Genomic DNA, 53,777 nt, shown 5'->3' on the forward strand with positions numbered 1-53,777 from the left:
ACCCGAGCGTGACGGACAATTATTCCGATGTAAACCGTATCCTGTACTGCGCGGGCAAGGTAAATGATCCGAATCCGCAGTTCATCGAGCAGGTGCTGAATGCCGAACAGACGGTAACGGCGCTGGATGAGCGGGCTTACTTTGAAGACATCGTCAAGGAAGTGGCGGGCGAGGAGCTTGATGCGTCCACTATCGCGCATGTGTACGAGAATATCCAGCAGGTCATTGAGGATAATGCAGATGCGGAAGAGCCGGCAAGGCTGGATTTCAAGGATGTGGAGCGCGTCCTGATGGCCAGCGGCCTGGAGGATGTGACGGCCGAGAAGGTGGAACGGGCCTTCGAGACGGTCATCGACGACCGGAACTATGAGATGAAGGCAAGCAGCGTCATTCCGAAATTCACCTCGAAATCGATCAAGATCGAGACGAAGGTGGCGACGATTTCGGTCAGCCCGCAGGATCTGAGATATTTGAAGCAGGTGAACCATCAGGGCAGACGCTACCTTATGATCGAGGTGGAAGAAGAGGTTATGGTAGAAGGCTTTACGCTGAGTACGGAGACGCTGTAGACCGGACATCTTGAACGGGCTGTTGCCAAGTCGTGGACTTGAAACAGCCTGTTTTTTGCTTGTTTTAGCGAAAAACAATGAAACTGTAGCTTTCAATCTCTCAATCCGAATCTATCTTTTTGAAGATATGAAAAAAACAGGGTAAAACCTTTAATTTGGTAGATAGTAATGGTAGCGCTGTCATTTTATAATCATCTCGTATATTTGCAAATATGCTGAAAGACCCAGGATGAACGAGAGGAGGCGGCAGCGGAGAAGAGAAGGAAGCCAGAAATACCGCAGGAATTAGGCCATGTTACTCCAGGAGACTCTGCAGATGTGAATTCAAGGGGATAGATGCAAGAATCCAACCCAACTCTAGGAGGTATATTCATGTTCAAAGTTAAAAAGGTACTGACCGCGCTTCTTACCGCTTCGATGGCATTTAGCATGTTTGCCGCAACGGCAGGTGCAGCGACGGACTACTGGCAGAACTGGACTGACGGCGGAGGAACTGTAAACGCTGTTAATGGTTCAGGAGGAAATTACAGTGTAAATTGGTCTAATACAGGTAATTTTGTGGTCGGCAAAGGCTGGAATGTCGGCTCGCCTTCCCGCACGATCAACTACAATGCCGGTGTGTTCGCTCCGTCCGGCAATGCCTATCTGACCCTCTACGGCTGGACCCGGAACTCGCTGATTGAGTATTACGTAGTGGACAACTGGGGTACCTATCGTCCAACCGGAACCTACAAAGGCTCCGTGACCAGTGACGGCGGCACCTACGATATTTACACCACTATGCGGTATAATGCGCCTTCCATCGATGGTACTGCCACCTTCACCCAGTACTGGAGCGTGCGTCAGTCGAAGCGGCCGACCGGCGGCAATGTCGCCATTACGTTCGCCAATCATGTGAACGCCTGGAAGAGCAAGGGCATGAACCTGGGCAGCAGCTGGTCCTATCAGGTCCTGGCTACCGAAGGCTACCAGAGCAGCGGCAGCTCCAATGTAACGGTATGGTAAGCGGTTAGCGGAGATCATGCTATGGGCCGCCCGGCTAAGCCGGGTGGCCTTACCATTGGCTACGGAGAGCGCAGGCCCAGCCTTCGCTTATCTGCTTAAAGGAGTGCGTTCCATGAGCAAAGTGACGTTAATTTTCACCATCATAGCCATAGCCCTTACCCTCGGCGCCTGTTCCCGCGAACAGACTGCCCCGCTTGAGCCCACCGGTGAGCCCGTCAAGCAGGATACACTTGTACTCGTGGAGGGCGGGAAGTTCGTAAACCCGAAAACCAATGATTATGGACAAGAGGTCCCGATTTCCGATTTCTATATCGGCCGCTATGAGGTCTCGCAGCAGGAGTGGATGGAAGTGATGGGCGGCAATCCCTCGCTCTTCAAAGGCAGTCAGCAGCCGGTGGAGATGGTGAGCTGGTATGATGCGGTAGAGTACTGCAATAAGCGGAGCATACAGGAGGGCTTCGAGCCCTTTTACCGGATAGACAAGCAGACGAAGGACCCGGCTAATCAAAGCGGCAACGATACGCTGAAATGGACGGTCACCCCGAATGAGGGGGCGAACGGTTACCGGCTGCCGACGGAGGCGGAGTGGGAATACGCCGCAAGCGGCGGTCAGTTGAGCGGGAGCTATACCTACAGCGGCAGCAATAACGCAGATGATGTGGCCTGGTACTGGCGGAATGCCGGCGACCAGTATTTGGCCGGGGACTGGCTCTGGCCGCGCATAGAGCAGAACAAGAACCAGACGCATACCATCGGCGGGAAGAAGCCGAATGAGCTCGGCCTTTACGATATGTCCGGCAATGTCCGGGAGTGGTGCTGGGACTGGTACAGCGAACCGGATGTCAGCAGCGGGACGTACCGGACCGTGAAGGGCGGCGGCTGGATCGGCGATGTCAGCAATGACGCGGTAGCCTTCCGCGGCAAGTTCGAGGCCAGCGGCTACGGGCCGGATCAGGGATTCCGGGTGGTCCGTACGAAGTAACGGAGTCGTTCAGTTATGCCAGAGGGAGCTAACTGGATTCCATGGCGGCTTTCTGCAGTCCTGAATCAGGCGTCCTCCTGAATCACCTGTACAACCGTATACGTTCATCCTCCGGCGCCGGGAATCTCCTGTGCGCTTTCTTTATGGGGTTACCCGGCGCAAAGCCTATCCGGGCCCACTGCCAGCGGTGTATAATTTAGTAAATTAGCATACTCCGACTGGGGATTTAAGCCAATGCACACGAATTACAAGGGTAGAATTGACAAGGTCATCCGCTATATAGAAGACAACAGCCACCGGAAGCTGAGCCTTGATCTGCTGGCGGGGGTCGCGGGCTTCTCCAAATATCATTTCATCCGGTTATTTACTGCTGTTGCCGGAGTGACTCCAATCGCCTATGTAAACCGGGTGCGACTGCAGAGGGCCGTATATTTGTTGACCGACAGTGAATCTACCATTCTGGAAATCTCCAGCGCATGCGGATTCGAATCGGTATCGGCTTTCCATGCGCTGTTCAGGAAGTACTATGATCAGAGCCCAAGCGAAGTGCGGTCCGCACTAAGACAAAATAGCAATTATCTGCAATATCTCAGCAATAAGCCAGACGCGCAGAACGCCCCGGAGGATTACACTAGAAACCGAAACAATTCTCTCCGGCAAAGGGCGTGGGACGCAATGATCACCATCCGGGAAATTCCGGGTTACGAAGTGGCGTATGTAAGACATGTCGGGAGTTACCTGGATACCGGCCAGGCATGGGATAAGCTGCAAGTTTGGGCAGGCAGCCAGGGACTTACGCCTCCCGGGGCTATGTTTATCGGCATCTCTCTGGATGACCCGAATGTCACAGACGAGTTCGCCTGCCGGTATGATGCCTGTGTGACTTTGCCGCCAGGAGGAGCCAGTCGAGTGGAGTCTGCAGGGCCAGTCCAATGTAAGACCCTGTCCGGTGGTTTGTATGCGGTGTATCCATACTACGGGAAGGTGGAGCAATTCGTGCTCGCCTACCAGACCGTCTTCGGCCTGTGGCTGCCGGACAGCGGGTATGAGGCTGATGACCGGCCGTGCCTCGAATTCTGTCTGCAGGACCATGCCAAGGAAGCGGACGGAAAGTGTAAGGTAGACCTGTACGTGCCGGTTAAACGGAGAGGGGTGTAATTTGGTGGAAGGAAGTGCGCAAATGGCGAATCCGATAAGTGAGGTAACCTGGATGGAGCATAGCGATAAGCTGGAAGCTTTATTAAAGCAGGAAGCGAAGATCACCACCCATTCTCTGGACCAGGGATTTGAAGCTGAAGTCATGAAGATCACGGCAGACGGGGAGAGCTATGTCCTGAAAATATGGAACCAAAGCGCAAGACCCGATATCCGGTTTCAATACCGGCTGCTGGAGGCATTGTCGGCCCGGGGGATATCCGTGTCCAGACCGCTCGGCTGGGGGCTTAATCCCGGAGGGGAGCAGGTACTGCTGACCGGCTATGACGGGGGAGCACTCCGCAGGCCGGATGAGCGGGCTATGACGGCGCTGGCGGGTATTTTATCCGAAATACATAACCTCTCCATAGAAGAGCTTGGCGAAATTCAAATCCCGACGTTCACCTTTAGGGACTACTTCTTTCCCGGAGCCGGTGAACATGCGGACATTACCCAAGCGCTGCTGCCGCTTCTTAGCAGTATTACCGTCAGACAAGAATGTCTGATTCATGGCGATTTTCATCCGGAGAATGTGCTGGAGGATCGGGGCCGGTACACGGTCATTGATTGGACAAACGGGCAGTTAGGCGATCCCAGGTATGATCTGTCGTGGTCGGTGGTGCTGCTTAGGGTGTACCTCTCGGACCGGCTGGCCGAGGAGTTCCTTCGCGCCTATCTGGCGGGAAATGAGCTGCTGCAGGAAGAACTGGAGGCGTTCGAAGCGCTCGCCTGTCTGCGGTGGTTATTGCTGATCCGAAGCAGCGGTGCGCCCCAAGGGCCGGAGGTCTTAAAGAGAGCAAGCCGGCTGATCGCCGGGAACAAGTATCTGCAAGGAATCGCATTTAAGGAGTTCAGAACCAAACATAAGAATAAGGGCAGTGACGGGATGAATCTGGAAGCCGTGTTCGGACAGTTTCCTGTCCTGGAGTCAGACGGACTCCTGTTGGCTAAGATCGAACCCCATCATCTGGATGGCGTATTTGAAATCTACAATAACGGCAAAGTGTTCGAGTGGTGCGGCATCCTCCCCAAGCATAACAAAGAGACGGTGAAGCATATGATCGGCCATTTCGAACGGGATTACAATAAGCGGTCGCGGGTTAAATGGGGGATCTTCGCCAAGGCGGAGCCCGGTCGTCTGCTGGGGATTATTGAGGCGATGGATTTTGAGGCAAAAGTAAACAAGGTGACCATCGGCTATTACCTCGCGGAAGCCTGCTGGGGGAAAGGGACCGCTACTGCGGCGGTGCAGCTTCTGCTCGAATTCCTGTTCCGGGAAATTAACGTTAACCGGGTGCAGGCCGAGGTCATGCCGCCTAATAGGGCTTCCAAGCAGGTGCTGCTGAAGAACGGCTTCCGCAAGGAAGGGCTGCTGAGACAGGCCTCGCTCTGGACTGGTAAGGGTGTTGTGGATTTGGAGATATACGGGCTGCTGCGGGAGGAGTACGGGAAATGACGTTAGAAGCAGGACGCAATATAACATGAAAAAAACACCCGTAACCCTATGCTCTGCCCTGTGCCTGACTCTGCTGGTCACCGTGCCAGCCTTCGCAGCAGTCTCTTCAAAAGCACCTACCGTCTCGGTGTCCAAAGTGGCGGCCATTGATTTAAGTCCGGCTGTGCCGGAGAGCGACGGTGCGTTTCATGACGGGCTGCTGCTGGCAGTAAAGCATGGCTTAATCACTTGTTGTACTCCAGCCGCAGAATAACCCCATTTGATATAACCCAGAAGATTAGTCTTCGTATCCTTGACCAGCTGACCTCGGTCAGCATCACGTTTAAGCCGTTCCTGAAGTCCCGCAAGTCGGCACAGGCCGTAATTACGGAGTCATTGCCGGTTCTCTTCCAGCAGGTACGTAAGGTGTCCGTCGGAGAGCTGGGCGAGGAAGATATTCGCCGTCTCCGCTACTGCTCCCGCCACCGGATCAACTTCATCTCCGGCACGATGTCGCCGGCCGACAAGAATGAGGGGACGAACGAGCTGGAGTCGCTCAGCCAAGGCAGCTCTGAACGATAAGTATGGCCCGAGTGTGTACCAGACCTATAAGTACATGGGGGACATCCGGGAGAATAGGGTTCCGCTGGCTGCACATCTGCAGGCGCATCAGACCTACAAACGGCAGCTGGAGCTCTACGCGGAAGAGGGTGAGATGGAGTTCAAACCGTTTGCGGTACTGAAAATGGTTTATGAAGACGGGAGCGAGGAAATCCCGGACACTGTGACCTCCGAGATGTACGCCTTTCTGTCGGAGGACGAGGCGGTGAAGCTGGATCTGTCCGCCCCGGATGCCCAGGAGCAAGCAGAGCGTTATTTCGCCAAGCTGACGCTGGAGAACCAGATGGAAGGCATCGTCATCAAGCCGGAGCGGTGGAACGGGGAGACAGTACCCTATATGAAGGTACGGAACCCGGATTATCTGTCCATCATCTACGGTTATGATTACAAGTTCCCGCATAAGTACAAGAAGTTGATGCAGCAAAAAAATGTGCGTCCGAAGCTGCGGACCTCGCTGAACGAGTACCGGCTGGGGCAGCAGATGCTGGCGGTTCCCTTTGCGGAGATCAGCCCCGATCACGAAGCCTACGCGGAGATTGCCGCGAATCTGCTGTTCGAGGTAGCCAAGGAAACAGACATCGATCCGCGGCTGTAAGCCGCAGTGCATGAAGAAGCCGTCTCCACAGCCTAAGGGCTGCCGGGGACGGCTAGTTTTTTGTCTGCACCAAAGTAGCAGCTATGTAATGTGGAGAAAGGGCTCCACCGTCCGGCATGGGGCGCTCAAGTTTCGCTGTGGAGGTATTAGCTTGCTTTTCGCCACTTAAATAGCCCATGGGTCCGGATCAGCGATAAGATAGTTCGATAATCGCCACTTAATCATAGTGAAACTGACACTTGGAGCGGTGTATCGTCAAATTAGGTGGAGGAAATCGAACTAGATCCGGACAATGGGACTGTACGCGGAAAATAAGTGGCGAAAATCAAACTAGCAACTTGACCGCATCAAATTGCAGCTACGAACTATCTACCTGGCGAGTAAGAGCGGAGATGGCGGCGCACACTGTCCTTAGATATGGCTTGGTCAACGCACTTTCAGCTCGCCTGCACCAGAGCAGCAGCTATTCGACCTCTAACATGCGCCAGAGACTGGCTGGGAAGAACGTAATGCAGCCGTTTCTCTACGACGACATCTCCTCGTCCACCGGCGAAGTCCCGTAACGCTCCAGCGCCTTCGTCGATGCTTCCAGCATCCGGCGCTGCAGATAATCGCCCTCGGTCACCCGGACCCGCTTGCCGAGAAAACGGATTTTGGACAGCAGATACTCCATTTCATCGCCGATCAGGCAGACCTTCATCCGGTAGAGGTCCTGCTCCTGGTCATATTCCACCTTCTTCTCAAAGCTGGAGAGGGCGTAGAGGATGCGCGACAATTCTTCGTTGTACCTCCGGACGATCTCTAGCGTCACCTCGTCTTTGCGCGCTTCGAGCGTTGCGCCGATCTTCCTGAGAATGCGCTCCGCTACCGCCGGGTTAACATATTCCGGATTAAGGGACTGGATATTGGCCAGCCTGGTGCTCATAAACACCCGGTGGCGGATGTGATACCACAGCAGGTACCACTCCCGCTTGACCAGTGAATATTCGAGCCGGTACGGCAGGCCGTACTGATCCGCATACACCCGCCCGCTCTTGATGCTATAAGTGATGCGGATGCCGCTCTTATGCATCATCAGCCGGCGCAGCGGACGGAGGAGCGGATGGTAGACCTGCTTCTCCCAGCTGCGGGCCTTCTCGATCAGGTGGCCGGAGATGTCCATGGCCTGGTCATGCTCCAGAATGATGCGGAGCTTCTCCAGCGTCTCCGGGGTGAAAGCTTCGCCTGCTGCCGGATGGGCCAGCATCGTCTTCAGCCAGGCCCGTTCATGAGAGGTGACGGTGAAGATGCCGGAGTCCTCCAGCCGGGAGATGATCTGGTGGTTAAAGATTTTCTCAAACAGATTCATAGTAGGCTTTGATCTCCTTCCATTCCTCAATCATCTCGCGGCGCAGCCGGGCCGGCTCAAGCACCTCACAGCTGGACCCAAAGCTTCGCAGCCACGGCTTGATCTCGGTAGTTCCGTTCACCACGATCTCATAAATAAACGAATGTCCGTCCTCATAGATGATTTCTCCCCACTGCCCCTGCAGCAGCACACGTTCCTTCACAAAGTTGAAATCCGAGCCCTCCGGATTGTAAAAGCGGGCGCGCACCGTGACCGGCTTGCCGGTGTCGATCAGCCAGCTGTACCGCAGCCGCTCATCCAGCTCCTGCAGCTTCTGTCTGTACCACTGTTCATCGGCCGCCTCATCCTCCTCGGTGATCTGGATGATTCCCTCGGTGCGGTATTTACGGATGCCCTCCCGGCCGTGGGCCAGCAGATACCATCTTCCGTATTGATGGTCGTAGACGATCTTGAGCGGCAGCGCCCTCTCGGCCTTGCCTTCGGGGCTGCGCTCGAACAACGGATTGGTATTCTTGGCGGCATAGCTTTTCTCCGATTTGGGGGAGAAATACTGAAACTGCACCCGGCGGCGTCCGCGGATGGCGTGCAGCAGCGTGAACAGATGAGCTTCATCCAAAATCCGTGAATGATAATGATATTTATACAGGAACGGCTCGGCCGCATATTTCGCTTCCGGGCTCCGCATGAGCTGCTTCTTCAGGCCGTCGCGCAGCAGATAGCCTTGTACGGAGGGCACCTGCGTATTCGCCATTACATCAACGAAGTCATATAAATCGATCAGCTCTTCCTCCGACAAGCTGCGCACCAGATCGTCCTGAATGCGGTACCGGTAGGGCCGGGGTCCCGGCTCCCGCCGGATAACGCCGACCTCCTCCAGATATTTCAGATCGGAGCGGATCGTCTTCTCATCGGGCAGAGCAAGCTCGGCGGGCAGGCCTGCGCAGCATAGATCCAGCAGTTCCATGGCCGTCAGCGCTTGCCCGTTCAAGGCGCCCAGCAGGAGCGAGATGCGCTGGCTTTCTGTTTCTTTGACGGATTTGGCGCGGAACAGAAACAGCAGCAGCGGGTCCGTGGAGTCATAGTAGCTGAAGCGGATGGGATCTGTCAGCTCCTTGCCCGGCTCCTGCGGCTCCTGCGGGTGCAGGGAGCCGGCCACTTCCTTCAGCCGCCGCAGCGTCTTGTCGAAGGTATGGACGGAGATGCCGAGCCGCTCGGCGAACTGCTGCCTGCTGAAAGCGCCGCTGGTTAAGACAAGCATGCGCAGAAACTGGATCTCTTTATCGAAGCTTTCCTTGGCCATTGCTGATCCTCCGTTCGGGGTAGTGCCTTCTTTCCATTGTAGCAGGGGCGGCTTTTCTGCAACAGTGATCTTAATATTTTAATAGGATTCGGAATATCGTTATCTTGAAGAAAGGTTATATGAATTTTATCATTTTAAGTATATTTCGGCCTGATGCCGTCCGTTGACGGAAAGGGCCTGCACATACGGGAGGGACATCAAATGCGCGAGACAATATCAATGGACAAAGGCTGGAAATTCCACCTGGGGGATTTCACAGAGCCGAGAAACCGCTGGGCCTGGGGGAAATCAGGCTCCTGGAACCAGGGGCCGGAAAGTATCGGATTCGACGACAGCGCATGGAGAGAGGTCGACGTGCCCCATGATTTTGTCATTGAAGGGGAGCCTCAGCCGTACATGGTCAATGAATTCAATGATAAAGACAACGCCATACCGGAAATGCAGAGCGTCAATAACATGCATACGACCGCCGGATCCTTGGTAAAGAATGTCGGGTGGTATCGTAAGCGCTTTTACATTCCTGGGGAGGATAAGGGGAAGAGGATTGTTTTTATTTTTGACGGCATCTACAGGGACAGTTCCATCTTTGTAAATAACTTTTTTGTGGAAAAGCATTTAAGCGGCTACACCGGCATCCACTGTGATATTACCGACTTGATCAATTACGGCGGCGATAACGTGATTTCCGTGCGGGCGGACGCCAGAGGCGCGGAAGGCTGGTTCTATGAGGGCGGCGGTATTTACAGGCACACTTATCTGCAGAAGACCGCCAAAGTGCACATCGATCATGTATTTGTCTCCTGTGAGGTTGACCCGGAGCGGCTGGCGGCCAAAATTAAGGTGAAGACGGAGGTGGACAATGGGCAGTCCGCCCGGATTCGGCTGGTTACCGAGATTATCAATCCGGACGGTGACGGTGTGGGAGCCATGCAGACAGAGCTCTTGGATGAATGTGTGGAACAGGAGGTTCATCTGTCCGGTGTATCGCTATGGGATCTGGATGCTCCGCATATGTATAGGGCTGTGTGCAGGGCCTACATTGACGATGAGCTGACGGATGAATACAGCGCCGGCTTCGGTATCCGGGACATTAAGTTTACCGGGGATGAAGGCTTCTTCCTTAACGGCAGAAGTGTCAAAATCAAGGGAGTCTGCGCTCACCAGAACCATGGCGGACTGGGCACCGCGCTGCCGGATGAAATCTATACGTACCGCATTCAGAAGCTGAAGGAAATGGGCTGCAATGCTTACCGGACCTCGCATTATCCGCCTACGCCGGAGCTGCTGGACGTCTGTGACCGGCTGGGGATGCTTGTGATGGACGAGACCCGGCTGCTCTCCAGCGCCAGGGAGGATCTTACGCAGCTTGAATTCATGGTGCGGCGCGACCGCAACCATCCTTCTGTCATCATGTACTCCATCGGCAACGAGGAAGCGCAGTCACAGACCACACCCCAGGGCGCCAGAATTGCCGGCACGATGATAGAGCGGGTCCGTAAGCTTGATGATACCCGGCCGGTAACGATGGGCCTCCTGATGTGGGATCTGGCCAATAAACGCCCGATTGAAGACATCTCCGACATTGCCGGCATCTCTGAGCAGCTCGACATCGCCGGGTTTAACTATCAGGATCACCGGTGGCAGGAATACCATGAACGGTATCCGAAGCAGCCGATGATCTGTACGGAGCAGGGAACCTTCAAATCCACAAGAGGCTGTTATAATACAGAAGCGGAGAAGGGGCATCTGGCGGTCACCGACAAGACGGAAAGCTCATATATGAAGGGTGCCCAGCAGTGGCGTGCTGCAAAGCCCCCGTATATGAGCGGGCTTTTTCTCTGGACAGGCTTCGATTATTACGGTGAACCGAGCCCGTATGCCTGGCCCGCGACCAGCTCTCAGTTCGGTATTATGGACCTTTGCGGCTACCCGAAGGACTTCTACTATTACTACAAAGCCTGGTGGACGGACGAGGAGGTGCTACATGTCTTCCCGCACTGGAACGGTGAGCCGGGTGAGAGGAAGGATGTGCATGTCTTCGCTAACTTTGATGAAGTCGAGCTGGCGGTGAACGGGAGAAGCCTGGGAATTAAGAAGATGGAGACGGATGGCTATTTGGAATGGGAGCATATCACCTATGAACCGGGAGAACTGCGAGCCAAAGGGTATCGGGACGGTGTTCTCTTGAAGGAGGAGATTATCAGAACGACCGAGTCTCCGTACCGGGTAGTGTTAAGCCTTGATTACCAGGAGAATGATATCGCGGTCATCAAGGCGGAGGTGCAGGATGAGCAGGGCCTGAGGGTACCGGATGCCGGCAATGAGCTTATGTTCGTGCTGGAAGGGGAGGTTGAGCTGCTCGGCACCGCTAACGGCGACCCGTCGGACCATACGCTTGCCCATAGCAGTGTGCGCAAGGCTTTCAACGGACTGGCTCAGGCTATTGTCCGCTTCGGCGGCCGGGCGGTGGTTACTGTGCGGTCAGACGGGCTGGAAGGCAAGGAATTGGTTATAGAGTAGAAGGTGTACCCGCCCCGGCTTGCCAGCTAACGGAGGGTACGCCCATATTTCTGCCGAAGTTACGATTTCGCAGACCTTGCGGACTCAGGAGGCCTTATAACGGGGACTTAGCTCTATGGATGCGCTATCATCTTCAAATAAGGTCACTGGAGTCCGTTACGGTGGATCATTGGCGCAACACCGGGAAATAGCGGCGCCTGGGTCTGTTAGCGTGAAAGTACTGGCACAGTCCCCCACCGGGAGCAGACTCGTCAGCATCAATCCTAGAGGAGTTGTCCTAAAGCGGCCGGTTCATGGCTTCTAGGACAGCTCTTTTTTGGCTTGAGCAGAGGGGTTGTAATACATCCACCCTGTTCGGGGAGGTTTAAAGATGCAATAATTTGGTCAGTAATGAGTGGTTCGCTTGAGGAGAAAGTTCAGACCGTGCCGTAAGCAGAGCGGTGCTCTGGGCGTGCCGTAAGCAGATCGGTAGCTCGGAGCATACGGAAAGTAAAGCGGGAGCAGGAGGACGCGATATGACGGAAATGCATCACCAAATTTCAGAGCAGTTAAGCCGGATTGAACGGGAAGAGCAGGTGCAGATTGTCTATGCCTGTGAATCCGGCAGCCGGGCCTGGGGCTTTCCCTCGCAGGACAGCGATTATGATGTGCGATTCATCTATGTCCGTCCGGTGGAGTGGTACTTGTCCATTGAAGATAAGCGGGATGTCATCGAGCGCCCGATCAATAATATGCTGGACATGAGCGGCTGGGACCTGCGCAAAGCGCTGCGGCTGTTCCGCAAGTCGAACCCGCCGCTGCTGGAGTGGCTGCAGTCGCCGATTGTGTACCGGGAGAATCATAGCGCCGCGGAGCAGATCCGCAGTCTATCGCCGCTGACCTTCTCGCCAAGGTCCTGCATGTATCACTATCTGCATATGGCGAAGGGCAATTACCGGCAGTATTTGCAGGGTGAACGCGTCCGGATCAAGAAGTACTTCTATGTGCTGCGGCCGATTCTGGCCTGTGAATGGATTGCGAAGCACGGCAGCATGCCGCCGATGGAGTTTGCCCGGCTTGCCGGTGACCTTGTGCCTGCGGACAGCAGGCTGAAGGCAAGCGTAGACGAGCTGCTGGTCCGCAAGCGGGCGGGCGAGGAGATGGACAACGAGCCGAGAATTCACGTGATTAATGATTATCTGGAGGAGCGGATCCTGCACTATGAACAGGCGGCCGCAGCGGTTCCGCCAGGCGCCGGGGATCAAAGTGAACGGTTGGATAGGCTGTTTCTCTCGGTGCTGCAGGAGGTATGGGGGCACGGGCAGGGTAGGATTTTTACTATATAACAGGAGTTGAAGCGGATGGCTTACCAAACCATCGATAATGTACGTGTCTGGGGCAAACCTGACGAGGGCGCGCTGGCTCAGGCCAAAATATGTGCGGAGTACGGCCAGGTGGTGCAGACGCTGCTGATGGCGGATCATCATAAAGGATACAGCCAGCCGATAGGTGGTGTGGTCGTGTATGACGGACAAATCTCACCTTCCGGCGTAGGTTACGACATTGCCTGCGGCAACAAAGCGGTGCGGACCGGCTTGTCCGCCAAGGACGTTAAGCCGAAGCTCCCGCAGATTATGGATCAAATTGCCCGTAAAATCTCCTTCGGGGTCGGGCGGATTAACAATGAGAAGGTCGATCATGAACTGTTTGATGATCCGGATTGGGATGTCTTTAAGGCTGTGGGCGTACAGGAGCACGACAAGCTGAAGCTGCTGGCCCGCAATCAGCTGGGGACGGTCGGCAGCGGCAATCATTTTGTGGACCTGTTCGAGGAAGCGGAGACGGGGGCCTTGTGGGTGGCCAATCATTTCGGCAGCAGAGGGTTCGGGCATAAGACAGCCAGCGGTTTCATCAATCTGGCGGCAGGCAGAGCGTTTCTGGCGAACGCCCCGGGAGAGAAGATGGATCAGCCTCCGGTGCTGCTGGATCTCAACAGTGAGCTGGGCGAGATGTATTACCGGGCGATGAAGCTGGCCGGACGCTATGCCTATGCGGGAAGAGACGAAGTGATGCGGCAGGTGCTGAAGATTCTGGGCACCGGCGCTGAGCTGGAGGTGCATAACCACCATAACTATGCCTGGAAGGAGAACCATAACGGCCGGGAAGTGGTTGTGGTGCGTAAAGGAGCTACTCCGTCAGCGCCGGGTCAGATCGGATTTATCGGCGGCAGCATGGGCGATATTTCCGTGATCGTCAGAGGCAAGGACAGTGCAGAGAACCGTGAGGCCTACTACAGCACCGTTCACGGTGCGGGACGGTTGATGAGCCGCACTCAGGCTGCAGGCAAAATGAACTGGAAGACCCGCACGCGCAGCGGCGGGCTGATTACTCCAGAGCAGATGGCTGCAGCCGTATCGGCATACGGCGTAGAGCTGCGCGGCGCAGGCACGGACGAGAGCCCGTTCGTCTACCGGAAGCTGCAGGAGGTGCTGGATGCCCATGCGGAGACCGTAGAGGTCATGCATGGGCTGAAGCCGGTCGGTGTCTGTATGGCCGGGGCCGATGAATTCGACCCGTACAAGGATTAATTATGCTGCCGTTGAATTTTTTCCGGCTGCCACTCTCAGCTTTGTGCGGGTGCTGAGCAGGAAGCCTACGAGGGAAGCCAGCAGCTGCTGGAACACCATACCCAGCACGACCGGAACGGCTACCGGCGCGGGAAAGTACGAGACGGCAAGCACGGCGCCGGCGCTGATATTGCGCATGCCGCCATTGAAGACGAGGGCGACTTCGTCTGCCTCGTTCCAGCGCAGCAGCCCCGCGATCAGGAAGCAAATCGCATAGCCCGTAGAGGCGAGCAGCACGATCACACCGGCCAGCAGCACCAGCTGCAGGTCGATATCGGCCAGATATGGCGAAATTACAGACCCGTTAATCATGATGACGATAGCCATGAACAGCTTGGAGAACGGATTCAGTCTGGGGCTCCAGCGGGGAGCGACGGCGCCCTTGCTCCATTCATTGAGCACCATGCCGAGCAGGGAGGGCACGACGATCATCCAGAAGAGGCTGCCCATCATCGCCCAGACATCCAGCTTCACGCTGGTTCCAATCAGCACCGACAGCACGCCGGGAACAGCAAAAGGAGCCAGCAGCGTATCAATCAGAATGATTGACAGGGTCAGCGCGGTATTGCCTTTATAGATACTGACCCAGATGAAGCTGCTTACGCCTGTAGGGATTACTGCGGCAAGCACCAGCCCGGTAATGGTGTACTGATCCCCGGAGTACAGCACATTTCCGAATCCGAAGGCGACCAGAGGCATCGCAATATGCAGGACGAATATACAGGCGAATAGGGGCAGCGGTCTTTTGAGAACATTCAGAAAATCCTTAAATCCCAGGCTGATGCTTCCGGCAAACGTCATAAACGCAAACAGCCAGGGTGACAAGAACGTATATGGGGATAACGCGGTTCCGCTGAGCACGCCTATCAGGACGCTAACCGGAGTAATAAGCGGCATCATGCGGTTTAGCTTACGGTTTAAAGCAAGAAGCATTATCATGACTTCCTTTGCGGTGAGTTCTTCCCATTATACAACTATTGAATGGCAGGACAACCTTTCATCGGGCGCTCTTTGCGATTTTGTCACGAAATTGTACGGGCAGCAGCCTTTGAAAATCATCTGAAAAATGTGCTAGAATCTAAAAATCAGTGTGTAGAGATATTGGCTGTGCTACCCTTCGGTACAGTCCAAAAATATATGTCTCTTAAGATACGTCTACCATCTGAAATTACTTTCAAATGGAGATGGTCACTTATGCATGAAGAAACAAGATTACCGCGGAACGGCAAAGAATTCGTTATATTTCTGGCGATTATATCCATTCTTTCCGTCAACCTGATCGCACCGCTGATTATGGGCTTCAAATTCGGGTTCAGCCGGGAAGTCTATCTTGACACCCTGCAGGCGATTCCGTTCGTATGGATTTGCGTCATTCTGCTCGTCACGCTTGTTGCCAATCCGATAGTCAGCAGACTTGTGCACAGGTTTACCATGCCTACCGACAGCTTCAATGCCAGAGTGCTGTTCACGATCCTCTTCAGTGTTACCATTCTTTCTGTCCTCCTGACCGTAATCGGTTCCTGGATCGGGATGCGGGAGATCAGCCTGGAGCCGGTCCGCAACTTCTTCTATGACTGGCCGCGCAACTTCTTTATCGCCTTTTGGGTGGAGGTATTGATCGCCCAGCCGATTGCCAGGTTTGCCATGAAGAAGCTGCATGCACATCAGGCGCGTAAGACAGTGAGTGCATAATTCTATTAATATGAAGCAGGCAAAATAAAACCGGGCCAGGGCAAGGGGGAGGTTCCCTTGTTCCAGCCCGGTTGTTTGCATTATTCCCGGTCAGCCGGCCCCTTCGACCGCTTCTCTCCAAGTCGCTTGGGCTTCCCCGGCTTCCTCGGCGTCCATTACAATCTGCAATTCTCCGCCGCTTGCCGTAATCTCGCCGACCCGGGTCCACGGCTGAGCCATGTTCGCCTTCAACAGGCCCGGGCGGAATTCATCCATCGACACCTCAAGGGGCTTGCGCTGGATTTCAATGCGGCCGTTGCCGAATGCGAGATCCACCCCGCTGCGTTCCGCCCAGAAAGCGGCGTAATCCAGCATGCTGCGGCTGGCCTGCTCGAACGGAAGCCCGGGATGGGCCGTGGCGTAAGCCCAGTGATCCCACTGGCGGCCGACCATATAGGCCCGGGAGAACCCGCTGCCGTCCATGATCGGCAGCGCAGTTACAGCATCGCCGTTAACATAAACGAGGCGCGTCTGAAACCTGTAATCCTCAAAATGGCTTTCCGTGTATACCCCATGATTGCTCCAGCCCAGCACCGGATACGTGATCCGCTTATACACTGCGGCTGTATCCCTTAGAGCAGCCGTAGTGCGGCTGTCTTCGCCGGTTATATACTTCCCGTAGAACGGGGTTCCGAAGGAAAGGACGATGAAGGAAATTCCCCATAGCAGCAGAAACGTCCCGGCCGGCCAGATCTTTCCGGCCAGAACCGATGCAGCCTGTTCCGGCGGGGCGGCGATGCCGATCCCGCAGGTGCTGTCCGTACAGCCGCCTTCGAGTTTGCGTCTGGCCGCTACTGCACCGTAAATGCGGGCGGCGATGCCATGAACCGGCGGCAGGCCAAGCAGCAATCCGGCCGGAAAAGTCCAGCCCATGGACCGCAGAATCGCAGCGTACGTATCCACGCCTTTATGCAGCTTCGTTCCCTTCTCTACGGCGTAAATATCGTGCAGCAGGTCCGCCTCGGGAATGCCTGACAGCAGTTTCTCCTCTGCCGCGAAATCCTGCAGCGCTTTCCATTCGATCGCCTTGCAGATATCAAGGGCCGACAGGATGCCGACGGTCTGGCGGCACAGCGGACAGAGCCGGTCGTAATAAACGGTCAGATGCTTGCGTTTAGCTGCAAGAAGCCGGTCGTACAGCTTGCGGTATGCGCTCTCCGGAATGACGGCCAGATGAATGACAGTGACCAGGAGACTCATGACCGGAATCGGAAACACTACCAGCACACCGGCGTGCAGCAGCACCCCTCCGATACTCAGCCATACCCGCAGCGGCTTGAACCATACCAGGAAGACATACAGCAGCTCATAGACCAGCAGCGAGTAGCCAAGGATCAGCACCAGCCAGTGATGATCGATCAGCCAGGATACGTCATAATACGTCGTAAAAGGGAGTGAAGCCGGAGCCCATAACCCCAAACCGGTGAGATACATGGAGGAGGACAGCTTGTAGAGCATGGAATCGAGATAGAACAGTCCGATCAGCAAAATCAGGAGCGAAGTATGAATGAACCGGGCCTGCGGCCGCGGCAGCTTGCGGACACGCACACGGGCTTGGCGGCGGCGTTCCATCAGGCTCTCAACCGATATACAGGCGGATACCGGCATGAACATGATCAGGAAAGCGCCCGTCAGAAACAGCGAATCCACCTGCCAGTTGTTCGCTTCATTTACGGTGACAAAGCCCAACATGTACACGCTTATCGCATAATTGACAATGGCTGCGGGCCGGGTCAGCGCCCCAATGAGCAGCAGCACGAGCGCTATCAGCCACAGGGCGAACAACACGGACAAGAATGCCGGAGCCTCTGCAGCCAGGCTGTCCTGTTGAAAGATCAAATCTCTGAAGTACATCATCTGCAGCACTTCAAGTATAAATAAAAGGGAGAAGCCCATCCGGAACAGCGCCAGTGGGAAAGCCGGCTCCTTGCGGTCATACAGCTTCGCCTTCAACCATTTCACCATCGCTTTGCCTCCTTGTGCCAGTCATGTTGTTCTCTCATCATTAACCGTTTGACTGCAGGACAAACAACGACAGACAGTGCTATGCTCGAATGAAAGGAACGGAGTGGTGGAGGATGAGCGGGACAGATACCAGTGGAATTGTCAAAATAATTGAAGAAACGGTCAAACGATATATTTCGGATACGGCTGACGTTATAAATGTAGAAAGCACCCCGCTAAGCCTGGGCTCCCAGGCGGTCAATTTGTCCAGGCATAGCGTTATTATGGACGATCAAGGAGTGTTGGAATCCTGCTCTTTGATTACAAAAATGGCAAAGCTGACGGAACGCAGGACCATGCACAGGCTGCTGCACCAGTCGGCCAATGTACCATTCAGCTTAACGTATGATTTGGAGTCAGAGGACCGGGCGCTGCTGTGTATTCAAGATGTGGATTATAAGACCGATTATCAGAACCTGGAGATTGAGAAGCTGCAGCATCAAGAAATTCAGACGTTAGCTTTCATCCACAGGGCAAATCACGGATTGCACAGTGAATTAGCCTGGCTTCCTGTGGTGGATCGGAAGCATATGGAGGAAGTGGTCGAAAGGCGGTGGCGGCCATTTTGGGAAGAAGCTAAACGTAATGAGGCGTTTATCGGAGCTTACGGCAGCTACATTCCTGAGATTGATGCTGCAGCCCGAAGTATAGTGGATGACATGCAGCCAGTAGTGAACGAGGTAAGCTCGCACACCTTAATTCATAATGATCTGAATCCCGGCAATGTACTGGTGCACAGCAATCAGGAGGTGATGTTCATCGATTGGGAGGAGGCCAGGTACGGGCCGCTGTTCCTGGATATTCCGATGAGATTAAATCCGGAGCAGGCGGATGAATACCGGGATGTGCTGGGATCGCATGGAATCGTGCTTCCTGCTGAACGGTTCAGGCTGATGTACGCAACGGCTGCGCGTTATCTCGGCATCCGTTATATGACCTGGTGCTTAGGAGCTTGGACCCGTGACGCGTATGCGAAAAATATGCTGGAGCGGTATTTACAAATGGCTGCGGGAACAAGCCTGTAATCATAATTTATCCCTAACAGGGTACGAAAAAAACCGCCACCCTGGTGGGTCTCAATTTATTCGAGCAGCTGCAGCACAGTTCATCGATTTACCTCAATCTGTAATAATTGAAATTAGGAATATTGTGGAATTCTGTTGCCACAATTATACTTTTAGTGTCTATGAACGTTATCCGAACAAAGGAGGCTGCTGATATACAGATGAAGCTCGGTGCAATCGGTGTTTTTGCAGACAATATGGAGGTTATGGTCAGGTTCTACAGAGAGGTCATCGGTCTGGACTTGCAATGGGACGGCGGGCCGTTTACCGGGGTTCAGCTGGACAATGGAATGTTCTTCAATTTGTGTGAGCGCAGCTTGATGGACCCGGACAGGAAGTTCTCTTATACCCGCGGTATCAACGGAATGACACAGGTTACCTTTGGTGTGGATCACCCGTCGGAGGTGGATGCGGAATTTGCCAGGGTGGTGGCCGGAGGAGCGGTTCCGGTGTTTCCGCCGAAGACGGAGGATTATGGCCTGCGGACAAGCTTTGTGGCCGATCCCGAAGGAAATCTGCTTGAGATCTGCGCAGCGGTCTAACAATGGGCTCCCTGAAACGGAGGGTTAGCTTTACATTGAGACAACGAATGGCTATCATCGGGAGAACATAGCTTTAATTAAATAATACCTTGAAAATACTGGAAGATATATTTATGCTGGGAATAACAAGCGAAGGGGAGAGATGGTATGATAAGTCTTCGTATAGGTGTTCAAGGGGTTAACCAACGAATTTGAGCCCGGAAGCCGGATTCATTAGCAAGTGGATTGGGGTGCTTCTGTGGTTCGTCTAACACGGAGGTATAATGATGAGCATGAATCAGTGGGAAGCATTTTTTGATCAGCATGCGCCGCATTATATGAATAACGGATTTACGAAGAATACATTAGCTGAGGTTGACTTTGTACTGGAGGAGCTGGGGCTATCGCCGGGCGGAAGTATTCTGGATATCGGCTGCGGGACGGGGCGGCATTCCATCGAACTCGCTAAGCGCGGATACAGGGTCACTGGCGTCGATCTCTCGGCAGGGATGCTGGAGGAGGCCCGGAAGGCTGCGGCGGAAGCCAGAATTCAGGTAGAGTGGGTTCAATGCGATGCGGTGAAGTATATGGCTGGTTCCGCATTTGATGCCGTGATCTGCCTGTGCGAAGGGGCGTTTGGCCTGGTTGGCCGCGGTGAGGAGCCTCTGGAGCATGATATGGCGATCCTGCAGCGGATTTCGGATGCGCTGAAGCCGGGCGGCCGCCTGCTCCTTACGACGCTGAATGCTTACATGCGGCTCCGCACGCTGACCCAGGAGGACGTTGATTCCGGCAGGTTCAACCCGGTAACGATGGTGGAGCATTATCTGGATGTCTGGGATTTGCCGGAAGGCAAGAAGCTGGTCGAGGTGAAGGAGCGGAGATATCTGCCGTATGAGCTGATCCGGATGTTCGCGGAAACGGGACTTACAGCAGAGCAGATCTGGGGCGGTACAGCAGGCCAGTGGAAACGTGACAATATCGCACTGGATCAGATAGAGATTATGATCAGTGCGGTTAAGCCATAAGCGAAGAAAGGGATTGCCTGCGGGCAGTCCCTTTTTTGGACATATTAGAAGTTATAAGTTTCCGGGGTATTTGCTGCTTTCCGGGCTCATACCCAGCCTGTGAACTCCAGAATGGAGGCTTTGGCCGACTGCGAGGCGGATTGCAGCGCGTTCTTGCGCCATTCCTTCGGCGATTCGCCGATCAGCCTGACGAAGCAGCGGTTGAAGCTGGAGACGGAATGAAAGCCGACTTGCCCGGAGATGGACAGAATGGTATCTTCGGTGCTCCTCAGCAGCTTGCAGGCCTCCTCAATCCGGGTGCTGCTCAGGAAGTCGAGCGGCGCTGTGCCCATGATTTCATGAAATTTCCGGCGGAAATGGGTCGTGCTTAAGTGGCACAGCTCGGCCAGTTCATCGATGGTCATGGGCGACATGTAATTTTGGGCGATTGCCTCCAGCGCCGGGGAGATGGCCAGTGTACTCTTGGGCGGATGCCCTGTCTGCTGTGCGGGCAGTGCCTCATGCTTTGAATAGATTCTCAGAAGCTCGATATAGAGGGATAACAGCAGCCCATATGCGCTTTCCTGATAGTAAGGCTGCCTCTGCTGCAATTCATTGACTACGGCGGTAGCCAGCAGATAGACCTTGGGATGCTTTTCCCGGCTCAGAATACAGTTTGTTCCTTTGATTGCGGGCAAGCCCGGCTCCACATTGCTGTAGGCCCCTCCGAACGACTGCTGAAACAGCTCCTCCGGTGAAAAAAAGATATACGACCACAGGCTTGCCTCATCCGGCGAGCTGTAGGTGGTGTGCGGAAGGTAGCGGGGGAGGCAGGTGACATCCCCGGCCTGAAACGGCAGCGTCTCCCCTTCAATCTGCATAAAGCCGCTGTCGCTATGGCAAATGCCGATCTCCAGATGGTTATGGAAATGCAGATGCTCACTCTTAATATCCGAGATCTTCCAGCGTTCCCCGCTGAGCAGCAGCACGGGGAAGTGGATCGGCAGACTGTAATGGCGGTATTCGATCACTGGCTTCTTGGTTCTGGGCATCAGGGAATCTTCCTTACTTGGATTTGTATAGATTATAGGGGAAGCACCCAATGGTTTCAACTTGTGGTTGTCATTATAAATGGTCGATTATGCGCAGTATTGCTGCGAATATGCTTGGAATTTGACTATATTGAGCTATAGAATAGAAATTGTTAAGCGCTTGCACACAAAGTTACGGCCAGCTCTCAAGCACTCTTGGGGGTTAGGGCGAGAGGAGAACCGGGATGCTGAATGTAGAGTATAACAAGGAAGAAATTGTAGCGGTTATCGACAAAGTAGTCAGAAAGACCATGACGATGGACTTAACGTGGGACTGGCCTTGCGGCGTCGCCTATTACGGCGTTTCGCGCGCCTACAAAACCACCGGAAACAAGGAATATCTGGACATGCTCCGCAATTGGGCGGATGAATATATCGAGCTGGGCCTGCCGCACTGGACCGTGAATACCTGTGCAATGGGACATATGCTGCTCACGTTATATGAAGAAACCGGCGAGCAGAAATATTGGGATATCGCCATGAGCAAGGTGGATTATCTGCGGAATCACGCGCTGCGCTTCGGAGACAATGTGCTCCAGCATACCGTGTCGATCGCCAATGATTTTCCGGAGCAGGCATGGGCGGACACGCTGTTCATGGCCGCCTTCTTCCTGCTGCGGGTCGGCAGCAAGCTGAACGATCAGGAGCTCATCAACGATGCGCTGAACCAGTACTACTGGCATATCAAATACCTCCAGGACCCGGCTACCGGCTTCTGGTACCACGGCTACAACAACGTCAAGCAGGATCATATGTCGGGCATGTTCTGGGGCCGAGCGAATGCCTGGGGAGCCTATACCATGTCCCAGGTGAAGCCGCTGCTTAAGGACTGGTATCTGTACCCGCAATGCATGGATGTGGAATGCGCGCTGCGCGATCAGCTGGCCGCCCTCAAGTATGTACAGACCGAGAATGGATTGTGGCGCACCGTACTGGATGACGAAGAGTCCTACGAAGAAGTATCGGCCTCCTGCGGGATCGCTGCAGCCATGGTCAACAACGGCAATCCGCTGCACACCAAATATGTACAGAAGGCGCTGGAAGGCGTGCTGAACAATATCAGCGATGACGGACGCGTGCTGAACGTATCCGGCGGCACAGCAGTCATGAAAGACAGAGAAGGCTACCGCAATATTCCGAAGGAATGGTCCCAGGGCTGGGGACAAGGCTTGGCCTTGGCGTTCCTGTCGGATCTTGTGAGCCAGGGGGAGCGCAAATGAACGAGAAGACCAAAGGCAGCTTCACCCTGCCGGGGGAATCCGGCTATGAGCAGCTGACGCTGGAGCTGGCCGACAGATGGGGCGCGGATGTTATCCGCGACAGCGACGGCACCCAGTTATCCGATGAAATTATCAATGCGGGCTATGATATCTATTCCACCATTTGCATTATCCGTGACCATAATGAGTGGGCAGGCCGCAATCCCGATAAGTTGCAGCAGACGTTTCTGATTACCCATCCGAAGGTAGCCGTGCAGGACTATCTCTCCATCTATGTGATGGAGGATTTCTTTGCCGAGCAGTTCCGGGTAAATGACACCAAAGAAGCTTTTAAATACTGGCAGGTATTCGACCGGACGACCGGAACCGAAGTGCCGCGTGAACAGTGGAACTATGACCGGGAATCGGGGAATGTCGTCATTACCGGCATCATTCCTTGGCACAAGTATACCGTCAGCTTCCTGGCTTACCGGATCTGGGAAGAAATTTCGATGTACAACCATACCACGAACAACTGGACCAAAGAGCATCTGATGCAGATTGATCCGATGTACGAGGATACCCAGAAATATCTGCTGGAGTGGATGGACAACTGGTGCGTTCAGCATAAAGAAACGACAGTGGTGCGGTTCACCTCCCTGTTCTACAACTTTGCCTGGATCTGGGGCAGCAATGAGCGCAACCGTCATCTGTTCACCGATTGGGGCTCCTATGACTTCACCGTCAGCGCCCGGGGGCTTGACCGGTTCGCCAGCAAGTATGGCTACTCTCTGACCGCCGAAGATTTCGTCAACGGGGGCAAATACCGGGTCAGCCACATCCCTGCCGAGCAGCGGAAGCTGGACTGGATGGCATTCATCAACGATTTCGTCATTGCATTCGGCCGAGAGCTGATCGACATCGTCCACCGCCACGGCAAGCTCGCGTATGTCTTCTACGACGACAGCTGGGTCGGCATGGAGCCGTACAACGACCGCTTCGAGGAGTTCGGCTTCGACGGCATGATCAAATGCGTGTTCTCCGGCTATGAGGCCAGACTCTGCTCCGGCGTCAAGGTGGACACGCATGAAATCCGGCTTCATCCGTACCTGTTCCCGGTGGGTCTGGGCGGAGCGCCGACCTTCATGGAAGGCGGCAACCCGACACTGGACGCCAAGAATTACTGGATCAACATCCGGCGCGCCCTGCTGCGCGAGCCGATCGACCGGATCGGCCTCGGCGGATACCTGCACCTCGTGGAGCCTTATCCGGATTTCGTCGATTACATCGAGAAGATTGCCGACGAGTTCCGCGAGATCAAGGGCCTGCATCATGCCGGCAAGCCTTACCAGATTAAGACCAAGGTAGCTGTGCTGCACAGCTGGGGCAAGCTGCGCTCCTGGACGCTGTCCGGCCATTTCCATGAGACGCTGGCCCATGATCTGATCCATATTAACGAAGCGTTGTCCGGCCTGCCGGTAGAAGTGAAGTTTATCCATTTCGAGGATGTTGCCCAAGGCGCACTCGCCGGTGTCGATGTGGTAATCAATGCCGGTTCAGCCGGAACGGCCTGGAGCGGCGGCAAGCACTGGAACGATCATAAAGTGGTCGATGTGCTGACGAAGTGGGTCTATGAAGGCGGTACGTATATTGGAGTGAACCAGCCTTCGGCAGTGGAAGGCTATGACAACTACTTCCGCATGGCTCATGTGCTTGGGGTAGATGAAGATACCGGCGCACGGGTAAGCCACGGCCGATGGAGCTTCCGGGCGGAGGACACGCAAGGATTGATTCCTGCCGGAGCGAAGCTTGCTCCGAAAGCGGGGATCTATCTGACCGACGGAACCGCGAATGTCGTACAGGACGCCGGCGGCCAGGTTACGCTGTCCACGCATGAGTTCGGCAAAGGCCAGGGCATCTATCTCTCCTCGTTCGAATTCAGCCTGGAGAACACCCGCCTGCTGCTGAACCTGATCCGCTTCGCGGGTCATGAGCTGAACGATGGCAAGTACCTGACGGACAACCTGTACACCGAGTGCGCTTACTATCCGGAGAGCAAGATTCTGGTGGCCATCAACAACAGCGATCAGCCGCAGACGGCGGTCATCGAGACGGAAGCCGGTACCCAGACCTTTGAGCTGGAGCCATTTGATACGCTCATCCGAAATATCGGCTAGCAGCTGAATGGCAGCAGATGATACAGTTAATTTAGTCTGCGGACATGAGAGCAACCGACAACAAACCTATCGCCTTTTGCAGGTGGTGGGTTTGTTTTACTTTATGGATGGGTTTCCTTAAGGAGGTCAAGACATGAGCAGGATTATCGATTATTATTCCGCTTTCGACGAGTGGGGCCGATTGGACCGGGAGCCGCTGGAGTTCAGCATTAACTGGCATTATATGAAGCAGTATCTGCCTGCGGAGGGCAAAGTGCTCGACAATGGGGCCGGCCCCGGAAAATATGCAATGGCGCTCGCGGAACAGGGGTATCAAGTCACGCTCTCTGATTTAACGCCAAGGCTGGTGGAAGTCGCCAAAGAGAAGGCGGGCGAGCTGGGGCTGACTGGACGATTCGACGGCTTCCATGTACTGAATGCTGCGGATTTGAGTGGTCTGCCTGATGGAACCTTCGATGCAGCACTGCTGCTGGGGCCGCTGTATCATTTGCAAAGCGAAGAAGAACGAAATAAAGCGGTGCAAGAGCTGTATCGGGTGACTAAGAATGACGGTGTTATCTTCGCCGCTTTTCAGAGCCGGAGCAGAATGACGCTGAACTCGCTGCAACACCCGCAGCACTGGAAACCTCATGATTCTATGGATACGATCTTAAATTTCCGCCGTACCGGAATATTCGATCATGCCGATCAAGGGCGGTTTACCGGAGCCTATTACTTTAACGTCGATGAGATTAAGCCCTTTATGGAAAGCCGCGGATTTGAGACCCTTGAGCTGATCGGCTCTTCAAGTATTGGGGGACTATTGAGCCGTGAGCAGCAGCAATACTGGGAGGCACGGGGAGAGGCGGACAAGCTGATGGATTTGCTGATTGAAATGGCAAAGGACCCAGCCGTGCTGGGGATCTCCTCTCATTTGCTGTATATTGGCAGACGGAAGGAATCAGGTGACGATGAAGCTGTTTAACAATTATTTTGACCAACTGGCAACCGCAATCCCTTTGCTTATGGGGGAGCACGGCATCCCCGGCTTTGCTATTTCGGTAGTCGACAGGGAGGGGAGCATTTTTTCGGGGGCGTATGGATATACAGACACTGCTAAGCGGACACCGGTCACTTCAGAGACAGTGTTCAGCATTCAATCCATCTCCAAAACCTACACGGCATTCGGGTTTATGCTGGCCGTTGCAGCCGGCAAAGTATCGCTGGATGATCCGCTGAAACGGATCGTTCCGGCGTTTACGGTCAAGCACAAGGACGGCAACGATTATTCCGGACTCATTACATTCAGGCATCTCTTATCCCACCGTTCCGGGCTTGGGCATGAAGCGCCTATCGGGAACAACTTTGGATACGGACCTTTCACAGAACATATCGCCAGTATTTATGAGACCTATCTGCGCTTTAAACCAAACGAAACCTATTCCTATTCCAATCTGGGGATTGACCTTGTTGCATATGCGCTCCAGGAAATAATGGATATGCCTTTTGAAAGCTATATGCAGCAGAGCGTATTCACGCCATTGAACATGAGCCGCAGCACATATAATCAACAGCAGTTCCTTCTGAATAATGACAGTGCCATGGGCCATGACCAACAAGCGCTGGCTAAATTCCCGGTTTCAATGCTTGGCGCAGGAGGAATGTACGCATGTGCGGATGATATGGCGCAGTTTGTAATGTGTTTTCTAAATGGTGGCTTCTATGAAGGGCAACAGCTCATTGATAATGTGATCTTGCGGAAAATGTACACCGAATATTCTGCTTCTGAAGAGTGGCGGTACCAGTTGGGATTGGGAGCAGAGCTGCAGCAGCGGCGGCTTCTGCTCAATCATAATGGCGGCGGTTTTGGCTTCCTGGGAACGCAGGACATTTTGCCGGAGGTGGAACTTGGCGCGGTGGCTTTGACGAATTCGGTGAACCATCCCGCCATCCAGCTTCTGGTTTGCCGGAATATGTGGCGTGACCTGCTGGAGATGAAGGATGCCGGCATAGTGGACTGTGAACGCTTGGACGATCATCTGGAGAGGTACATAGGGCTGTACGAGGCTCAATATAACGGCGGTTCGCATCGCTTGGCCGTGTTCCCGCGGAACGGGGGCCTATTCTGCAAAGGTCAACGGCTGGTCTATCATTCATCCGGGTTGTTTTTTACAGGGGAAAATGATTGTGTGGAGTTTACGGACGATGCAATGCGGTTCAATTATGTGCTGTATCAAAAGATAGAGTAGCACGGGGGGATCAGATTATGAACACTGCTTTGGCAAACTATATAGAGACGCTGCTGGGTCGGATAATTACAGAGGAGCTGACCGCCGAGCAGGGCTGTACCTCTGAAGTCCGGAGCCTGGTTACAGAAGAAGGCAGCTTTATTCTTAAAAGCGCAACCAAAGATAAATACCGCGTCTGGCTGCGGGAAGAGGCTTTGGTGCTGGAACAGCTGAACCGGGAACCATTGACACAGGAACAGCGGGTTTCCGTTCCGAAATTCCACGGTTTCTTTGAGGAGCAGAACGGCAGTCATTTGCTCATGTCGAAGGAAGAGGGCGTTACTTTGACGGTGGCTTTGCAGGAGGCAACTTCCATACCTGAGCGGCAAAGGCTGCTGCGCAGCTTCGGGAATTTTCTGCACCGGTTTCATGAAAGGGTGCCGGATGCAGCCCTGGAGCACGGGCAGGACTGGCTGGAAAGCCAGCTTGCCAGAGCGCGGAGATATGTGGAGATGGGACAGACCGGGGCCGGGATGGAACTGCTGGAGCAATTGGAGAGCGGGCGGCCGGACCCGGTCCAGAAGGCCATGATCCACGGAGATTGTACGACGGACAATGTATTCGTGCAGGACGGTGAGGTGAAGCTGATCATCGACGTTGCCGGGATGACAGTAGGCGACTCGCGTTATGATGTCGCGCTGGCGATAAGGGAATTCGCAGATTGCCCGGAGCTGCTCGAAGCTTTTTTCGGGGGATACACACGCTGCAGGCTTTCACAGGAGGAGCTTCAATACTTCGACAAGGGGCTGTATGAGTTCTTTTGACAGCGGCTAGAGCAGGTATAATGCAATCAGGACCCAGACAGGAGTCCCCAGAAAAGGAGCAGCCAAGAGATGAATTATCCCCTCATTGATATCGGCGTGAATCTGATGCACCGGTCCTTTCAGCAGGACCGCGAAGCGGTGGTGGCTAATGCCGCGGCCGGCGGTGTAGCGCCGCTGATTATTACAGGAACAAGCCTGCGCAGCAGCACAGAGGCGGCACGGTATGCCGGGCGTTATCCGGGCGGGCTGTACGCGACTGCGGGAGTGCATCCGCATGATGCCAAGAGCTGCGGCGCGGGAACGATCGGCAAGCTGAAAGAGCTGGCTGCGCTGCCCCAGGTGGTAGCTGTTGGGGAATGCGGGCTGGATTATAACCGGGATTACTCGCCCCGCGATGTCCAGCGTAAATGGTTCGCGGCGCAGGTGCAGCTGGCACAGAAGCTGAACATGCCGCTGTTCCTGCATGAACGGGAGGCGAGCCGGGATTTTGCGGCGATCCTGAAGGAGCACAGCGCTGTAAGAGCGGTAGTCCACTGCTTCACCGGCACGGCCTCCGAGCTTAAGACTTATCTGGATCTGGGCCTGTACATCGGGATTACCGGCTGGGTCTGCGATGAACGAAGGGGCAAACATTTGCAGGAGCTGGTGCGGACGATTCCGCTGGACCGGCTGATGCTGGAGACGGATGCACCGTTCCTGACGCCGCGCGACCTCAAGGTGAAGCCGGCGGAGGGCCGGAATGAACCGGTCTATCTGCAGCATATTCTGCAGGCCGTCGCCCGCTGTATCGGCCGTCCGGCAGTGGAAGTCGCCAAGGCGGCAACGGATAACGCACGGGTATTCTTCGGGTTATGAGAGAAGGGGAGAGGTGTAGAAATGGAACGGTTTATCATTCGCAACCCTGTGGAAGAAGATTTTGAACAGATCGGCGATTTCAATTTTGTGTACAAGCTGCATTGTTTATATCATGGCGATTATGATGCTGAGAATATGTTCGTGGCCATGAACGAAACGGGCGGTCTGTCGGGCATCGCGCAGCTTGCTTACCATGGTTCCTTTCATGCGGACGGACATGACACGGATCCTGACTTTATCCGCTATTTGAACTTTGAATTAGACGTAGCTCCCGGCGGGATGAAGGAGAGTATCCGGAATGCTCTGACAGAGGCATTGCTGAAACGGGCGGCAGAGCTTAAAGCGCTGCACCCTGCCAAGCGGATTGCCATGACGCAGTTTATGGATGCAGACCATGTCAATGAGCTCGGTTATTATCTGGGACGGGGCTTTACTGTACATAACAGCATCGCCGTATTTCAATTCGACTTGAGCCAGGAGATTCCTGCGTATCCGCCGCCGGCCCATGTTACCGTGACCCCTTATACGCTTGATAACGATGAAATTTTGCATCAGCACCGGCAGGCGGAGGCGGCGGCTTTTGACAGTCCGACCTGGAGCCTAAACCATTTGCGCTGGATGCAGGGTGCCCAGGAGATGATGAACTTCGGTGCCTTCAGCGAAGGCCGGCTCATTGGGAATACTTCTACCTGGCGGGTCTCGGACACTGAAAGTGTAACCGAGAATATATTTGTGAGTTTGGAGTGGCAGAAGCAGGGCGTGGCCCGTTGCATCATCAGTGCGGCACTGCGGCATTTGCAGCAGCAGGGCAAGACCGTCGCCTCGCTTGGGACTTTCGGAACCAACCGGAAGGCCATCCGCCTGTACACAGAGCTCGGGTATGAGCTAACCGGAATCCGAATGATGGTCGGCTACGAGGTATAGTGGTTCATGGCGAACACCTATTCCACTTCTCAGGTCGCCCGGCTCATCGGCATACATCCCAATACGGTCCGGTTGTACGAAACACTGGGCCTGATCCCGCCGCCGCGAAGACGGCCTAACGGATACCGGGAGTTTACGGATGTGCATATCGAGCAATTTAAACTCGCCCGCAGCGCTTTACAGGTCGAGGTGCTGCAGAACGGACTGCGCAAAAAGATGCTGCGCACCATCAAGCTGTCCGCGCAAGGAGACTATCCGGCGGCCATCCGGCTGGCGGAAAGCTATCTGGAGGAGATCCGGTTGGAGCAGCAGCGGGCGGAAGAGGCATTGTCGCTGGCAGAGCAATGGCTTGATGATTCCGGCGGGGAGGATACCCGCTGCTGGACCCGGAAGCAGACGGCGGAGCTGCTGGAGGTGACGATGGATACACTGCGCAACTGGGAGCTGAACGGACTGTATACAGCCAAGCGGAAGCAGAACGGCTACCGGGTCTACACCGGGCAGGATATCCGGCTGCTGAAGATAATCCGTGCACTCCGCTGCGCCAATTATTCACTGGGGTCAATTTTACGGATGATTAACGCCGTAAGAGCAGGAACAGGCACGGAGCTCCGCGAAGTGCTCGACACCCCGCATGAAGCGGATAAAGTGGTGTATGCCTGTGACCGGCTGCTTTCTTCCCTCCGGGAAGCGGAGCAGCGGGCGTTGGAGGTACTGCGGCAGCTGCAGCGGATGAAGGAACAATATATGAACCCTACACTATAACACCAGACTTTTGGCTGGTGTTATTTTGTATTCATCAGTGCAGGGGAGGTAACCAAGATGGAAACCATCGTAGTAGAGCAGCTTAGCAAGGCGTACCAGGAAACACAGGCCGTGGATTGCATCAGTCTGGCTGTAGAGAGGGGGGAGGTGCTTGGTGTCCTGGGGGCTAACGGGGCCGGAAAAAGCACGTTACTGGAGTGCATTCTAGGCGTCAGACGGCCGGATAGCGGAAAGGTATCCATACTTGGAATGAATCCGGTACGGGACAGAAAAGCTTTGTTTCAGCGGGTAGGCGTACAGTTCCAGGAATCCCGCTATCAGGAGAAAATCACGGTGGGCGAGCTATGCGCCGTTACCCGTTCGCTTTACCGTTCTCCGGCAGACAGCGAAGGCTTGCTGTCCCGCTTTGGACTGGCCGGCAAGCAGAAATGCCAGGTCAGCGGACTGTCCGGCGGAGAGAAACAGCGTCTGTCTATCGTGCTGGCGCTGCTGCCCAATCCGGAGGTGCTGTTTCTGGATGAACTGACGACCGGGCTGGACCCGCGGGGGAGGCGGGAAGTGTGGAAATGTATCTCCGGCTTGAAGCAGGAGGGTCTTACTATCCTGTTGGTGTCGCATTTCATGGATGAGGTGGAGGCGCTGTGCGACAGGATTTGTATTTTGAACAAGGGAAGAACGATCTTTGCCGGCACTGTCGGCGAGGCAATAGCAGCAAGCCCGTTCACCCATTTCGAGGACGCTTATTTATGGTATACCGATGAGGAGGAGCGGCAGTATGAGAGTGTTTAGGGTCATGTTCGGAATGGAATGGAAGCTGGCCGTCCGCGGCATGGATATGGTTATCTTTGCCGTCGCGATGCCGGTCGCCGTGATGATTGTACTGGGGATGATTTATGGCGACCGTCCGGCATATGCAGGGGCAAGCTACAGCTTTGTGGAGCAATCCTTCGGCGCTGTTACGGCCGTAGCCATTGCAGCCTCCGGCTTAATGGGATTGCCGCTGGTGGTTGCCGATTACCGCAGCCGGAAGATTCTTAAGCGATTCAAGGTGACGCCGGTCAGCCCTGTATTGATCCTGCTGGTGCAAATGCTGGTCAACCTGCTGATGTCACTGATTGCCCTGGTGCTGGTCTACATTGTGGGCGCAGTATGCTTTGGCCTGCGTGTGGAAGGAAGCTGGGTATTGTTTATGGGCGCCTTTCTGCTGGTTGCAGCCTCAGTATACAGTATCGGCATGCTCGTGGGGGCGGTGTCGCCGAATATCAAAATCTCCAATCTGCTGTGCTGTGTGCTTTATTTTCCGATGCTGCTGTTCTCCGGTGCTACTATTCCCTATGAGGTCATGCCGGGAGCCTTGCGCCGGGCCGCCGATGTTCTGCCGCTGGCTCAGGGCATTAAACTGCTGAAGACGGCTTCGCTGGGACTCCCGGCTGACCATATGCTGCTGCCGCTAGCCGTAACAGCGGGGATAGCGGCAGTATGCGGCAGCATTGCCATACGCTTCTTCCGCTGGGAGTGAAGCTGCGGGTTACCCCCGGCTAGAATTCAACACCCCGTACCTTGGAGAACACCATGGTGTCCCGCAGCGCGCCGTCTACATCCAGCTGGTCATTGCGGAGGATGCCCTCCAGCGTAAAGCCCGAACGACGGGCGACGCCTGCACTGCGTTCATTGCGGGCGTCGCAGCGGATTTCCAGACGGTTCGCCTGCAGCTGCGTGACCGCAAACCGGGTGATTGCCTCCACAGCCTCCGTGACCAGCCCCTGTCCCGCCCAAGCCGTATGAATCCAGTATCCGATTTCGAATTTACGCGCTTCCCAGTGAATGCGGTGCAGGCCGCTGCCGCCGATAAACTGTCCGCTCTCCTTCAGAATCAGCATCAGCCGCAGATCGCTGCGCTCCAGAAACTCGAGCCGCGAGCGGCGGACGCTGGCCTCCGAATCCTCCGGTGTCAGTCTGCTCGTCCACGGCATCCAGGGCCGCAGCTCGCCGATGCTTTCCTGCGCCGCCTGGCATACCGCCGCCCCGTCTCCCCACTGCGGAGCACGGATCAGCAGCCGCTCACTCTCCAGACTTTCCGGAATGTCCATCAGAATCAGAGGATTATCGTTACCCATGTTTACCGCTCCTTCGCTAATACAGATAAATAAGGCTAGCCTACCATAGTCCCGTTTAGATTTACACAGTCTGGTTACATAAAAAGAGTCGAAAGTATCTGAATACCATCAAGGAGGAGAACGCGATGAAGGATCAATTGACGGTACAAGACCCTACTACCCAATATCAGAAGGCTACGCCGGAATTCCAGCAGCAGCAGCCTGCTCCGGGGCTGGAGCAGAAGATGACTCCGAAGCCGGATGATGGTTCAAGCACTTATAAAGGCACCGGCCGACTGACCGGACGCAAGGCTGTAGTCACCGGTGCGGACAGCGGCATCGGCCGGGCGGTCGCGATCGCTTATGCCCGCGAAGGGGCCGATGTGGTGCTCTCCTACTTGCCGGAGGAAGAAGCCGATGCGCAGGAGGTCGTCAAGCTGGTGGAAGAGGCAGGCCGTAAAGCTGTCGCCCTGCCGGGGGATATCAAGGACGAGGCATACTGCGAACAGTTAATCTCTACTGCGGTGGAGCAGCTCGGCGGCATCGATATTCTTGCCAATATCGCCGGGATGCAGCAGTTTGTAGAAGATATTGCCGAGTTGACCACCGAACAGTTCGATGCCACCTTCAAGACCAATGTATATTCCCTGTTCTGGCTCTGCAAGGCGGCGGTCAAGCATATGAAGCCGGGCAGTACGATTATCAACACCTCGTCGATTCAGGCCTACAGTCCGGCGCCGATTCTCCTGGATTATGCGACGACCAAGTCGGCCATCAACACCTTCAGTAAAGCGCTGGCCCAGCAGGTGGCGGAGAAGGGCATCCGTGTCAACGTTGTCGCTCCGGGTCCGGTCTGGACTCCGCTGCAGGTGAGCGGCGGCCAGCCGGTAGAGAAGCTGAAGGAATTCGGCAACACGACTCCGCTCAGCCGTCCCGGCCAGCCGGCCGAAATGGCTCCGGCGTATGTGTTCCTGGCGAGTCCTGAGTCCAGCTACATCAGCGGCGAGACGCTGAATGCGAACGGCGGCATGCCGACGCCGTAACGGAATAGGCGCAACGTGCAGCGACCCTTAACAAAGATATGCGTATGCCCCGCAGAATAACGGTTATTCTGCGGGGTTTTGCTGTGCGGCGGCCAGCGTTTTTTTCCATTCCCGGAGTGACGTATATTCATAACTGGCCATAACGGACCTCCTTCGTTGTTAATTCCTACCGGAACAGCTCATCCAGCTCGGAGACGTGTTTTATGAACCTCAGCTTATGCCGGTACGGCTCCAGGAATTGCAGGATTTCCGGCTTCTGTTCTTCGTTGAACTGGCGGCTCCAGCCGTAGCACCGGCGCAGCATATGGAGCGATTGCTTATAATTGCCCTGTCTGATTCCCAGCCGCTGAAGCAAATACCGTTTGGTAATCCGGTAATATCTTACCCCTGGGGGCGTGTCCAGAAAAATAATCAGCTCTGCTTCGGCAAAAGGCCGCCGATACCCAGCGGTGATGCACGCCCTCCAGAATCCACTGCGGCGAATTCACAATATCCATAAGAAAAGCATCCCTGTCCGCTTCGCTGTTGCGGATGTCACCCCCGGGAGACCGTCTCCATACCACATTGTCCAGCTCATAGCAGGGGATACCCAGGCGGCCCGCCAGCGTTCTGGCGAGAGTGGACTTGCCGCTGCCGACAGAGCCGATAATATGTATTTTGACCGGAGCTACTCGATCCATTGTCTGGGCCCTATCCTGTGAAAAAGACCGCTATCTCCGGCTGAAGCTGCATGAACGATTCGTTGTATCGTGAAATCGCTGATCGGTTTGGGCAGCTCGGTAGTTCGGAAGTAGCCGCATTCGAGGATTTCCGGTGAAGCGGGCTGCGGAATGTCCTGCAGAATTTGTCCGGCCTCATTGGTTATTACTGCGGCAGCCCCAAGCAGTTTTTTGGTCACATGCACACACCCTCTCTTGCATTATTGGTGATATAACCCCGATACTATTAATGAAGGTATCATACCCGGCGGCAAACAGCTGTGAAATGTATGATAACAACAAGCAGGCAAGGGAACGGTGACCATATGCAAATAGAACTCGATGATGAGATGATTCACATAGATGTGCAGTACGGGAAGCGCAAGAAGCTGTTGCTTCATATGGATGCAGCGGGCCGTTTCACACTCAAGGCACCAAAGGGGACAAGCGAGGAGACGCTGCGCAGTGCGCTGGAGCGGCAGCGGGAATGGATATCCGCAAGCCTGCGGCGCAGCAAGGAAGCGCGGAGAACACCCGAGCCGAAGGTATACAGCGGCGGGGAAGATGAGCGTTTTCTGTACCTGGGCCAAGAATATCCGCTGCACGAACTGATTGCGACGGATCAGTTAACCGCCGAACAATTGAAGCTTCAGCTCAAGCGGTTCTATTTTGCCAGCCTGAAGAAGCTGATTGCGGAGAGGATCGGACCCTTCCAGGCGCAGCTTAAGGCCAAACCCAAAAGCGTCGAGATTATCGAGTCCGGCACCAAATGGGGCAGCTGCAGTGCAGATAAGAAGCTGGCCTTCAATTACCGGCTGGCGATGGCTCCGGCCGAGGTGATCGATTATGTCATCGTGCATGAACTATGCCATCTGCTGCACATGAATCATGACCGCTCCTTCTGGCGGCTTGTAGGCAGTGTAATGCCCGATTATGAGGATAAGGAGGCCTACTTGGCCCGGCAGGGCCAGTTCATGACACTATAAGCAGGAGCGGAGTCCGTAAAGCGGGCTCTTTTCTGTCAATATTCGACATTATTTTCCTTGAAAATGTCCGCGAAGCAGTTCTTCCGTCGAATTACACAAAGACTTTTCTCCCCCTATACCACCTTAGTCTACCATCCCCATTAAACCAAAGGGTACACAACTTTACCCTCCGGTATATTCACAGACCCTGCTATTGCGAGTATCTTATTTAGTAAGAAATGTTCTTAATTAAGAACTTACGAAAACAGTTCCTGCAGACCTGAATCCAAGGTCCCGGGAACGGACTTTCCTTTACGTGGAGGTCTTCCATGAGCGCAATCGCCGGAATCTATCATATGCAGCATCATACGCTTGATCCGGATCTGGGGACGGGCCTGATGGGACAGCTTGAACGTTACCCGGCAGACGAAGCCAGGGGATGGCAGCACTCGGACGTCTACCTGGGCTGCAGGGCGCAGTGGATTACGCCCCAATCCCTTGCAGAGAAGCTCCCCTTCTACGACCGGGAGCGGGGACTGGCGATTACGGCGGATGTCATCCTCGATAACCGCCCGGAGCTGACCGAACAGCTCGGCATTCCCACTTACGACCGGGAGAGCATCCCGGACAGTCTGCTGATTCTGCTGGCTTATGACAAGTGGGGGGAGCAGGCGCCGGCCCATCTGGTGGGCGACTTCGCTTTCATGATCTGGGATGAACGGAAGCGTTCATTATTCGGAGCCAGAGATTTCTCGGGTAACCGGACGCTTTATTATTACCGGGGGGCAGGGTTGTTTGCCTTCTGCACAGTGATTCATCCGCTGCTGGCTCTGCCCGGTGCAGACCGGCGCCTGAATGAAGACTGGACCTCCGAATTTCTGGCGATTCCGACCCGGGTTGATGCCGCCGACTGCTTCTCTACCATTTATCAGTCGGTTCAGCAGCTGCCGCCGGCGCATTCCATTACGGTTACCGGAGAGAATGTTGCATTCTCGCGGTACTGCACGCTTGAGGCGCCGCCTGTTCTGCGGCTCCGCTCAAACGGTGAATACGAGGAAGCGTTCCGCGAGGTGTTCGGACGGGCAGTGCATGACAGGCTCCGCACCCGGCTGGCCGTCGGGGCGAACTTAAGCGGGGGCCTCGATTCCGGATCTGTAGTCAGCTTTGCAGCCTCGGAGCTGCGGCACAAGGGGCAGCCCTTGCATACCTTCAGTTCTTATCCGGTTGAGGACTTCGTGCAGTTCAGTCTCGGCAAACGGATCGCCGATGAACGGCCTTTTATCCAGGAGACGATTGACCATGTGGGGAACATTGAGCCCAGCTTTCTGAACTTTCCCGAGCTGAGCCCCTACAGCGAGATCGACCCGTGGCTGGATATTATGGAAATGCCGTATAAGTTCATCGAGAATTCTTACTGGCTTAAAGGAATCTATGAGCAGGCGCAGCAGAAAGGGGTCGGGGTGCTGCTCAGCGGGCAGCGGGGGAACTGGAGTATTTCCTGGGGGCCTGCACTCGATTATCAGGCCAAGCTGCTCCGTGAATTCCGCTGGCTGACCTTTTACCGCGAGAACCGGGGGTATAACCGGAGCATGGGGGCCGATCCGCGGAAGGTGATGCAGATTGTCGGACGGAAGGCGTTCCCGGCGCTCCGGAACATGCGCCAGCGGAGCTACCAGCCGGAGGAGCTGCCGGAGCTGATCAACCCCGACTTCGCCAGACGCACAGCGGTGCAGGAGAGACTGCGGGAGCTCCAGGTGGATGATGATACCTCGGTCCGCACCGTATACGAAATCCGGCGGGCGCATTTTGCCCAGCCGCATATCTGGAATGTCAACGGCACGGCGGCTACGAAGCTGTCACTGAAGTACGGGGTATGGGATCGTGATCCCACGAATGATCTCCGTGTCATCAGGTTCTGCCTGTCCGTTCCAGAAGAGCAGTTCGTGCAGGACGGGGTGGACCGTTCTCTGATCCGCCGGGCCATGCAGGGGCGTCTGCCCGACAAGGTCCGCTTGAACCGCAAGCAGCGGGGCGTTCAGGGGGCCGACGGTGTCTTCCGGATGGTTCCGGAGTGGAATTCGTTCCTAGGCGAGCTCCGGGAGATGCTGAGCGATGCCCGCGCCGTACCGTATTTGAACACCGCCGGATTGGCCCAGTGCTTGGAGCGGCTGGGGAGCAAGCCCAAGCCGGAATATATTTATCATTCCGATTTCCGCCTTCTGACCCGCGGACTGGTATTTTACCGGTTTCTGAAGCAATTATCCAAGTAAGCACAAGCTTACAGCAGCACTTGAAAGGGGGTGAGAAACATGAAAAAGGAATACAGCAAGCCTGCACTCGAAGTGTTGGACGTAAAAATGACTATGGCTGGTCCTGGTCTGACAATCGCCGACTCCTTCCAGAACGATCCGGATGAAATCGTACATTACTCCTAATTTTGTTTCAGACTTTCTCAGCCCTCATCCCCCTGTGCTTGCTGGAGGGGGATAAGGGCTATATTTACATCTTGGGGCTGAAGCGATCAGGAGGTTACCCTGAACTAAAGTGGAGGGAAGCGTGTGGCAAAAACGATACAACGCTTGGCTTACCGGGCTTTCGGCCTGCAGATTTACAGCGAATTTCCGCTGCCTGAGCTTCCGCCGGCGGATGAGCCCGGCATACTCGGCAGCATCTCCGTAGAACGCGGAGATCTGAGGGAACGCTGGGAGGCCATGCCCAAAGTTACAGCCCATCTGGGTACGGCTGACGGCGAGGTGATGTTCTCGGCGCCGGATGTGGCCATCTTCTCGGTCCAAGGGGGCAATCTCATTACCGTATCACCGGTGGACGGTGCGGATGAGGATTGTGTGCGGCTGTACATTCTGGGCAGCTGCATGGGGGTTCTGCTGATGCAGAAACGGATTCTGCCGCTTCACGGCAGCGCACTGGTGCTCGGCAACGAGGCTTATGCCCTGGTCGGCCGCTCTGGAGCAGGGAAATCCACGCTCGCCTCCTACCTGATGGACCAAGGCTACCGTATGCTCAGCGACGACGTTATTCCCGTAACAGTGCAGGATGGCTATCCGCTCGCCGTTCCGGGCTATCCGCAGCAGAAATTATGGCAGCAGAGCCTGGACTATCTGGGGCTGAACGCATCTGAGTACCGTCCGCTATTTCAAAGAGAGACCAAATTCGCCGTTCCGGTGCATGACCGTTTCTATGGAGAGCCGCTCCGGCTGGCCGGCGTGTTCGAGTTATCGGCCGGCGGTGAATCCCCGGTAGCCCTGCAGCCCGTGAACGGGATGGAAAGATTTCATACCCTATACCATCACACGTATCAGAGGGCCATGATTGACCGGACCGGCATCCGCGAGTGGCATTTCGGCATGCTGGCCTCCTTTGTCAACCGGCTGCCGATGTACCGGCTGACCCGCCCGGACCATGGCTTCAGCGCTCCGCGGCAGACCGAGCTTATTCTGGAAATCATCCAAAACCAGGTGAAGGAGAATTCAAAATGAATATGACCCGTGTGTTGTCTCCCGATTCCGTGCTGGTACAGCGCGAAGGCAATATCGCCAGCGATATGGACGGCGAGAAGGTAATGCTGAATGTAAAGAACGGCAAGTATTACAACCTCGGCGAAGTGGGCGGGGAGATCTGGGCTGCGCTGGAATCTCCGGCCTCGGTACGCCAGGTGACCTTAGCCATTCAGGAGATGTTTGAGGTGAGCGCGGAGATTGCGGAGCAGGACGTGCTCGCGTTCCTGCAGAATCTGCTGGATGAGGAACTGATCGCCTTCGCCGGCGAATCATGAACGCGCTGCGGCGGCTAAAGCAGCTGCTTGTCCATGAACGGGCGGCGGCGGCATTGTTGCCGGAAGCGCTTTGGCGGCTGTTCCTGGCCCGGCTTCAGCTGCTGCAGCCGTTCGCTAAGACGGCTCCCCGCCTTGGCATGCAGTCCATGGAGTCGGCGGAGGCGGCCAAGGCGCAAGAGCTGGAGGTAATCCGGAACGTCACCAAGGCGATCCGGGTGATGAGCCGCTATACGCCATGGAAGAGCACCTGCATGGTCCGGGCGGTGGCCGGGCTCAGGATGCTGGAGAAGCGCGGAGTCGAAAGCACGCTGTATATGGGTGTGGCCAGAGACAAGGCCGGCAGGATGATTGCCCATGCCTGGCTGCGCAGCGGAGAGCATTATGTCTCCGGCGATGATGCAATGCAGGGCTTTATCGTGGTTGAAAAGTTTGCCAAGCTGTTACATGCAAAGTAATCGAGGTGGGTCCATGCAAGCGATCATGTATTATATCCGGCAGCTGCAGCGGTTGTCCGGCATCAAATTAGTTCTGAATCTGCTCGGTATGGCGTTTAGCGGCTTGCTGGAGAGTTCCGCCATCCTGCTTCTGGTGCCGATGCTGGCCATGGCCGGAATTGAGCTTTCCGGCGGCGCGGTGTACCGGATCCCCATGCTCGAATTCATATCGGAGCTGCCGCAGACGACGGCACTCTTGCTTGTGCTCGGGGCGTATGTGCTGATTGTGCTGAGCCAGAATCTAATTTCGCGATATGTCGCGATATCCAATGTGGACATTCAGCAGACCTACAGCCGGCAGCTGCGATATGAAGCATACAGCGCCCTTTTGCGGGCGCGGTGGTCCTTTTTTCTGAATAAACGGACCTCCGACCTTATTAACATCATGACTACGGAAACGGCGCGGGTAATGGCCGGCATCAGCTGCTTCCTGCAATTTATCAGCTCGCTCCTGTTCACGGTGGTCCAGATTGCCTTCGCCTTCTGGCTGTCCCCGAAGATGACGCTGGTTGTGCTGGTCTGCGCGGGGCTGCTGTCCTTCTTCTCCCGCCGCTTCATCCACAAGGCCAAGAAGCTGGGCGGACGCAGTACCCAGCTGGGGCAGCAGTATTTGGCCGGGATTACCGACCAATTGAACGGGATTAAGGATATCAAGAGCAATAACCTGGAGCGGTCGCGGCTTGCGTGGCTGCATGAGTTCACCGGTGAGGTGAAGAAAGAACAGCTGGATTATACCCGCCTGCGCTCCGGCTCCCAGATGATGTACAAAATGTCCTCGACGCTGCTCATCGCCGTTATTATCTTCGTCTCATTCCGTTTCCTCCATGCCGAAGGTCCGAATCTCCTGCTGGTTATTCTGGTATTCGCCCGCCTGTGGCCGACCTTTGCCACGCTGCAGTCGCTGGCGGAGCAGCTCGCCTCCGTGATGCCTTCGTTCAAGCTGCTGCAGGAGCTGCAGGAAGAAACGCGGAGAGCGGAGGAGCACGGAATGGAAGCGGCCGGCCAGGCAATTGTGCCGATGACACTCAAGGACCGGCTGGAAGCGCATAATATCAATTTCCGTTACCACCCGGATGACGAGCAGTACTCCCTGAGACAGGTGAATGTGACCATACCGGCCAACAAGATGACTGCCATCGTCGGTCCTTCGGGCGCCGGCAAAAGCACCCTCGTCGACCTGCTCATGGGACTGATGCAGCCGGAGACGGGAGAGATTCTGGCCGACGGCGAACCGGTTACCGGTGGGCGGCTGCTCGCTTACCGCCGCTCCATCGGCTATGTCGCCCAGGACCCCTTCCTGTATAATGCGACCATCCGCGACAACCTGCTGATGATCAAGCCGGATGCCAGCGAGGAAGAGCTCTGGGAAGCGCTGGAGTTCGCTTCCTCCGCCGACTTTGTCCGCAAGCTGCCGCAGGGGCTGGATACCCTGATCGGCGACCGCGGCATCCGCTTATCCGGCGGGGAGCGCCAGCGGCTGGTGCTGGCGCGGGCCATCATCCGCAAACCGTCGATTCTTGTGCTCGACGAGGCAACCAGTGCGCTTGATACCGAGAACGAGAAGAAGATTCAGGAGGCGCTGGAACGCCTGAAATCTACCGTGACGGTTATCGTCATCGCCCACCGGCTGTCCACGATCCGGGGGGCCGATCAGATTCTCGTCATCGACCAGGGACGCGTGATTCAGCAGGGGGTCTACAGCGGCCTGGCTTCCGAGAAAGGCGGCATGTTCAGCCGCCTGTTAAGCAGCCAGGGGGAAGCCATGTAAGATGCCCTGCCCGTACATGAAGAATAGCCCGTTTCGACCGGAAATCCGGCTGAAACGGGCTATTCTTCGCTAAGAAGCGGACATTCATTGCTCTGCTTTCCCCGTTGCCTTGCGCCAGGTCCACAGAAACGGGCGCAGCGGGAAATAGAGGAAATGCAGAGGCTTCGGCAGCGGCAGTGTCTTCGCATCCACCGCATAGGGATACAGGAAGCCGGTCACGTAGAGGACTTGATGCCATGGCGTCAGAATCGCCGGCTGGTAGTATTTGAAGTGCCGCTCCACTTCCGGCTCCAGCGGCGGATTGTGCAGGTTGACCATCCGGGCGATGTAGAACATCGCCTGCTGTGCCATGCGGCGGGCCTTGGGGCGGCTGCTTACCGCAGAGAGCTCCGGAACCTCCGGTGCCTGCAGCAGCCCGTATGCCAGGATCAGTGCCTGCCCGCCGGCGTCAGTGTAGCCGTAGCGTTTCAGCAGTCCGGTCAGCTGCGGGGCGTCCAGCGGCTGCAGCAGCAGCTGCCGGATATCGAGCAGCCATCGCAGCCGTGACCAGCCGTGCCGCGCACCGTGGGCGGCGAGGAACATGAACAGATCCTCGGGTCCCAGGTAATGCACGTTCGCTCCGAGCGGGCTGACCCGCGAGCGGCTCCACAGCGCTTCGAAGCCCGGCTCTCTGGAAGGGCCGGGGCTTAGCCGCCAGTGCAGCTCCACCTTGATATTTTTGTCCGGGTGATGGTAGGTCTTGTGATGCTCCCGCCATTTCCAGTCGCCCAGAAGAGCTTCGAAGATTTCTTCCTCGACGTATCCAAGCCCGGCCAACAGCGTCTCCGCCTGGGATAGCTGTGTCATCGGCACAATGAAATCCAGGTCGCGCGAGGTGCGCAGCGATAAATCCCCGTATAAGTCGAGGGCCAGAACCGGCCCTTTCAGAAAGATCGAACGAATATTCCGCGCCGCCAGCGCATCCGCCAGACTGCTCATTTCTCCGCTGAGCTGCAGCATCGACACGGTATTCCGGCGGTATTCATTCTTAAGGCGGGCTGTAAAGCCTGCCGGAACCGCCCCATCTGTCATGCGGCTGAGCTTGGGATACAGATACGGGTATACGCGGTGGTGAAGAGAAAGCCGCAGCATTTGCTCCCAGTCGATACCGGCGAATTTCTCCGGCTGCCGTTCGGCAAGCCTGCCGATGTCTGCTGTGGCCAGCAGTTCCAGCAGAAGCTTGGTTTCTCTGGAAAGACTCCCTTGGTCAAGGGCATAACGGTCGGTCATAGAGACTCCCCTTTTGCAATAATGAACTGGTAGGACGAATTGCCTGGTATGGTTTTGTAGTAGAGAGATAAGTATCATTAAACCATTGACCCCAGGCGTAACGCACCCTTCTAAGGATATCTCATTCTGCCAAAAGAATCGGACCCAGAAGTGACGTGAATTGTAAAAGAACGGCATAAATTGGGGGGGCGGCGAATGCCCGGCAATTACGCGCGAAGCTTTTCCAGTTCTCCGATCCAGCCGCTGACATCGTTTACGCTCCAGGCGACCGTTTCTTCACCGTGTCCATGGCGGTACGTAATCTGCAGCAGGGGGCCGCCGGCCTTCCGTATTTTGCCCAGATGCCCGCTCGCCTGATTAATGCCGGTAATGCTGTTCAATGGAATGACAATCTGTCTTACCGGAACATACATCTCAAAAATTACTGTGCGCTCAGTCAGTATAAGCCAGCCGTTTCCACGGATTTGTCCGTAGCCGCGTGAAGTGGTCCCGAACAAATTGGCCATTCGGTCCAAGCGCAGAATCTCGTTCTTCTTAAGCTTCTTGTCGATGCTGCAGGACCTGATGATGAGGATTGCCGCCAGAATCAGAATTACTGCAGCAAGTATCGCGAGCTTTGTCATATGGTCGCCTCCAGGATTGTGGATCAGGTGCATTTACAAATAATAGTAGCATGTGATGAAATCGCCGGATATGCTAAGATTATATTTCTGCGCAGGAAGCGCAGATGATGGGGGACTGCGAGATGGCTGAAGAATGGCGTGACATTCCGGGAGCGGATGAATGGAATAAGGTTGAACCGGTGCTGAAGGGCTGGTCCGGCGATAAAAAATTCTGCATCCGTCACGCTAACGGGCACAAGCTGCTGCTGCGGATGGCAGGAGGAGCGGATCTGCCGCGGAAACGGGCGGAATATGAAATGATCAAGAGGTTCAACAGTCTCGATATACCGATGTCCCGGTCGGTCGGGTACGGCTTATGCGGCGGGGGGGAGTATAGCTACCTGCTGCTCAGCTGGGTTGAAGGTGAGCCGCTGGAGGAACGATTGCCGGAGATGGCTCCGCCGGAACAGTACCTTCTGGGAGTGGAAGCGGGACAGATCCTGGCCGCCATGCATGCTCTTCCGCACGGTGAAATGACAGGGTGGGAGGAAGCGATGCAGGCCAAGATCCTCCGCCGGATAGAGCAGTACGAAGCTTGTCCTTACCGCCTGGAGGGGGACGAGAAGGTTATCGCTTATGTGAGGGAGAATATCGGGCTCATTGCAGACACGCGCAAGGTATACCGGCACGGCGATTTCCATATCGGCAATCTGCTTTACACTCCGGACGGCACAGTCGGGGTTATTGATTTCAACCGCTGGGACAGCGGCGACTATGCCGAGGAGTTCTACAAGCTGCAGTTTTTTGACCGGGAGGCATCTGCGGCATTTGCCAGGGGGAAGCTTGACGGTTATTTCCAGGGGCCTCCTCCGGAGGCGTTCTGGAGAAGACAGGCGCTGTATGTAGCTTATGCCGCGCTCTTTTCCATTGTATGGTCGATCCCCTTCGGGGCTGATGATATAGCCGGCATGCAGCAGCGGGGCAGGCAGGCTATTGCGGATTATGCCGGTTTTACGGCCGTTATCCCGCGCTGGTATGCGGAAGAGGAATCTTCTATACGTTGAATCTGGGCAGAGGGTGCGGTAGAATGGCTTTGACTGCAGATTTAACCAAGAAAGGGATTGTATCGGCTTGAATAATGAGGAATTGAACCGGGAACTGCCGGAGAACTATGCGGATTTGAAAAAAGCTGCCGGACGCACAGCGGACTGGAGAGCGCGTCTGGCCGCCGTGGAGGAGCTGGGCAACTATAACCATAAGCAGGTTATCGACATTCTGAACCGGCTCGTAACTGATGATCCTGTCTATGCTGTGCAGCTTGCGGCATACGAGAAGCTTAACGCCTTTGGCGAAGAGGTGGCCCGGCCGTCCGAGAATAAGCCGGAGCTGTTCAAAGGCTTGTCCAAAATTCTGCTGCGCATCAAGAAGAGTCTGCCCAAGGAACATTCTTATGAAGACTTTAAGGCGAAGCTGCACAAGATGAGAATTGACATTTACGATGCGTATGAAGGCGAGAAGGGCGCGGAGTTTGATGCCTGGCTGGAGAAACGGTGGCGCTCCGCCGGGAAATAAACGGGCTTATATATAAGAAACAGGTACCCTCTGCAGGGTACCTGTTTCTTTGTGGATCTTCGGCTCAGCCGATTTAAGCTATTCAGCCTATTAAATGAGGCCGGATTTTTGCAGCAGACGCTGCAGCATGGCAGCCACCTCGGCGCGGGTCATATTCGCTTTCGGTGCAAGCAGCGACTCGGCGCCGTTGCCCCGGCCGTTGATGAGGCCGGCCTGCAGACCGCCGGCAACGCCGTCGGCAGCCCATGGAGCTACTGCGGAGGCGTCGGCATACGCGCCCAGTACTGCATTCGCGGTATGGCTGCCGAGCGAATCGGCCAGACCGGTCAGCGCCATCGCTTTGGAGACGATGGTCATCGCCTGCTCGCGGGTGATGAGCTCCTGCGGACGGAAGCTTCCGCCCTCGTAGCCCTGGAGAAGCCCGTAGGCGCTCGCGGTTTCCACTGCGCCGCCGAACCAGTCGGAGGCATTGACGTCATTGAAGGAAGAAACCGTGCTTGCCGGCTTCAGACCCAGGGCGTTCACCAGGATGGAAGCGAACTCGGCCCGCGTAATGTTCTGGTCCGGTGCGAAGGTGCCTGCACCAACACCGTTAATGATCAGCCTGGAGCCGAAGTCGTTCACAGCGTCCTTCGCCCAGTGCTGCGCTACATCAGCGAAAGCTACAGGATGATAGACAACGGTATACACACTGTTAGTCAAGCTGTTGATTTCAGCTACATAACGCTCATTGTCTCTGGAGACTTTGGTCGGTACCTGGCGGATGGTTCCGTCCGGGTCGACTACAATGCCGGTTGTAATCTTACTGGCATCGGTGCCTTCCGGCAGTGTAATGCTGCGGCTTACATAACCGCTGAAGGTAGTCAGTTCAGCCGATTTACCGTCGTAAACCCCGCGCACTGTGAAGTCGACCGGTGTGCCCAGCAGCTCCACGCCAAGACGGGTTGCTGCGCTGTTTACTTGCTGTACCACATCACCGTTCGGTGTGGAGATGGAGATTTCAATCTTGATGTCCTCCAGAGCAAGGGTCTCCCCGAACTGGCTTGACATGTTATCGATCTTGATCTGGCCTGCCGGCAGAGAATAGCTGGCGTCCGGCGTCTTCATTTGCAAAACGGCGCCTTTGTTCTCCATGTTCTTGATCATCTGGCCGTTCAGTTCTACGACAGTGACCTGGGCAGATGAAGAAATCGGCAGTGTCACAACCGCTCCCTGTTCCTGGTTAGCGATCATTTCCTCGAGCTTCTGCTGGTCTACAGTCAGCCGCTGAAGGGACTGTCCGTCTAAGTTGCTTGTAGTTAATGTGCCGGCATTGATCACTTCACCGTTGACCAGCACCTCGGTTGCTTGGGCGGTCTCCGGTATAATGGCCGTGGTTGGAGCCGTAGTTGGGACATACAGTGTAGGTATAACTGCAGCGGACTCTTGGGAGCTTACGCTGCTGCCCATTAAATTGATGGCTTTAACCGTAAAGGTATAGCTTGTGTTGTTGTTCAATCCGGTAACCACAATCGGGCTGCCGGTTCCGGTGGCTGTGATGCCGCCCGGCTCAGCGGTTACGCTATAGCCGATTACGGGCTGGCCGCCGCTCACTGCTGGAGGCATGAAGTGCACAGTTACTTCCCTGTCGCCCGGAACCGCAGCAATCTCAGTCGGGCTATCCGGGGTTGTAGCCGGAACGGCACTTACGGTGCCGGAGGCCGGGCTGATTCCGCCGGCATTCTCAGCTGTGACGGTAAAATAATAGGTTGTACCGTTGGTCAGTCCGGTTACAGTGTGGCTGTAGACATCCCCGCTGACCGAAGCGGCCGGGGTTCCTTCCATATCCGGTGTCAGGCTCTGATAGATGGAATAGCCTGACGCGGTTTCGGCACCGTTCCAGCTCAGGGTAACCTCTCCGTTGCCGGGAACAGCCGACTGGATAGCCGGAGCATCCGGGGCTTTCATCTGCGGCAACGCGTTCAACTGGTTGGAGAACAGGCTGTCGCCGCCGCCGTTGACAGCTTTCACAGCGAAGTAGTATTCCGCGCCATTGGTCAAACCGGTAATGGTGTGGCTGTAGACCGCACTGCTGACCGCTGCAACTTCGTCACCGTAGGTTGCGGAAGTGGCGCTCTGATAAATCTTGTAGCCGGTAGAACCGTCCACCGGACTCCATGTCAGGCTGACTTCGCCGTCGCCGGAAACGGCGGATTGCAGAAGCGGCGGAGCGGAGTTGCGGATCTGTACAGTAAATACCGGATTCTCTCCTGCGTCCATCACCAAGGTGAACTGGTGCTCACCTGCAGCCAGCGTAGCCAGATATTCCTTATGGAGGGTAATGGACTCTTCATCGACCGTATAAGCCGAAGAGTCCAGGCTTGTGCCCGCAAGCGTAATATCCGTGAAGGTATTACCGTTTAAAGTTAAGACTGTGGAGACATCGTCATAACTGCCCGGTTCCGTAGTCCCCATATATTGATCGAAGATTCCGGACACAGGAGACACCGAGGCGTCCTTGGAAGGCTCCTGTACACCGCCGGTTGTGGCATTGCCCGGAGTCAGGCCGGAGATAAAGATACCTGTAGGAGCAACGTCATCTCCGGTATTGGCTACAGCGATCTTCAGTTTATGGGTGGTCTTGCTGCTGTCGAGCAATCCGACCAGTGTCTGCGGCGGTGCCCAGGAACGCCAGCCTTCAACTACAGGCGAAGGGTAATTGAACAGATTGGCTGCCGGATTCACACGCAGAATGGAGCCATTGGGCATGAAGGCATAGTTAACGCCATCCACAAACACACCGGCGATATCCCAATCATAGATGCTTTCCTGGCTGGCAAAAATAAAGCTCAGGGCCACCGAAGTCTTGCCTTCGGGAACCGTGAATTCGAATTCGAGTGCCGAGACATTGGTTACCTCGGCGCCTTTATTGGCCCCGTCAAGAATCGCCTTAAGGTCATCGTCGCCTGTAGCGCCCATGGCCTCGGCCTTAAGGAACAGCCCCTTGTTCAAACTAAGCGCTGTACCGTCCGGCAGCGTCCCGGCATTGAGCTCATCGAAAGAAGAGACATTTTCGAGCGGTCCCTTGATGCTCTCCGAGCCGTCTACCAGAGTGACGGAAGAGCCGCCCAGAAAGTGTTTTACTGCATCGGCAGCGCTGCCGACCGTAGTAAAGCTTTGCGCTTCGGCGCTGGCGCTCACCGGTAAGATGGAGCTTAGCGTGACAACCGCCGCCAGGAGCAAAGCTGAGGTTCTCTTGTTAAAAAAATTCATTCCTGTCGTTCCTCCTTCAATTTCTTATTATTAAAATTTACTTGTTGACATTGTAACAGCCCGCTCTAAACAAACTCTCAACAAATCTCGACAAAATCTGATGTTTCTTCTGCATTAGCCGTGCTGCATTGCAGTGTCTGCCTGAAGTATAGTAAGGTAAACAATATACAGAGAATGTCTGTTCTTAAAATCCAAGCGAAAAGGAATGACAATATGTCTGCAAATCCGCAGCATCATGCGCTCACCGAGCGCTTTCAAGCTTATCTGAAGGCTTCCGAGGCCTTGCGTCCCGGTTATATCGCCAGCCTGGGCGCAGGTGTATCCGGCGGGAAGATCGCTGAAGTCGTGCCGGCAGCACCGGAGCTGCTGAGCGTCATATACAGCCAAGTGTCCGGGACGGACGGCGGAGAAGAAGAAGTTAGCTTGATCGAATTCATTCCGGGGTACCGGCTGATTCATATTGACGAATACCGGGAGCAGCTACAGGCGCTTAATCGAATTCTTGAAGAGAAGAAATATCAGGGGGGCGGACTCGTACTTCCGCTGCTGGCCAATTACGGCGGAGATTTCATCTGTTACCGGCGCACGGAGGAAGGCCGGGAACAGATCTGTGACCTGATGCAGGATTACGGTGAACTGGTGGTCATGTATGACTCACCGGATTCCTTCCTGGATACGTTATGCGAGTTCTACCGGCAGGAAGTTTATTTCCTGGATGAAGACGGCTTCCTGGATTGCGATTTGATCCGCGAAGGCGAGGTTGGGGCGGCGCTCAATCCTGATTCGCAGTATTGGACGGAGTAACCAGCCAGGACAACAACAATACAGGCGGATGCACGCCCTATGGTGTGCATCCGCCTGTTCAGGTTAAGTCTTCAATTATAGCTGCCGTTATTGCTGCGCAGCCCGTTTCTCCTGCTCACGCAGCTCTACGCGGCGGATTTTGCCGGAAGCGGTTTTCGGGAGCTCGGCGGTGAATTCGATGCGGCGCGGGTACTTATAAGGCGCAGTCCATGTTTTGACATGCTCCTGCAGCTCTTTGGCCAGCTCCGGCGTGCCGGCGTGTCCGTCCTTCAGTACTACGAACGCTTTGACGACGGAGCCGCGGATTTCATCCGGGCTTGCCACAACCGCGCATTCCTTAACCAGCTCATGCTTCATCAGCGCTTCCTCGACTTCGAAAGGCCCGATCGTGTAGCCGGAGCTGATGATAATATCATCCCCGCGGCCTTCAAACCAGAAATAACCCTCCTCATCCTTGCGCGCCCGGTCTCCTGTAACGAAATACTCGCCATGCGAGCTGTTCGCCTTACGCTCAGGCTCCCTGTAATAGCCTTGGAACAAGGCGGGCATGCTCAGATGGACGGCAATATCGCCTACAACACCCGCAGGCAGCGGGTGGCCATCTTCATCGATAACCTCGACAATCCCCGGTGCGATGGATTTGCCCATAGAGCCGATACGGACCGGCTCGTCCTTCAGGGCGGCGATAATCAGCGTGCTCTCGGTCTGGCCGTAACCGTCACGGATTGTAATGTCGAAATGCTTCTGAAAGGTACGGATAACCTCTTCATTCAGCGGCTCGCCGGCGGATACCGCGCAGCGCAGACGGGAAAGATCGTATTGGGCGAGACTTTCGCTCTTGGCCATCAGGCGGTATTCCGTCGGCGTGCAGCATAACACCTGGATGCCGTGGTCCTGCAGCAGCTGTAAATAGCGGTCAGGGTTAAAAGATCCGTTATACACGAAGCCCGTAGCCCCGTTACCGAGCACACTCAGGAACGGACTCCAGATCCATTTCTGCCAGCCGGGAGCAGCGGTTGCCCATACGGTATCGCCCTCGCGGATGTCAAACCAGAGAGAGGCTGTAATACGCAGATGCGCGTAGCCCCAGCCATGTGTATGCACAACGGCTTTCGGGTTGCCCGTAGTGCCCGAGGTGTAGGCCAGGATGGCGATGTCATCGCGGCGGCTGGCTACGGCCGGGTAATCGGCAGGCTGCCCTTCCATTATACCTTCCAGACGGGTCCAGCCCGGACCGGTCAGCTCCGGATTGCCGGAGACAGCGAGCCGGTGCTCCAGTGCAGGCAGGTCGTCGGAGATCCGGTTAACTTCGCCGCAGGCCTCAGCCTGGACGATGATGGCCCGGGCTTCCGAATGGCGCAGCCGGTAAGAGAGATCCTTGGCGCGCAGCATTTCGGATGAAGGAATGACGGCGAGTCCGAGCTTCAGGCAAGCGAGATAGATTACATAAGCGATGATCGAGCGCGGAACCATGACCAGCACACGGTCTCCTTTATTCAGGCCAAGGGCGGCTAAACCCCCCGCCAGGCGGCTGGCTTGCTCAAGCAAGGCGCCGTAGGTGATTTCCTCATACTTTCCGTCGTTGTGCAACCATTTCAGCGCAATTCTGTCTTTGGGATGCTGCTCCATCTCGGAAGTCAGATTATACAATTCCGGTGCGATCCACTGCTGATTTGTATTCAAAGTTACCTCTCCTATATACATGATGGGCAAAACCTGTATTCACTTTTCTTAGTATAGCATGTTATCCTAGTACCAGATATTAAGACACAAAGAATGTGAAATTACATAGCAGTAAATCTGCGCTACTTCTGCATCATTTGCTGCCCGGCAGCCGGTTATTCAACCCCTCGCCCGTACCCGGAGGACATGTTCGATACGGCCGGTATTGTTCAGCGTGTTATAAGTATTGTCCATGTATAATTGGACCTATCTCAACATTTTATACTTTTGGAACAGGCGGTAGATAACGGTGAACAAGATTGAACAGTTAAAAAACGTATTGGACGTGATTCAGAACACGTACCCGGAGGATACCGCTGTTGTGCTTGCAGATACGGATAAAGTGCTTGCCTATCTCCCTGGACAGCAGATCGACCTTAAAGTGCCTGTGGGAATGCCGATCGAGAAATTCAAGGGCACTGTATCCTACGCCGCTTATGAGACCGGAGCCATCCATCGTGAAGAGCGCGGTGCTGAAGCGTTCGGTGTGTCTTACTTGTCTTCGGCGGTTCCGGTTATCGAGAACGGAGAGGTGACCGGTGTGATCTCGGCCATGATCTCCAATCACCGTACCGCCGTTCTGCAGGACGGAGCGCAGGAGCTGTCGTCGCTTGTTGAGGAAATGACAGCTACGTCCGAAGATGTCACGCTTTCCGCAGTGGGAATTACGGAACATCTGGACGGCCTGCTAAGCCGGTCCAATTCTTTGGTCCGCGATATTGAGAGCAGCTTTGAAATCTTGTCGACTGTGAAACAAATTGCCGATCAGTCGCATATGCTGGGCCTCAATGCTGCTATTGAAGCTGCAAGGGCTGGTGACAGCGGACGGGGCTTCGGCGTAGTGGCGACAGAAATCCGCAAGCTGGCCGGCAGCAGCAATGAACTGGTGAAGAACATCCACAGCCAGTTAAACGGAATGAAACAGGCAATGCTGCAGATGGATCAATCGATCAGGGAGATTATGGCATTTGCCCAGCATCAGCAGCAGTCTATGCAGGAGCTGAGCCGGGCCTTCGAGCATGTTGCTTCCACGGCGAATGATCTGTCTAGTTTAAAATAAAAAGGATACAAGCCAGTGCAGGCACTGGCATATGGAACCGGGGCCTTCAGGCTCCGGTTTTTTTGCCGAATACGGTTACTGGGAGATAATAAGATGAACAAACCATTTAATGTGAGGGGCAATCCGATGAGTCCAGCCGAGTTTCACGAAATATACGCTATTATGGAAGCATCTTTCCCGGAGGACGAGTTTCGTACTTTCGAAGGGCAACGCTCCCTGCTCAGGAATCCCAACTATAGACTGATAACGGAGAAGGATGCTGCCGGTGTGATTCAGGCTTTTCTCGCTGCGTGGGAATTTCCGCTGTTCCGGTTTGTGGAGCATATTGCCGTTTCTCCGCGTATGCGGGGCGGGGGCCTCGGAAGAAAGCTAATGGAGCGACATCTTGCCTCATCCGACAAGCCGGTTGTGCTGGAGGTGGAGCCGCCGATGGATGAGCTGCAGAAGCGCCGGATCGGATTTTATGAACGCTTGGGGTTTTGTCTGCAGACCTACGAATACAGGCAGCCGCCCCTGAGGCCCGGACAGACCGGACTGCCGCTGCAGCTCATGGCCTATCCCCGGCCGGTTAGCGAAGAAGAGTTCAGAAGAATCCGGGATATTTTGTACACCGAGGTATACGGGCAGCCGCCGCAAAGCAACGCTTAAAGGTTCGTCTCATAGAGATTCGCGGGCGTGTGATCCATGGCTACAATGGCTACAGTTTAGATAACCTTCTTTACATTCGCGATACAAGTTGGAAACAAGTTATTGGTTTAATGAATGTGTAGCAAGGAACACAACCAAGACCCTGTAAGAGGAGACGATATACTATGAAAAGCAAGAAAATGATCCTCGCCACTATGGCATTTGGAATGGCTATCACAGGCTCGGCCGGAGTGTATGCCGGAACCAATCTGCAAAAAATCAGTGCTTATCTTAACCATGGCATTGCTTTCAAGGTCAATGGAGCGGCGTACACGCCCGTAGATAATAACGGCAAGTCCCTGGCACCGATTACCTACAACAATACGACTTACCTGCCTGTCCGTGCGCTGGCTGATGCTCTGGACGTTCCCGTAACCTTTGATGCTTCTGCCAACCAGGTGATTCTGGGGAATACCTCAGGCAATACAGCTAATGGCAGCGGCACGGCAATTACATTAACAGCAGTTCAATACTCGACTGCCCAAAAAGAACAGATTCAAAAAGCCTTCGCCGCATTCCAAGGCTTCGAAACCGCCTATGCGCCGGCGCAAATGATCAGCGGAGATGCCTTTCAAAAGGTCAGTGGAGGCGGAGATGGCGTAAGCTTTGTATTCAAGCATATGAATGTTAATGTTTCGCCGCGGGATTACTCGTTCGATTATGAGGGAACCGGCGTCAAACTGGCGAATGGGGCTGAGGGGAAATGGTATACTCCTTCTGATGTACCGATGCTGACCTTTAATCTGGATGACCGGTATGTGACTGTAAGTTCGCCTGACCGGATGCTCAGCAAAGCTCAATTGGAGAAAGTGGCAGCCCAGGTAGCGAAGCTGGTGAAATAATTAAAGGTATGAATAAAGAAAGGCTATCTGCAGGCTGATGCCTGCAGATAGCCTTTCTTACCTGACCATAGTTAAAATCTATTTGTTGGTGCTGTGTTGCTTGTTGGCCAGCCGAGCACCGGGTGTTCCTTTGCCGCGGCGTTTGTTTTTCTCGGCCTTCTTCTGGTTCTCCTGAAATTTAGCGACAAATTCATGCGTATCCATGTGAAGCCTCCTAAGCAAGTTGGATTCATCAGTAACAATCGGTGCGGACATTAGGCTGGTGGGCGGAATCATTGTTACTGTAACCATTCAAGAGGTGAAACATACATGCCTTTAAATAACTATAGAGTGAGGATTCCTAAAGGAACCGAAAGAAATTTCAAAAAACACTTGCAACCATTCTTCATACATGGTATATTCTAATTCCGGCCAAGAAAGATCAAATGGTTGCTCGAAAAAAGAAATTAAAAAAGAGCTTGCATTGATCGGCTGGATATGATATAGTATAAGAGTTGCTGGTGATGAGAAATTGATCGAACGCAACAATGTTGATCTTTGAAAACTGAACAACGAGTGAGTATTGG

At 55.0% G+C, this 53,777-nt stretch carries 54 protein-coding genes and 1 pseudogene (1 of these 55 cut by a window edge); 40 read left to right on the forward strand and 15 right to left on the reverse strand.

What is annotated here, in order from left to right; genetic code table 11:
• The 9 genes and pseudogenes from F1381_RS21010 to F1381_RS21040 all read left to right on the forward strand — a co-directional run.
• Positions 1–569, forward strand: the end of a protein-coding gene (locus F1381_RS21010) for a DUF4317 domain-containing protein (RefSeq protein ID WP_151736804.1). 607 nt of this gene lie to the left of the window's left edge; 569 of the gene's 1,176 nt are visible here — the last part of the coding sequence; its start codon lies beyond the left edge, outside the window; the stop codon is at positions 567–569.
• A gap of 372 nt (positions 570–941) precedes the next feature.
• Positions 942–1,574 carry a glycoside hydrolase family 11 protein gene (locus tag F1381_RS21015; RefSeq protein ID WP_151736805.1) on the forward strand — a complete coding sequence of 211 codons (633 nt, stop codon included), beginning with the start codon at positions 942–944 and terminating at the stop codon, positions 1,572–1,574.
• Positions 1,575–1,686: 112 nt separating this feature from the next.
• A complete protein-coding gene (locus F1381_RS21020; protein WP_151736806.1) occupies positions 1,687–2,556 on the forward strand; it encodes a formylglycine-generating enzyme family protein in 870 nt (289 codons plus the stop codon).
• A 234-nt stretch (positions 2,557–2,790) separates the two neighbouring features.
• Positions 2,791–3,714 (forward strand): AraC family transcriptional regulator, encoded by a 924-nt coding sequence (locus F1381_RS21025; protein ID WP_151736807.1) that lies wholly within the window; start codon positions 2,791–2,793, stop codon positions 3,712–3,714.
• Between the two features lie 52 nt (positions 3,715–3,766).
• Positions 3,767–4,423, forward strand: a pseudogene (locus tag F1381_RS28940) (aminoglycoside phosphotransferase family protein); the annotation flags it as partial.
• A 213-nt stretch (positions 4,424–4,636) separates the two neighbouring features.
• Positions 4,637–5,206, forward strand: a complete 570-nt coding sequence (locus tag F1381_RS28945; protein WP_246188137.1) for a GNAT family N-acetyltransferase — start codon at positions 4,637–4,639, stop codon at positions 5,204–5,206.
• Positions 5,207–5,231: 25 nt separating this feature from the next.
• Positions 5,232–5,459 carry a hypothetical protein gene (locus tag F1381_RS21035; RefSeq protein WP_151736809.1) on the forward strand — a complete coding sequence of 76 codons (228 nt, stop codon included), beginning with the start codon at positions 5,232–5,234 and terminating at the stop codon, positions 5,457–5,459.
• Entirely contained in the window at positions 5,435–5,767 is a 333-nt protein-coding gene (locus F1381_RS28950) for a hypothetical protein (protein ID WP_246188133.1), read from the forward strand. Before F1381_RS21035 ends, F1381_RS28950 begins: the two co-directional genes overlap by 25 nt.
• Positions 5,715–6,401, forward strand: a complete 687-nt coding sequence (locus tag F1381_RS21040) for a hypothetical protein (protein ID WP_246188134.1) — start codon at positions 5,715–5,717, stop codon at positions 6,399–6,401. Before F1381_RS28950 ends, F1381_RS21040 begins: the two co-directional genes overlap by 53 nt.
• A gap of 523 nt (positions 6,402–6,924) precedes the next feature.
• On the opposite strand, the gene F1381_RS21045 is transcribed toward F1381_RS21040, so the two are convergent.
• Together F1381_RS21045 and F1381_RS21050 are read right to left on the reverse strand one after the other, a co-directional pair.
• Positions 6,925–7,749, reverse strand: a complete 825-nt coding sequence (locus tag F1381_RS21045) for a WYL domain-containing protein (RefSeq protein ID WP_151736810.1) — start codon at positions 7,747–7,749, stop codon at positions 6,925–6,927.
• Positions 7,736–9,049, reverse strand: a complete 1,314-nt coding sequence (locus tag F1381_RS21050; RefSeq protein ID WP_151736811.1) for a helix-turn-helix transcriptional regulator — start codon at positions 9,047–9,049, stop codon at positions 7,736–7,738. The genes F1381_RS21045 and F1381_RS21050 overlap by 14 nt, the downstream gene beginning before the upstream one ends.
• Before the next feature lie 201 nt (positions 9,050–9,250).
• Between F1381_RS21050 and F1381_RS21055 the strand changes: the two genes are divergently transcribed.
• From F1381_RS21055 to F1381_RS21065, 3 genes are all read left to right on the forward strand, one after another.
• Positions 9,251–11,569 carry a glycoside hydrolase family 2 TIM barrel-domain containing protein gene (locus tag F1381_RS21055; protein WP_187355496.1) on the forward strand — a complete coding sequence of 773 codons (2,319 nt, stop codon included), beginning with the start codon at positions 9,251–9,253 and terminating at the stop codon, positions 11,567–11,569.
• A gap of 515 nt (positions 11,570–12,084) precedes the next feature.
• Positions 12,085–12,894 carry a nucleotidyltransferase domain-containing protein gene (locus tag F1381_RS21060; protein WP_151736813.1) on the forward strand — a complete coding sequence of 270 codons (810 nt, stop codon included), beginning with the start codon at positions 12,085–12,087 and terminating at the stop codon, positions 12,892–12,894.
• Between the two features lie 15 nt (positions 12,895–12,909).
• A complete protein-coding gene (locus tag F1381_RS21065) occupies positions 12,910–14,136 on the forward strand; it encodes an RtcB family protein (protein WP_151736814.1) in 1,227 nt (408 codons plus the stop codon).
• On the opposite strand, the gene F1381_RS21070 is transcribed toward F1381_RS21065, so the two are convergent.
• Positions 14,137–15,108, reverse strand: a complete 972-nt coding sequence (locus F1381_RS21070) for a bile acid:sodium symporter family protein (protein ID WP_151736815.1) — start codon at positions 15,106–15,108, stop codon at positions 14,137–14,139. It lies immediately after the preceding gene.
• A 261-nt stretch (positions 15,109–15,369) separates the two neighbouring features.
• Here F1381_RS21070 and F1381_RS21075 point away from each other — a divergent pair, with 261 nt between their 5' ends.
• Positions 15,370–15,867 carry a DUF2798 domain-containing protein gene (locus F1381_RS21075; protein ID WP_151736816.1) on the forward strand — a complete coding sequence of 166 codons (498 nt, stop codon included), beginning with the start codon at positions 15,370–15,372 and terminating at the stop codon, positions 15,865–15,867.
• Positions 15,868–15,957: 90 nt separating this feature from the next.
• On the opposite strand, the gene F1381_RS21080 is transcribed toward F1381_RS21075, so the two are convergent.
• The gene (locus F1381_RS21080; RefSeq protein WP_151736817.1) at positions 15,958–17,871 is read right to left on the reverse strand and encodes a DCC1-like thiol-disulfide oxidoreductase family protein; all 1,914 of its coding nucleotides are present in this window, start codon (positions 17,869–17,871) and stop codon (positions 15,958–15,960) included.
• Positions 17,872–18,179: 308 nt separating this feature from the next.
• On the opposite strand from F1381_RS21080, the gene F1381_RS21085 reads away from it, so the two are divergent.
• From F1381_RS21085 to F1381_RS21095, 3 genes are all read left to right on the forward strand, one after another.
• Complete coding sequence (locus F1381_RS21085) at positions 18,180–18,935, forward strand: aminoglycoside phosphotransferase family protein (RefSeq protein ID WP_187355497.1); 756 nt, start codon at positions 18,180–18,182, stop codon at positions 18,933–18,935.
• Positions 18,936–19,135: 200 nt separating this feature from the next.
• A complete protein-coding gene (locus F1381_RS21090; protein WP_187355498.1) occupies positions 19,136–19,516 on the forward strand; it encodes a VOC family protein in 381 nt (126 codons plus the stop codon).
• Positions 19,517–19,782: 266 nt separating this feature from the next.
• A complete protein-coding gene (locus F1381_RS21095; RefSeq protein WP_151736860.1) occupies positions 19,783–20,523 on the forward strand; it encodes a class I SAM-dependent methyltransferase in 741 nt (246 codons plus the stop codon).
• An 86-nt stretch (positions 20,524–20,609) separates the two neighbouring features.
• On the opposite strand, the gene F1381_RS21100 is transcribed toward F1381_RS21095, so the two are convergent.
• A complete protein-coding gene (locus tag F1381_RS21100; RefSeq protein ID WP_151736820.1) occupies positions 20,610–21,554 on the reverse strand; it encodes an AraC family transcriptional regulator in 945 nt (314 codons plus the stop codon).
• A 224-nt stretch (positions 21,555–21,778) separates the two neighbouring features.
• Here F1381_RS21100 and F1381_RS21105 point away from each other — a divergent pair, with 224 nt between their 5' ends.
• The 10 genes from F1381_RS21105 to F1381_RS21150 all read left to right on the forward strand — a co-directional run bounded on the left by F1381_RS21105 (position 21,779) and on the right by F1381_RS21150 (position 32,063).
• Entirely contained in the window at positions 21,779–22,813 is a 1,035-nt protein-coding gene (locus F1381_RS21105; protein WP_151736821.1) for a glycoside hydrolase family 88/105 protein, read from the forward strand.
• Positions 22,810–24,969: a 1,3-beta-galactosyl-N-acetylhexosamine phosphorylase gene (gene gnpA / locus F1381_RS21110; protein WP_151736822.1), complete on the forward strand. Its 2,160-nt coding sequence runs from the start codon at positions 22,810–22,812 to the stop codon at positions 24,967–24,969. The genes F1381_RS21105 and gnpA overlap by 4 nt, the downstream gene beginning before the upstream one ends.
• Before the next feature lie 133 nt (positions 24,970–25,102).
• Complete coding sequence (locus F1381_RS21115) at positions 25,103–25,933, forward strand: class I SAM-dependent methyltransferase (protein ID WP_151736823.1); 831 nt, start codon at positions 25,103–25,105, stop codon at positions 25,931–25,933.
• The gene (locus tag F1381_RS21120) at positions 25,920–27,197 is read left to right on the forward strand and encodes a serine hydrolase domain-containing protein (RefSeq protein WP_151736824.1); all 1,278 of its coding nucleotides are present in this window, start codon (positions 25,920–25,922) and stop codon (positions 27,195–27,197) included. Before F1381_RS21115 ends, F1381_RS21120 begins: the two co-directional genes overlap by 14 nt.
• 17 nt (positions 27,198–27,214) lie before the next feature.
• Complete coding sequence (locus F1381_RS21125) at positions 27,215–28,000, forward strand: phosphotransferase (RefSeq protein WP_151736825.1); 786 nt, start codon at positions 27,215–27,217, stop codon at positions 27,998–28,000.
• Positions 28,001–28,069: 69 nt separating this feature from the next.
• The gene (locus F1381_RS21130; protein ID WP_151736826.1) at positions 28,070–28,855 is read left to right on the forward strand and encodes a TatD family hydrolase; all 786 of its coding nucleotides are present in this window, start codon (positions 28,070–28,072) and stop codon (positions 28,853–28,855) included.
• A gap of 21 nt (positions 28,856–28,876) precedes the next feature.
• Positions 28,877–29,779: a GNAT family N-acetyltransferase gene (locus tag F1381_RS21135; RefSeq protein WP_151736827.1), complete on the forward strand. Its 903-nt coding sequence runs from the start codon at positions 28,877–28,879 to the stop codon at positions 29,777–29,779.
• Positions 29,780–29,785: 6 nt separating this feature from the next.
• Complete coding sequence (locus F1381_RS21140; RefSeq protein WP_151736828.1) at positions 29,786–30,544, forward strand: MerR family transcriptional regulator; 759 nt, start codon at positions 29,786–29,788, stop codon at positions 30,542–30,544.
• Between the two features lie 57 nt (positions 30,545–30,601).
• Positions 30,602–31,333: an ABC transporter ATP-binding protein gene (locus tag F1381_RS21145; protein WP_151736829.1), complete on the forward strand. Its 732-nt coding sequence runs from the start codon at positions 30,602–30,604 to the stop codon at positions 31,331–31,333.
• Positions 31,320–32,063 carry an ABC transporter permease gene (locus F1381_RS21150; protein WP_151736830.1) on the forward strand — a complete coding sequence of 248 codons (744 nt, stop codon included), beginning with the start codon at positions 31,320–31,322 and terminating at the stop codon, positions 32,061–32,063. Before F1381_RS21145 ends, F1381_RS21150 begins: the two co-directional genes overlap by 14 nt.
• A 19-nt stretch (positions 32,064–32,082) precedes the next feature.
• Here F1381_RS21150 and F1381_RS21155 read toward each other — a convergent pair whose 3' ends face one another.
• A complete protein-coding gene (locus F1381_RS21155) occupies positions 32,083–32,661 on the reverse strand; it encodes a GNAT family N-acetyltransferase (protein WP_151736831.1) in 579 nt (192 codons plus the stop codon).
• 125 nt (positions 32,662–32,786) lie between these two features.
• Between F1381_RS21155 and F1381_RS21160 the strand changes: the two genes are divergently transcribed.
• Positions 32,787–33,683: an SDR family oxidoreductase gene (locus F1381_RS21160; protein WP_151736832.1), complete on the forward strand. Its 897-nt coding sequence runs from the start codon at positions 32,787–32,789 to the stop codon at positions 33,681–33,683.
• 166 nt (positions 33,684–33,849) lie between these two features.
• Here F1381_RS21160 and F1381_RS28955 read toward each other — a convergent pair whose 3' ends face one another.
• Genes F1381_RS28955 through F1381_RS21170 form a run of 3 tightly spaced genes read right to left on the reverse strand, consistent with a single transcriptional unit; the run spans position 33,850 to position 34,581 of the window.
• The gene (locus F1381_RS28955) at positions 33,850–33,987 is read right to left on the reverse strand and encodes a hypothetical protein (protein WP_246188135.1); all 138 of its coding nucleotides are present in this window, start codon (positions 33,985–33,987) and stop codon (positions 33,850–33,852) included.
• A 13-nt stretch (positions 33,988–34,000) separates the two neighbouring features.
• Positions 34,001–34,363, reverse strand: coding sequence for a P-loop NTPase family protein (locus F1381_RS21165; protein ID WP_246188136.1), 363 nt, complete (start codon positions 34,361–34,363; stop codon positions 34,001–34,003).
• The gene (locus tag F1381_RS21170; protein WP_151736833.1) at positions 34,351–34,581 is read right to left on the reverse strand and encodes a hypothetical protein; all 231 of its coding nucleotides are present in this window, start codon (positions 34,579–34,581) and stop codon (positions 34,351–34,353) included. The genes F1381_RS21165 and F1381_RS21170 overlap by 13 nt, the downstream gene beginning before the upstream one ends.
• Positions 34,582–34,707: 126 nt before the next feature.
• On the opposite strand from F1381_RS21170, the gene F1381_RS21175 reads away from it, so the two are divergent.
• The 7 genes from F1381_RS21175 (at position 34,708) to F1381_RS21205 (ending at position 41,401) form a co-directional block, all read left to right on the forward strand.
• Entirely contained in the window at positions 34,708–35,367 is a 660-nt protein-coding gene (locus F1381_RS21175) for a M48 family metallopeptidase (RefSeq protein WP_151736834.1), read from the forward strand.
• A 308-nt stretch (positions 35,368–35,675) separates the two neighbouring features.
• Positions 35,676–37,616: an asparagine synthase-related protein gene (locus tag F1381_RS21180; RefSeq protein WP_151736835.1), complete on the forward strand. Its 1,941-nt coding sequence runs from the start codon at positions 35,676–35,678 to the stop codon at positions 37,614–37,616.
• Positions 37,617–37,655: 39 nt separating this feature from the next.
• The gene (locus F1381_RS21185; protein WP_151736836.1) at positions 37,656–37,781 is read left to right on the forward strand and encodes a paeninodin family lasso peptide; all 126 of its coding nucleotides are present in this window, start codon (positions 37,656–37,658) and stop codon (positions 37,779–37,781) included.
• A gap of 123 nt (positions 37,782–37,904) precedes the next feature.
• Entirely contained in the window at positions 37,905–38,843 is a 939-nt protein-coding gene (locus tag F1381_RS21190; protein ID WP_151736837.1) for a phosphoenolpyruvate carboxykinase (ATP), read from the forward strand.
• Positions 38,840–39,139, forward strand: coding sequence for a lasso peptide biosynthesis PqqD family chaperone (locus tag F1381_RS21195; protein ID WP_151736838.1), 300 nt, complete (start codon positions 38,840–38,842; stop codon positions 39,137–39,139). The genes F1381_RS21190 and F1381_RS21195 overlap by 4 nt, the downstream gene beginning before the upstream one ends.
• Positions 39,136–39,594, forward strand: coding sequence for a lasso peptide biosynthesis B2 protein (locus F1381_RS21200; RefSeq protein ID WP_151736839.1), 459 nt, complete (start codon positions 39,136–39,138; stop codon positions 39,592–39,594). The genes F1381_RS21195 and F1381_RS21200 overlap by 4 nt, the downstream gene beginning before the upstream one ends.
• A 13-nt stretch (positions 39,595–39,607) precedes the next feature.
• Positions 39,608–41,401 carry an ABC transporter ATP-binding protein gene (locus F1381_RS21205; RefSeq protein WP_151736840.1) on the forward strand — a complete coding sequence of 598 codons (1,794 nt, stop codon included), beginning with the start codon at positions 39,608–39,610 and terminating at the stop codon, positions 41,399–41,401.
• Between the two features lie 84 nt (positions 41,402–41,485).
• Here the strand turns inward: F1381_RS21205 and F1381_RS21210 are convergent, their stop codons facing one another.
• Entirely contained in the window at positions 41,486–42,670 is a 1,185-nt protein-coding gene (locus F1381_RS21210) for a nucleotidyltransferase domain-containing protein (protein WP_187355499.1), read from the reverse strand.
• A gap of 206 nt (positions 42,671–42,876) precedes the next feature.
• Positions 42,877–43,293, reverse strand: coding sequence for a hypothetical protein (locus F1381_RS21215; protein ID WP_151736842.1), 417 nt, complete (start codon positions 43,291–43,293; stop codon positions 42,877–42,879).
• 122 nt (positions 43,294–43,415) lie between these two features.
• On the opposite strand from F1381_RS21215, the gene F1381_RS21220 reads away from it, so the two are divergent.
• Complete coding sequence (locus tag F1381_RS21220) at positions 43,416–44,336, forward strand: phosphotransferase family protein (RefSeq protein ID WP_187355500.1); 921 nt, start codon at positions 43,416–43,418, stop codon at positions 44,334–44,336.
• 67 nt (positions 44,337–44,403) lie between these two features.
• Complete coding sequence (locus F1381_RS21225; protein ID WP_151736844.1) at positions 44,404–44,844, forward strand: HEAT repeat domain-containing protein; 441 nt, start codon at positions 44,404–44,406, stop codon at positions 44,842–44,844.
• A gap of 90 nt (positions 44,845–44,934) precedes the next feature.
• Here F1381_RS21225 and F1381_RS21230 read toward each other — a convergent pair whose 3' ends face one another.
• The gene (locus tag F1381_RS21230) at positions 44,935–48,096 is read right to left on the reverse strand and encodes an S-layer homology domain-containing protein (protein WP_151736845.1); all 3,162 of its coding nucleotides are present in this window, start codon (positions 48,094–48,096) and stop codon (positions 44,935–44,937) included.
• A gap of 213 nt (positions 48,097–48,309) precedes the next feature.
• On the opposite strand from F1381_RS21230, the gene F1381_RS21235 reads away from it, so the two are divergent.
• On the forward strand, positions 48,310–48,900 hold the full coding sequence (locus F1381_RS21235) for an SMI1/KNR4 family protein (protein WP_151736846.1): 591 nt from the start codon (positions 48,310–48,312) through the stop codon (positions 48,898–48,900).
• 87 nt (positions 48,901–48,987) lie between these two features.
• Here F1381_RS21235 and F1381_RS21240 read toward each other — a convergent pair whose 3' ends face one another.
• Entirely contained in the window at positions 48,988–50,583 is a 1,596-nt protein-coding gene (locus F1381_RS21240) for an acetate--CoA ligase (protein ID WP_151736847.1), read from the reverse strand.
• A 289-nt stretch (positions 50,584–50,872) separates the two neighbouring features.
• On the opposite strand from F1381_RS21240, the gene F1381_RS29130 reads away from it, so the two are divergent.
• The 3 genes from F1381_RS29130 to F1381_RS21255 all read left to right on the forward strand — a co-directional run bounded on the left by F1381_RS29130 (position 50,873) and on the right by F1381_RS21255 (position 53,211).
• A complete protein-coding gene (locus F1381_RS29130; RefSeq protein WP_187355501.1) occupies positions 50,873–51,682 on the forward strand; it encodes a methyl-accepting chemotaxis protein in 810 nt (269 codons plus the stop codon).
• Between the two features lie 126 nt (positions 51,683–51,808).
• On the forward strand, positions 51,809–52,330 hold the full coding sequence (locus F1381_RS21250; RefSeq protein WP_151736862.1) for a GNAT family N-acetyltransferase: 522 nt from the start codon (positions 51,809–51,811) through the stop codon (positions 52,328–52,330).
• A gap of 164 nt (positions 52,331–52,494) precedes the next feature.
• Positions 52,495–53,211 (forward strand): stalk domain-containing protein, encoded by a 717-nt coding sequence (locus tag F1381_RS21255; RefSeq protein WP_151736848.1) that lies wholly within the window; start codon positions 52,495–52,497, stop codon positions 53,209–53,211.
• Positions 53,212–53,289: 78 nt separating this feature from the next.
• Here the strand turns inward: F1381_RS21255 and F1381_RS21260 are convergent, their stop codons facing one another.
• Together F1381_RS21260 and F1381_RS28620 are read right to left on the reverse strand one after the other, a co-directional pair.
• Positions 53,290–53,415 carry a DUF4023 family protein gene (locus F1381_RS21260; protein WP_151736849.1) on the reverse strand — a complete coding sequence of 42 codons (126 nt, stop codon included), beginning with the start codon at positions 53,413–53,415 and terminating at the stop codon, positions 53,290–53,292.
• 111 nt (positions 53,416–53,526) lie between these two features.
• A partial coding sequence (locus F1381_RS28620; RefSeq protein WP_222850468.1) for a hypothetical protein occupies positions 53,527–53,777 on the reverse strand: 251 nt, incomplete at its 5' end.

Origin of the sequence: Paenibacillus tengchongensis, from assembly GCF_008973665.1 — a bacterium.
Lineage (GTDB): Bacteria > Bacillota > Bacilli > Paenibacillales > Paenibacillaceae > Paenibacillus_AQ > Paenibacillus_AQ tengchongensis.

What these genes read in the sequence shown, in the direction of transcription:
- F1381_RS21105 (WP_151736821.1), top strand. Translation starts at nt 21,779, where the DNA reads ATGCTGAATGTAGAGTATAACAAGGAAGAAATTGTAGCGGTTATCGAC.
- F1381_RS21205 (WP_151736840.1), top strand. Translation starts at nt 39,608, where the DNA reads ATGCAAGCGATCATGTATTATATCCGGCAGCTGCAGCGGTTGTCCGGC.
- F1381_RS28945 (WP_246188137.1), top strand. Translation starts at nt 4,637, where the DNA reads ATGAATCTGGAAGCCGTGTTCGGACAGTTTCCTGTCCTGGAGTCAGAC.
- F1381_RS21135 (WP_151736827.1), top strand. Translation starts at nt 28,877, where the DNA reads ATGGAACGGTTTATCATTCGCAACCCTGTGGAAGAAGATTTTGAACAG.
- F1381_RS21115 (WP_151736823.1), top strand. Translation starts at nt 25,103, where the DNA reads ATGAGCAGGATTATCGATTATTATTCCGCTTTCGACGAGTGGGGCCGA.
- F1381_RS21145 (WP_151736829.1), top strand. Translation starts at nt 30,602, where the DNA reads ATGGAAACCATCGTAGTAGAGCAGCTTAGCAAGGCGTACCAGGAAACA.
- gnpA (WP_151736822.1), top strand. Translation starts at nt 22,810, where the DNA reads ATGAACGAGAAGACCAAAGGCAGCTTCACCCTGCCGGGGGAATCCGGC.
- F1381_RS21045 (WP_151736810.1), bottom strand. Translation starts at nt 7,749, where the DNA reads ATGAATCTGTTTGAGAAAATCTTTAACCACCAGATCATCTCCCGGCTG.
- F1381_RS21235 (WP_151736846.1), top strand. Translation starts at nt 48,310, where the DNA reads ATGTCTGCAAATCCGCAGCATCATGCGCTCACCGAGCGCTTTCAAGCT.
- F1381_RS21120 (WP_151736824.1), top strand. Translation starts at nt 25,920, where the DNA reads ATGAAGCTGTTTAACAATTATTTTGACCAACTGGCAACCGCAATCCCT.
- F1381_RS21055 (WP_187355496.1), top strand. Translation starts at nt 9,251, where the DNA reads ATGCGCGAGACAATATCAATGGACAAAGGCTGGAAATTCCACCTGGGG.
- F1381_RS21095 (WP_151736860.1), top strand. Translation starts at nt 19,783, where the DNA reads ATGAGCATGAATCAGTGGGAAGCATTTTTTGATCAGCATGCGCCGCAT.
- F1381_RS21090 (WP_187355498.1), top strand. Translation starts at nt 19,136, where the DNA reads ATGAAGCTCGGTGCAATCGGTGTTTTTGCAGACAATATGGAGGTTATG.
- F1381_RS21035 (WP_151736809.1), top strand. Translation starts at nt 5,232, where the DNA reads ATGAAAAAAACACCCGTAACCCTATGCTCTGCCCTGTGCCTGACTCTG.
- F1381_RS21200 (WP_151736839.1), top strand. Translation starts at nt 39,136, where the DNA reads ATGAACGCGCTGCGGCGGCTAAAGCAGCTGCTTGTCCATGAACGGGCG.
- F1381_RS21040 (WP_246188134.1), top strand. Translation starts at nt 5,715, where the DNA reads ATGAGGGGACGAACGAGCTGGAGTCGCTCAGCCAAGGCAGCTCTGAAC.
- F1381_RS21015 (WP_151736805.1), top strand. Translation starts at nt 942, where the DNA reads ATGTTCAAAGTTAAAAAGGTACTGACCGCGCTTCTTACCGCTTCGATG.
- F1381_RS21255 (WP_151736848.1), top strand. Translation starts at nt 52,495, where the DNA reads ATGAAAAGCAAGAAAATGATCCTCGCCACTATGGCATTTGGAATGGCT.
- F1381_RS21260 (WP_151736849.1), bottom strand. Translation starts at nt 53,415, where the DNA reads ATGGATACGCATGAATTTGTCGCTAAATTTCAGGAGAACCAGAAGAAG.
- F1381_RS21165 (WP_246188136.1), bottom strand. Translation starts at nt 34,363, where the DNA reads ATGGATCGAGTAGCTCCGGTCAAAATACATATTATCGGCTCTGTCGGC.
- F1381_RS21160 (WP_151736832.1), top strand. Translation starts at nt 32,787, where the DNA reads ATGAAGGATCAATTGACGGTACAAGACCCTACTACCCAATATCAGAAG.
- F1381_RS21050 (WP_151736811.1), bottom strand. Translation starts at nt 9,049, where the DNA reads ATGGCCAAGGAAAGCTTCGATAAAGAGATCCAGTTTCTGCGCATGCTT.
- F1381_RS21155 (WP_151736831.1), bottom strand. Translation starts at nt 32,661, where the DNA reads ATGGGTAACGATAATCCTCTGATTCTGATGGACATTCCGGAAAGTCTG.
- F1381_RS21080 (WP_151736817.1), bottom strand. Translation starts at nt 17,871, where the DNA reads ATGGTGAAATGGTTGAAGGCGAAGCTGTATGACCGCAAGGAGCCGGCT.
- F1381_RS21250 (WP_151736862.1), top strand. Translation starts at nt 51,809, where the DNA reads ATGAGTCCAGCCGAGTTTCACGAAATATACGCTATTATGGAAGCATCT.
- F1381_RS21070 (WP_151736815.1), bottom strand. Translation starts at nt 15,108, where the DNA reads ATGCTTCTTGCTTTAAACCGTAAGCTAAACCGCATGATGCCGCTTATT.
- F1381_RS21195 (WP_151736838.1), top strand. Translation starts at nt 38,840, where the DNA reads ATGAATATGACCCGTGTGTTGTCTCCCGATTCCGTGCTGGTACAGCGC.
- F1381_RS21230 (WP_151736845.1), bottom strand. Translation starts at nt 48,096, where the DNA reads ATGAATTTTTTTAACAAGAGAACCTCAGCTTTGCTCCTGGCGGCGGTT.
- F1381_RS21125 (WP_151736825.1), top strand. Translation starts at nt 27,215, where the DNA reads ATGAACACTGCTTTGGCAAACTATATAGAGACGCTGCTGGGTCGGATA.
- F1381_RS21130 (WP_151736826.1), top strand. Translation starts at nt 28,070, where the DNA reads ATGAATTATCCCCTCATTGATATCGGCGTGAATCTGATGCACCGGTCC.
- F1381_RS21175 (WP_151736834.1), top strand. Translation starts at nt 34,708, where the DNA reads ATGCAAATAGAACTCGATGATGAGATGATTCACATAGATGTGCAGTAC.
- F1381_RS21140 (WP_151736828.1), top strand. Translation starts at nt 29,786, where the DNA reads ATGGCGAACACCTATTCCACTTCTCAGGTCGCCCGGCTCATCGGCATA.
- F1381_RS21150 (WP_151736830.1), top strand. Translation starts at nt 31,320, where the DNA reads ATGAGAGTGTTTAGGGTCATGTTCGGAATGGAATGGAAGCTGGCCGTC.
- F1381_RS21100 (WP_151736820.1), bottom strand. Translation starts at nt 21,554, where the DNA reads ATGCCCAGAACCAAGAAGCCAGTGATCGAATACCGCCATTACAGTCTG.
- F1381_RS21085 (WP_187355497.1), top strand. Translation starts at nt 18,180, where the DNA reads ATGGCAAAGCTGACGGAACGCAGGACCATGCACAGGCTGCTGCACCAG.
- F1381_RS21180 (WP_151736835.1), top strand. Translation starts at nt 35,676, where the DNA reads ATGAGCGCAATCGCCGGAATCTATCATATGCAGCATCATACGCTTGAT.
- F1381_RS21215 (WP_151736842.1), bottom strand. Translation starts at nt 43,293, where the DNA reads ATGACAAAGCTCGCGATACTTGCTGCAGTAATTCTGATTCTGGCGGCA.
- F1381_RS21210 (WP_187355499.1), bottom strand. Translation starts at nt 42,670, where the DNA reads ATGACCGACCGTTATGCCCTTGACCAAGGGAGTCTTTCCAGAGAAACC.
- F1381_RS21020 (WP_151736806.1), top strand. Translation starts at nt 1,687, where the DNA reads ATGAGCAAAGTGACGTTAATTTTCACCATCATAGCCATAGCCCTTACC.
- F1381_RS21185 (WP_151736836.1), top strand. Translation starts at nt 37,656, where the DNA reads ATGAAAAAGGAATACAGCAAGCCTGCACTCGAAGTGTTGGACGTAAAA.
- F1381_RS21075 (WP_151736816.1), top strand. Translation starts at nt 15,370, where the DNA reads ATGCATGAAGAAACAAGATTACCGCGGAACGGCAAAGAATTCGTTATA.
- F1381_RS21065 (WP_151736814.1), top strand. Translation starts at nt 12,910, where the DNA reads ATGGCTTACCAAACCATCGATAATGTACGTGTCTGGGGCAAACCTGAC.
- F1381_RS28955 (WP_246188135.1), bottom strand. Translation starts at nt 33,987, where the DNA reads ATGCTGCGCCGGTGCTACGGCTGGAGCCGCCAGTTCAACGAAGAACAG.
- F1381_RS21220 (WP_187355500.1), top strand. Translation starts at nt 43,416, where the DNA reads ATGGCTGAAGAATGGCGTGACATTCCGGGAGCGGATGAATGGAATAAG.
- F1381_RS21060 (WP_151736813.1), top strand. Translation starts at nt 12,085, where the DNA reads ATGACGGAAATGCATCACCAAATTTCAGAGCAGTTAAGCCGGATTGAA.
- F1381_RS21025 (WP_151736807.1), top strand. Translation starts at nt 2,791, where the DNA reads ATGCACACGAATTACAAGGGTAGAATTGACAAGGTCATCCGCTATATA.